Origin of the sequence: Paenibacillus sp. FSL H3-0321 (genome assembly GCF_038002865.1) — a bacterium.
In the GTDB taxonomy this organism is placed as follows: Bacteria; Bacillota; Bacilli; order Paenibacillales; family Paenibacillaceae; genus Paenibacillus_AQ.
This window is the reverse complement of record NZ_JBBODH010000001.1, coordinates 634,386-692,056: the sequence shown is the minus strand read 5'-3', so window position 1 is coordinate 692,056 and position 57,671 is coordinate 634,386. Positions and strand designations below refer to the sequence as shown.

Genomic DNA, 57,671 nt, shown 5'->3' with positions numbered 1-57,671 from the left:
CGGCCGTTTATAGTCAATGAATTGCTGTACAAACCATGGCATAAGATGCAGCCTCTGGTCGAGATTTTTCCGGTCGCTGTTTTTTTGGATGCTGATAACAATCACCTTTTTCATAGTTTGCTTAGGTTTGGAGTGTTGCGGTCTAATCTATCTTATCATGTTTTGTGCTGCACCGGGAATGACAGGCAGGCGGCTTGCTCCAGAAGTGACAAAGTTATATGATGTGAAGTAAACGTGAATGGCAGAGGTGAGGGCAGTACTACATGACTGAATTTTTTGTGATGCAGAAATACCGCCGCAGCGGTGTAGGCACATGGGCAGCCCACCGGTTGTTTGATATGTTTCCGGGTGACTGGAAGGTGTCGCAGATCCGCGCCAATACACCTGCCCGTAACTTCTGGCACCGGGTGATCGGGTCCTATACAGGAGGCGAGTTCCAGGAGCGCTTCAACTCCTGGCAAGGTAATCCCAGTCAATATTTCAGCAAGCCTGGGCGGCAGGGGATAAGGAGAAGTTCGCCACAACTATGTATTCACCGCTGCTAAATGAAGATCTCCAGTTTGTCCTGGATGAGAAGAATGTTTATCATTTCTATGAATTGACTCTGACAGCCATCCCCGTGGAAGGGACCAAGCGGGCCAGCTTCTGGGTCAGCTATTATCGGATGACCTCCGAGGGCTACATTGTTGACGAAGGGAATGTTATTTCTCTGCTCAAGAAGCAGGGTGAGTGGAAAATTGCCAGTATTGATTAGCCGGACCCGATGTGCTTAGGGTGCCTGTTGTTTGAAAAGAAGCAACTCAAATGAGCTGCTTCTCAGTACCGTTATTGTTTATATTTTTCTAATACACTTTTCTTCAGTTCATTATATTGATCATTTGTAGCTTGCATTGTTTTTTCTGCTATATCCGTTCCGGATACCTCATGCTTACCTTGTTCCAGAGCATTAACCCAATATCCGCCAAGCTTCTTCATGTTTTCCACCCCCATTTTGGCCGTATGATGCAACAGATGAATCAACCCAACAGGATTGCTTGCCCCACCTGATGTACTATGATTAGACGTTTCGAATGAGCAAAATGTTTCCAAATTTTATTCAATAATTATGTTAACTTAATTCGGCAACTGAATGATAAATCTAAAGCTTGGGATGCCCGCCGGGGCTATCTCAGGCTTTATTTCTGTTAGGAAATTATACAGTTTGGAAATGAGATTCCTTAAGAATGTCAAAATAATCACATCCCGCAGCAGTATAGTGCCATATAATGTATATTGAACACTGTTTAAAAACATTGCAGTGTTAAATTCGCTGATCTAAACGCAAATGGAGGAATTTTGAAATCATGAGCAAAGAACAAAGGCAAGAGCAGGAACGCGAAGCGATGCGTCATTTGATTCTGACAACAGCCGGTGAGCTGGTGGCCGAGAAGGGGATCAAGCAGTTATCTATCCGCAAGATTGCTAAACGGATGGACTATTCCGCCGGAATCATTTATCACTATTTTCAGGGAAAGGAGGCTATTGTGGAGCAGCTTCTACAGCAGGGGTACAGGGAGTTGATTGATGGACTAACAGCCCGATTACACACTTCGCAGAATGAAGAATCGGCTGAGGAAAAGCTAAGCCAGTCGCTGTCGCAGTTCATTCGGGTGACAACAGCGGAGGAATCCCAGTACCGGAATGTGATGCTGAATGATTCACCAGCTGTGCTTAACCACACGGCAGTGCTGCATAAAGGGGCTGCACTGGAGCACAATGCGATCAGCATGCTCTGTAGTATTCTTCGCCAATTCAAAGGGATGGATGCCTGTAAAGAGGAGGAAATGGAGCTTACCGCCCAGGTGATCTGGAGCGCGGCATTTGGACTGATCATGAGGCTGACCGTCGAGAAAGAGCTGCCGGAGGAGCAGAAGGAGACCCTGATCGCGCGGCATGTTGAGGCCATGCTTCTAATTGCGGGGGGGCTGGAACGGTTCCGTCCTTTAAAAGGACGGCAAAGCCGTTTCTGCTTGACTATTCGACCAGGGGGAGACGCCGATGGAATATAGACGGTCAGTTGGCATTTTAACGGGTTTAATTATTCTCCTTGCGATAATTGCGTCGGGGTACGGATTGCTGTCAGGTCACGGCCCGGAGGCGGCAAGAAGGTCTGAATCTTTTACCTCTATCTGGGGTGACAAGGTCGAATTATATGGTAGTGGGATATATAAACACGATTCAGTTTCCGCTGCTGCTCAGGCTATAGCCCAGGATGGAGTTACGCTGGTATTGGGGGTTCCTTTGCTGGTTGTGTCACTGGTTATGAGCTTCAAAGGGAGGGTCAGAGGACGTTTGCTGTTAGCTGGAGCTTTGGGATATTTTACATATACTTATGCGTCTTACAGCTTCCTGTCTATGTACAATCATCTGTTTCTAATCTATGTCATGTTGTTCTCAGCCAGCTTATTTGCTTTTATTCTGACACTGTTGTCCCTAGAGCGGGAGAAGGTAGAACGTTATTTTAAACACAGTTTACCGGCCACAAGCATAGGCGTTTTCCTGCTGTTTACCGCGTTTATGATTATGATGTTATGGCTGGGCAGGCTTGCTAGTTCTTTACGGCAAGGGACAGCCCCTGTAGGGTTGGAGCATTACAGCACATTAGTGATTCAGGCACTCGATTTAGCTATTGTTGTTCCGCTCACGGCAATTACCGGGGTACTGCTCATTCGCAGGCGGCCTTATGGTTATCTGCTTGCTTCTGTAGTCATAGTGAAAGCCGCTGCTCTCCTAACCTCCATCACAGCCATGATCATTGGGATGCTGAGGGCGGGAGTAAGTGTATCTACAGTAGAGTTGGTAGCGTTCCCTGCGTTTCATTTGGGTGTTATTGTTTGTTTGTACCTTGTATTGAGCAATGTACAGGAACCGGGATAGTCTTCAAACTCATTACCCATAGAATAGGGGCGGATATTATGAGGAATAGGACATTGATTATGTATGCCAGTAAATATGGATGTACAGAGAAGGCCGCAATGCTTTTGAAATCCAGGCTTGGAGAGGCTGAGGTTATGAATCTAAAATATGCCGAAGTGCCGGCTCTGGCTTCATATGACACGGTAATTCTGGGCAGCTCCATCTACTTTGGCAAAATCCGCAAGGAAATGGCGTTGTTTACGTCCAAATATCAGCAGGAGCTGTTAAACAAGAGGCTGGGGTTGTTCGTCTGTGCAGGAATGACAGGGGAGAAGGCGGAGGAGGAACTGAAGCAAGCTTATTCTGAGGTTTTGTACAACAAGGCACTCGCCAAGGAGATCCTGGGTGATGAGATTGATCCGGAGAAAATATCAACATTGGACAGATGGATTCTGCGCATGGTCAAGGGGAAGGGGCACGAAGCTGGAGCTGGATTATCGGTGGATAAGCTAGACAAATTCGTGCTTACAATGTCCCGGAGTTGAGGGGAAGCAAGCCAATGGCAAGGAGTATCATACGGATGCGATGAAAGAGCAAAAGAGCGGCAGCAAGAACAGATGATTCTGTTCAAATATAAGGATGTATAGGTTTCTGCTTGAAGTGCTGACGCTGTATTGATTTTGGGAAGGTAACGAATTCCATTCTTCTAAATAGCCCTCATAAGTCAACATAATAATAATTATGGTAACAACCTTCCGGTTTTGTCTAAAAGAAATAAATCACGAGCCGTCGGCATCAACGAATAAGTCCTCTTTCTCCACCTAACTATAAAAATTCATTATATGAAAAATGCATAATAGAAAAATCAAAACCTAATGCTCCATCTAGCCCATTCGCCCACCTACAACACATATCTTTACCTAATCACAATCACCAGGAAAAAGGATGAAATCACATAACGGGCGGCAAAAGTCAACGGATTCAATCGCGATGTACTTCCATTCAAGTATGCATGAGAGCTGTAAGCTGATCCGTCAGCATGGACGCCATCTCCAAGGATTTCAGCGCATGTTGTAAGGAAAGAGTTGAATCTGTTCCATTCTGCAGACACTGGAGAGCATGACGCAAGCTTTTTTCATAGGGATTGTTCGGGATTAGCGGAATATCCACTTGGCCCTCGGAAGTATAGCTGGTTAGGCTGGCCTCGATATTACCATCCGCAGTTCATAATCACGGATATACTACAGTAGCGTAGAAGGGGACAGGTCCGGACGCTTATAGTCAATGAATTGCTGTACAAACCATGGCATAAGATGCAGCCTCTGGTCGAGATTTTTCCGGTCGCTGTTTTTTTGGATGCTGATAACAATCACCTTTTTCATAGTTTGCTTAGGTTTGAAGTGTTGCGGTCTAATCTTTCTTATCATGTTTTGTGCTGCACCGGGAATGACAGGCAGGCGGCTTGCTCCAGAAGTGACAAAGTTATATGATGTGAAGTAAACGTGAATGGCAGAGGTGAACCTAATGGAGCTTGGAATCGAACTGGTTCCCAAGGAGCAAAAGCAGACAATCAGCAGACTCATGCAATTCTATCTGTATGACTTTACCCGTTACCTGGATCTTGAGGTAGACCGTGATGGCGGCTTTCCGGAGTATCCCGGACTTGAAGCCTACTGGAACAGCGGCAACAATAAGTTCGCTTATTTGTTTACGGTGGATGGGCATATTGCCGGATTCGCACTGGTGGACCGTCTGCTTCGCAACCCGGAAGGGCAGTACTACATGACTGAATTTTTTGTGATGCAGAAATACCGCCGCAGCGGTGTAGGCACATGGGCAGCCCACCGGTTGTTTGATATGTTTCAGGGTGACTGGAAGGTGTCGCAGATCCGCGCCAATACACCTGCCCGTAACTTCTGGCATCGTGTGATCGGCAGCTATACGCATGGGGAATTTAAAGAGCGCTTTAATCCAAAGCAAGGCAATCCCAGTCAGTATTTCAGTACATTAAGTATTAATGGGATTAAAAAATAAATTGTGCTTCACTCTAAGTGGCTTTCATTCACAACGTTTCTCTCATACTGTTTGAAACCGCAACTTTCGCTGTTTTCCAGCGTCTGGTAATTGAGGTGGATTTAGATGGCCATGACGAAACAAAAATTGTGGATCGCCTGTATTGCGCTATCGTCCGCGTTATTTACGGGTTGTAACAATGATGATGACAAGCTTGCGAATGTGCCTCCTGATGCAGCACAAGGAGCGGTTCAGACCGGTGTATCCTCAACTTCTGAACCCTTGCCAACTGCATCTGCGAAGGGCAGAAGGGCTATTGTACAAGCCACAGATCAGCCTGCTGACAGGTCCATCGCGCTAATGCAGGCTGACGTTCCGGAATATAGTGGCGGTGGAAGGTCTTACATCATTGAAGGGGAATAAGTTTCTGCTGATTTTTCCGCCCATCGGACCTTGCCGCTTGGAGTGTTGATGCCGGAAACGATGAAACGTTTTGAAGCCGGTGGGGTAACGGCCTGGGGGACTGCGGATGAGCAGAACTTTATATCTCTCTTTGCCGAAGAAGCCAAGCTGAGTCTAACAAACAGTGACGCGGGGTTGCTTAGGTACAAGGAATATATGGGCAATTACAGGACTGGGAATGCGACGGTTGATGTATTTTCCGTTGAGGCGAAGGGGAAGCGCTACATCGCTGAGATCCATACTATGGCAGAACAGCGTGAGCATCTGCTTCCGGTATTTGTTAACATGCTTAAAGATCTGCAGCATATGGAGAAAAAAGCTCCAATTGTACCCGGCGTCTTTGTACAGATACCGGATGTAGGCAATAGTGCTGAACATAAGCAGGTTCTTCAGGAGGTAATGGACTGTCTGGAGGCGATAGCAAGTAAGAATAAGGAACAGTTCAGCGCTACCATGTCTTCGTCGACAACTGCCGAGCGTCTGCTATCCTTTGTTGAAAACTCTTCAACATACCATTTTTATGAATTGACTTTGATGGGGATTCCCTTTAAAGACGAGAAATGGGCCGGCTTTCAAGTGGATTATTACCTGATGGATGATGAAGGATATATTGCCGACCGGGGGTTCACGATTGTTTTGCTGCCTAACAAGCAGGGAGAATGGAAGATCGAAGACATCGACTAGCACAGGAAGCAAAAGGGGTAAACCTAACTGACTCATGCCAGCATAAGATGACGGCTCCATGATAGAGTATATGTAGACGTGCCGTCAGCATCCGGCGCGTCTTTTTTCTCGGAATATAATGTGGATTTGATAGAATTATGAAATGAGGATTCAAAATGGAACTAAGTAATCTAAGTAATAGTACACGCAGAACAGCCCATTTTCTCATTACGCTGCTGACTGCCTTAGCCGGCGGAGAATTGTTTATGCTGTTAAATCTGCCGATCCCCTGGCTGCTTGGGCCGATGCTTGCCACATTAATCGGAGCAAATCTAGCAAAACAGTACTACCAGTGGCCTGGACAAGTAAGGAATACCGGGATGATCATTGTCGGCTATACTATCGGGTTGTCTTTGACCGGTTCAGCGATGGGGGAGATGGCCCGTCAGCTCCCTTCCATGCTGCTGATGACGGTTCTGCTGCTGTTGTTCTGTGCCGGTATTGCCTTAATTGTCTCCAAAGTATCGGGTAATAACTATAAAACCATTCTGTTGGGCAGCATTCCCGGCGGGTTGACGCAAATGCTGGTGCTGGCGGAAGAATCAGAGGATATTAATCTCACTGTAGTGACCGTTATCCAGGTTATTCGTCTCATGATGATCATCCTATGTGTGCCTTTGCTGATCTTTAGTCCGCTGTTTGGCAACAGCTCCACTGCTGGTGATGCCATTTCCCTGACTACAGCTAACCCAGCTACGTGGAATGGTCTGTTTCCGAACATCCTATACTTTGCTGTTGCCTGCACATTCTGCGGAATTCTGGGTCAAAAGATCAAGTTCCCCACTGCCTATCTGCTCGGACCGGCAATCATTACCTCGATGTTGCAAATCAGCGGGCTGCACGGTCCCCGGCTTCCTTCCCTTTTGCTGAATGCCGCTCAGCTGATGATCGGAGTTTATGTCGGGCTGCTGCTCGACCCGCGAAAACTTAATAATAAGGTGTTGACCTTAACGCTGGCTGTAGGAAGCAGCATCGTGCTTATCGGGGGCTCATACGGACTCAGTTCTATTTTTGCTTATCTGGAGTCGGTGTCAGGTGCTACAGCAATGTTGAGCTTGGCGCCCGGCGGAATGGACCAGATGAGTCTGATTGCCCATGAAGTGGGAGCAGACTTGCCGACCGTAGCGGGTTACCAATTATTCAGGACGTTTTTTATGTTTTTCGCTATACCGCCATTATTTAAACTTATCTTTAGGGAGAGGAAAACACAGTCCTCAACTGCTGGTTGACATAAACCATATTATGTTAACCTAATATCCATTCAGGGAGGTTCCATAATTGAGGAACGTGAAATTTATTGATACCGACAAGGGGAAAACGATTGGTGAACTTCAAAGTGTATTTGAGCACAAAACACTTGTCTTATGGGCTGTTGATTGCGCTGAGCGGGTACTCCCGTTTTTTGAAGAGAGGCACCCGGATGATAAACGTCTTCGGGAAGCTATTGAGGCCGGGCGTGCCTGGGTGCGCGGTGAGTTAACGATGAGTGAAGCACGTAAAGCCGCTTTTGCCACCCATGCAGCGGCCCGTGAGGCCGAGGGGGATGCTGCATGCGCCGCAGCCCGTTCTGCAGGCCAGGCCGCAGCCTCCGCTCATGTAGCCGGACATGCCATTCACGCAGCTACCTATGCTGCCAAAGCTATAACCTACGGATCTTACCCCGCAGATAGAAATAGCAACACGGCCAAAGAACGTGAGTGGCAACTCCAGCACCTGCTTGATCTGAAGAATGGAGGGGAGAAATGAGAACCCGCAGATATTTTGGCATATGGATCGGCTTTATGGTACTGATTCTAGTGGGCTGCAGTAAAGAACTTGCAAGGGATGAACAAACTGCACATGACTATGTTAAGGCGCAAGGCTATAAGATCATCTCTACAGAAGACGAGACTTTTGAATATACGTTGACCAAAAAGCTGCTGTATGGAAGTCCGGAATCGACCCCTTATCAGCAGATGTGGGGTGTTCAAGCCGTTTCCCCGGATGATTATCTAGGCAAAAAAATAACCATTTATAAGTTCACCGTATCTAATCATCCGCTTGAAAAAATATATCTGACGGATACCACCAATGTTAACATTCTGATGGCCGATGGAGAAGTGATTGGCGGGACTTCGTTCCCGCTTAAAGAAGGCGAGTTGCTGATGGGCAGCGCCTATTCGTTGGACGGAAGGACGCTTGAAGAAGTGACAGGTCTAACCTTTAAGGAATGGTCTGAGGATTGGAAAAAGAGATACGGTAATTAAACATCTATTTCATAGATAGCCTATTTCATTATATGCACCGCTGCTGATCCATTCAAAAGCTTCATACATGTTGACAATACGAGTTGTACAGATATATAGTTGAGTTACATGTTGAACATCGTTCAATAACATTACATTGTTTAATGAATTGGATTATTGTAGTAGTTTGAAGGGAGTCACTATGAGCAAAGAAAGCCGGCAAGAGCGTGAGCGGGAAGCCATGCGGACACTGATTCTGGAAACGGCAGGCCAATTAGTGGCCGAGAATGGAATACAGAAGCTGTCGATCCGCAAAATAGCTGAACGTATGGAGTATTCACCGGGGATCATTTATCACTATTTTGAGGGGAAAGAGGATATCGTCGGGCAATTGCTGGAGCAAGGGTACCGCAATCTGCTTCAGAACCTGAACGCTGCCACGGCACATAACAGTGAAGAATTATTACCGGAGCAGGCGTTGAGCCGCTCGTTGTCGCAATTTATTCGCATGGCTATAAAGGAGGGGACACAATACCGCAATGTAATGTTTAATGATTCTGCGGCAGTCCTCAGGCATACTGCGGTGCTGCATATGGGGGCTTCACAGGAACGGAAAGCAATCGGCATGTTGTGTGCAACACTCCGCAGGTTCAAAGGCTTGGAGTCACAAAGTGAGCGCGAACTGGAGCTGACTGCCCAAGTTATCTGGAGCGCAGCCTTCGGGTTGATTATCAGACTGACTGTAGAGAATCCCCCGGAGGAACAGAAGGCAGCCCTCATTTCACGTCATTTGCAGGCGATGCTAACGATAGCATCAGGATAATTCCCATTCTGAAAGCTGACAAGGAGCGGGTATAATGAAGACATTGATTTTGTATGCCACTAAATACGGGTGTACAGAGAAGGCAGCCTATCTCTTGAAATCCAAGCTGCGGGGCGAAGTGGAAGCGATCAATCTTAAGTACGTCAAAGTTCCACCGCTTACTGCGTATGACAATATCATTTTAGGCGGCTCCGTCTATTATGGGAAAATCCGCAAGGAAATGGCCCAATTCTCCCAAGATAATAAGGAGATGTTAAAGAGCAAACGTCTCGGGCTGTTCATTTGCGCAGGCTTGAAGGGAGAGCAGGCGGAGAAAGAGCTCCGACTTGCTTTTCCTGAAGAATTGTACAGCAAAGCCCTTGTGAAGGAAGTATTCGGAGATGAGATTTATACCGATAAAATGTCTGCAACGGACAAATTAATCCTCCGGATCGCCAAAGGAAAGGAAAAAGGCAATACAGGGTTGGCTTTGGACAGGATAACGAGCTTTGCTCATTCGATGAATTAACTAATAAAAGAAGAGGAAGACGACTAGTTAACATAATAATTACTATGTTAACTAGTCGTCTTTGTTTAATGATCACTTATTCAATAGAGAATATGAGCAATGTGACAATTATGTCATACTAAATTGAATATTGTTATGTTAAGCGATGGGAATATAGATATGCTCCCCCTTATACTGGAAATTGTTATATGAGCTTATTTTCGAAAGGGGGGCTATCCACTGATGAGTGATGTAATTAAAGCAATCATACTCGGCATAATTGAGGGCTTAACTGAATTTTTACCGGTATCGTCTACTGGACATCTTATTTTAGCAGGCAATTTGCTTAGCTTTGAGGGAGACGCGGCAATCACATTTAAAATTGTTATACAGTTGGGTGCAGTGATGGCAGTTCTAATTCTTTATTGGAGGAGGTATTTGAAGATTGGGGCTAATATGATTAGAATGGATTTTTCCAAAAGTAAAGGATTAAATGTCATTCATATGATTTTGGCTATGTTACCAGCATTAATCCTATATCTTCTCTTCAAGGACACAATAAAAAGCAAATTATTCGGCCCAACCCCTGTCTTGATCGGTCTAGTTGTGGGTGGAGTGTTGATGATCATTGCAGCAAGGAGTAGGAGAACTGAAACCGCTGATACGATTGATGGGATTAATTATAAACAGGCTTTCGGTATTGGCCTGTTCCAGTGTTTGGCATTGTGGCCGGGATTTTCGAGATCAGGTTCGACGATTTCAGGTGGTCTTTTGCTTGGCACTAGCCAAAAAGCCGCTGCAGATTTCACGTTCCTTATTTCCGTGCCTGTTATGTTTGGTGCAAGCTTGTTGGATTTGTACGATAGCCGCGATTTGCTGAATTCTGACGATTTTTTTCTAATGTTAATTGGCTTTACGACATCCTTTATTGTGGCAATGATTGCAGTAGTGACGTTTATCAAACTGATTAAACGACTTCGCTTGGAATGGTTTGCGCTATACCGTTTTGTCTTAGCAGCTCTTTTCTATTTTATCGTTATATTGTAAACAGTGTTGTATTGGATTAACGGTTGATGTGTTATTAAAATGTGTTGACACAAAAGTAATTAGGGACCATACTACATGTATGAACATCAATAATAAAATAACAAATGACATTGACGCTATTCCATCGCTTGTACAATCCAAGCGTCAGATTGACCGCTATAACCTAGACATAGACGCACAGGCTATACTCGTCGCGTCTAGGCTAATGGCAGCGGGAGCCAAGCTTGGGCATGCCTCGGAGATTCATTTCTCTAGATTCGGTTTATCAACAGGACGATATCGTTTATTGGCAGATCTTGAAGACAACGAAGGAGAAGAGTTGCCTTCGCAATTAGCGGAGCATCTAGGCGTTACACGTGCTACGGTGACTGGTCTTATCGACATTCTTGAACGGGATGGCCTAGTATCTCGGCGATTAAGCTCAGACGATGGCCGTCAGAGATCGGTCATTTTGACGGAAGAAGGAGCGAAGAAGCTCCGCGAAATGGCTCCTGAGCATTTCGCGTGGCTGGAAGCAATGGTGGGCTTACTCAATATCGATGAGCGCAGCGTTTTTCTCGACTTGCTAGGCCGAGTTACACAAGGGATCTCAGCACTTACGGGCGAACTAGGCTCGAAACCAAAAGGAAACATCAGTAATGAGTAGAATGGGCTAGTGATACTAGCCCATTTTCACTCTTATATAGTTAGGCACCTAATTATATCCCACTGAAAGCAAACGTTGAACTATTTCAAAGAAGAAAGGAGCAACTAAATGAACCAGATGAAATACCCGACTCAGACAGATGATGTTTACGGTATCACGGCTGTTGGTTCCAAGAAAAAGACTTTTGTACTATGGCGTGAAGTTGTAATGGCCTATGCTGCTCCTGCCATCATGGCAGGTATCGGGGGATTGGTTACTGCTGATAGGGGACTTCAAATTGGGGCATTGACCACAATCGGCGGTGCATCGGCCTTGATGGCCTTGATGATTGGCCTTTTGTTGAGCAGCCGGGTGGGTCAAATGCGATGGGTTATCGCTGCACCTCACTTGGTTGTGGTAGGAGTGTTCGCATTGGCCGGTTCCTCGTTTGGCCTATACGCCGCATGGGTGACATCTGTTTCACTAGAAATTATGATTCCGAGCAATCACTTGGCCTGGGCCGATCGTGTCTGGATCGATTTCCCGTTGTCTGGATTCATAGCAAGCACGATAGTGACATGGCGGTGGCGTCTCGCCGTCACAATTAATTTTTCATCCAAAAGGAGAAGAAAACAATGATAGTTATTATGGGAGCAACAGGTACAATTGGCAGTGCGCTTTTGGAACGTTTGGTTGATCTTGGCGTACCTGTCAGGGCGCTGAGCAGAGAGCCAGAGAAGTTGCGTGATCAGATCGGAGAAAAAGGCCGATCGACTATCGAGGTCGCATTGGTGGATGCTTCTGACCCCGAATCGCTGCGCCGCGCGTTTACAGGTGCTAGCCAGCTCTTCCTTGCCATGTCCAACAGTCCAAAACAAATCGAATTGGAAACTTCAATCATTCAGATTGCCGCTGAATCTGGAATCAAACACATCGTAAAAATATCCAGCCCTGCCTTTGAGCAGAGCTCTCCAGTGGCAGTGGCGGGCTGGCATCAAGAAATCGAGAAAACGCTGAGGGAATCGGGTCTTACACACACCGTGTTGCGCCCTTATGCGTTCATGCAAAACTTATTACGCCTTGCACCAACGATCACAACCCAAAATGTATTTTTCGGCTCCATGGGCGATTCACCGTGTAACTTTATTGACTGTCGCGATATCGCAGATGTTGCCGCAGAAGTTCTAACCAACCGCGAGGTAACAGGCCGAATATATACGCTTACTGGTTCGGAGATTTTCAGTTATCCCCAGATCGCGAGTCAACTATCCACCCTGCTTAATCGGCCGATAAGTTACATCAACATGGAACCCCAAGTATTACTCCGTAATCTTATCGAGCACGGGCATATGCCTCCTTGGCTTGCGAACCACGTTGTGGAAATTCAAACTATGTCTACGGTGGTGCCAGAAAGTCCAAATGACACTGTGAAGTGCTTGCTTGGCAGAGAACCACGCACGCTTGACGCCTTTCTGCATGAGCGTGTAGAAAATTTCCGGTAGAGGCGGAGTCCACCTATTTTGAAATTTGTGTCGTTGGCAGCATTTTATTCCGATCTCAAACAGGTCATTCAGCTAAAGGGATACGTTAGCTCAAAAAAACAGCGGCAGACTAGGACTTTATTTCGTCCATGGCTGCCGCCGTTTCTTTTATTTAGCCCAGTCGGATACTTGAATTTATAGATAATATTTCAACATATGAAAAATTCACAATAGAAAACCCTTAACTACACCATTCCCTTGATACTCCAGAGCAAACCTTACACACAGCGAACTTGCATACTAAACCCAGGAAAAAGACCGGGGCACAGCCCCGATCATTAAAAATTAATTCACTGATTTCGTGCTAAGTCTGTAGAGCCGGTTAACCGCTGCTTCAGATCAAGCGCTATTTCCATGGACTGGAGTGCTAGATTCAGTGAAAGGACGGATTCCGAGCCGTCTTGTAAACAGTGAATCGCATGCTGGAGACTTTGCTTGTATGGATCTTGTTTCTCCAGAACGATCTCTTGCTTGCCGGCCTTGCTGTATTCATACAACGCAGTATCGATGTTTCCCTGCATGTCATCACTTTCATGAAAGACCAGCTTCGCCTGTTCAAAGTAAGCCTCATATCCAACTGTAAAGGGGTAAGAATCAGGCATAAGCGAAGAAACGGTAACCTCCGCCGAGACCCCGGATTCCTCAAAGGATACACGAACCAGCGCTTGTTCCTCCTTGCCGCCATTTGTTCCCCATACGGAGGAGAGAGCAGTTGAACCCAGCAGCCAGGTGATGAAATCCAGCTCATGGATCATCAGATTTGTAGGGAGGGTGTCAAGCCCCAGATTCCCCCAAAGTGGTGGGGTTTCTCTTTTGACAGACACATGCAGCAGCTTGCCATACTTCTCCTGTCGTGCGGATTCATACAGATATTGATAGGCCGGATCAAATTTGATGAACTGATTGACGAGAATTCTTTTCCCGTATTGAAGCTCAGCCTCTCTCATTGCCGTCGCATCTTCTAAGCTTAGCACAACCGGAGTTTCACAAAATGCATGTTTGCCGGCTTTCAGTGCCTCTAGAGTGTATTTCTTATGTAGTGGGGAAGGTAGACAGATATCAATAATATCCAGTCCGGAATCTTGCATAATGTTCTCTATAGACGATGTGATCTCAACCCCAAGCTCTTCCTTCAGCTTATGCAGCTTGTCTTCGTTCCTCCCGAAGATGACAACCCGGTCAACGCTATCCAGTTTCTTTAATATGGCGGCATGATATGCTCCGAAACCTGTTCCTAATATGCCAATATTCATTTGCAGCAGCTCCTTCTCTCTGATATATTTCATAGTACACTGCTATTGTTGACAACAGAGTGGCAAGAATTCGAGAAGCTTCAAAACCCTATTAATTTCGTGGGTGTGATAGGAGGGAATATATGCGCTTGCATCGCTTGATTGGGATATTGTTACTGGTAGAATCCAGGGGGAAAATGAAAGCAAGTGACTTGGCGGCCGCACTAGAAACCTCGGTACGATCCATTTATAGAGACATAGACGTTCTGGCGGAGGCTGGAATTCCCATGATATCTGCACCTGGACCGAGTGGCGGGATTTCGCTAATGGAGGGCTACACGGTCAACCTGCGGCAGCTGCACGGGGACGAGATGATTCAGCTCTATTTAACGGGAATGGGCTTTCAATCAGGAAGGAACAGCGAATCAGGCCTCAAGTTGAGGAACGCGTTATTAAAGCTGGAAAAGTCATTGCCAGCCGCATATCAGGAGGATATCCGCAAAGCCCAAAATGTCTTTTATTTCGATGATACCCCTTGGTGGACGGAACAGAATGCGGTGCCGTGTCTGGAGACTCTGCGTGCTGCACTGTGGAAATCACAAAAAATTAGTGTTCAATACCGAAAGGTCAATACCGAAATTTCTTCCCGGTTACTGCTGCCCTACGGCCTCGTAGTCAAACAAGGGGATTGGTATCTGGTCGCTTATTGTGAGGAGGCAGGGGGCATGCGCACCTTTAAATGCGAGCGGTTCGAAGCAGTACAATTACTGGAAGAAGAATATGGAATCCCGATGGAGTTTTCTTTGGAGAAGTATTGGAGCAGCGGGGAGGAGAGCTTTAAACAAAGCCGGAGGGCTGAAGAACACTATCCGGTGATCCTTCGCATAGAAAAGGGTAAGCAGGAACTTGTGAACAGGCTTGAAGTCATACACAGGGGTGAAGAGGAGGGATTTCTTGTGTTGACCGTAAATATGTACAGCTATGAGAATGCCTGTCTGAAGGCGCTGGCGCTGCTCACCGATACCGAAATTCTTGAGCCGTTTCTACTTAGAGAGTACATTAAGGAGAAAGTAACTGCTTTGCAGCATAAGTATCTATGATGAAGCTTAGCAATCAATGAAAGTGATGCAGGTATATGGTTGATCAACTGGTTGTAAGGAACATTGTCAGATACTTCATTCAGAATCATGTACTTATGGCTGAACTGTCTATCCAGATTGCCCCCGGGATGTTCATTGGAAATGTGTTGATAAGATATGCTTACGTGAACGGAACTCTTGAACCGGCTGACATTGGATACCAGAAAGAAAGTTTATAAGAGTAAGATTACATAAATAATATTATGTAAACTACAAATAAATGGGGTGAGATTTTGTTCAGAGATATTCAACATGCGTGGAACCCGACTCAAGAGGAAATTAAGATATGGGCATATAGTGATGAGCAGATTCCAAGCCAAGACTGGGAGTTAGCGGTTAATAATGTTGAAAATATACCCATGATATGTAGTTTTATTGATGATGATAAATGCCAGAAAAAAACCTTTTTTCTAAGCAGTCTTTACGTTTTTACAGGTGACATTGTTGCATCAGAGATAGAAAGTGATATAGCTGATCTAACTTCATTATTGGACAAAGTTGAAAAAGGTGCAAAAACAGAGGAGCTTAAAACTTGGATTTATCGTTCAAAACATTTGATAAGCTATCCGCAAGATTATGATTACGATTACTGGGGGCTATTTTCAAAGTATGTCTTTAATGTGTGATTAAACGAACAAATTCCACTCTGCGTGTGGAATGTTCAACATTAGTAAACCCGGACAAGCTTCTAAGCTTATCCGGGTTTTTGGTTTCTATACGTTTACATCACCAGCGCCCATTTCTCTGATCTTAAGTCGTTTGTGGGCGGTAATGAGGAAAGGCAGCCCCAAGGCGGTGGTTAAGGCCAGGGGCACAAAGACAGCCGGTCCATTCGCGGCGCCGAATTGATCCAGCAGCAGTCCCCCCAGAATAGGAGCCATTACATTGCCGAGATTATTAAAGCCTATGGTTCCGAAATACGTACCTTTCCATTCCGGTTTGGCAATCCGGTCAATGAGCATGTCCATCATCGTAAAGAGCAGTACCTCGCCAATGGTGAACAATACGACACTGAACATCAGCAGTGCCACTCCACCGGCAATTCCGAACAGCAGCAGGCTCAGCGCTACGCAAAGATTCCCGAGAATCAAAGGGACAATCGGTGAGAATCGGCTTGCTGTGCGGACAATCGGGTACTGGACCACCAGTACGGTTACGGCATTAAGGGACAGCATATAGGAGAATACCTGTCCTCCGTTCGTGAAATGGGTATTCATTGCTAAATACTGGGCCAGTGTGGAGCTGAAATGCCCGTATCCCAGCACACAGAAGATTGTACCCAGCAGTACGGGCAGGAATACCCGGTCCCGGGTGGTCGTTGCCAGCGCTTCGCGCAGCTTCGGAGCACGGACCTCGGAACGCTGCGGAAGAGTGGAATGATGGATGCGGAACTGCATAAACAGCACAAGCCCATAAGCGATATAGACAATTCCGGCGATCAGAAACGGGAAGGTAGATTTTGCAGAGCCCAGCTGCAGGCCAATAATCGGACCAAAAACAACACCCAGATTGACGGCGGCGTATCTTAAATTGAACACGAGCAGTTTATGGTCCGGTGGGGTAATATCCGACAGCAAGGCGCGAGAAGTAGGTTCAAATACGGCACGACATAGGCCGTTTAGCGTATTAACCAGGAAGAATACCCATAAATGCTGGGCGGCAGAGAAGCCGAAGAATACACAGGCCCAGCCGAAGACCGAGACCAGCATTACGATTTTACGCCCGATAACATCAGAGATATAACCTCCATAGAAACTGATCAGGACGCCAGCGAGTGAGCTGACAGCTACCGTAAAACCTGTCTGTGTCGCGGAAGCACCAAGCACCTGGGTGAGATAGATGGATAAGAAGGGGATGCTCATGGAGGTAACCAGGCGTCCGAACATTGTCCCGATAATAATGGTCCAGGCTAAGGGATGGATGTGCTGCAAATGTTGTTTCATATAATGTGAATCTCCTACTCTGGTTGCTGAATTTTTAAACCTGCTAATCGAAGCTGCTTTATGTATAATTGTAATGATAAAAGGGGGAAGTAAAAGTGTAAGGTTTGCGTTCTCCGTTTCACCTTTAAAGGAGCATGGATCATGGACAATAACGTCACACATTATTTACGGGTTGCCTCGGAGATTAATAATCCCTTTAATATTCATATGCCTATTCCGGTGACAATTGAGCTGCTGGCATCTGTGCTGTGCTGCACGCCACGTAACGTGAAATTTATTCTGCGAAAGCTCGAGGAAAAGGGATTCATCCAGTGGCAGGCAGGACGGGGAAGAGGCCATACCTCGACGATGACTTTTTTGCGCACTGTGGAAGAGATATTGGAGAATTATCTTTTGGAGCTGATTAGCAGCGGGAAAATAAAGCAGGCCATCGAGTTAATTGGGCTGCCTGAGGTCAAAGGTCCGTTAAAGGAAAGGTTATTAACCTTGTTAAATAAACAGATGGGCTATCAGAGTGAGACAGAATCGACCACAGGACTTGATGTCCTGCGGATTACCCGCAACCGCAGCATGGAGAAGCTTGACCCCGCTTTTGTGTACACAGCTTTTGAAGCCTATCTGATCGGACAAATCTGCAGTACTTTAGTTACATATGATGCCGTCAGTGATTCCTTTCATCCGGCTCTGGCCCATATGTGGGAAGCGAATGAGGACCATACCAGCTATATTTTCTATTTGCGCAAAGGTGTTCGTTTCCATCACGGCAGAGTGATGACCTCGCGGGATGTGAAAAGTACACTGCAGCGGCTGGTGGAGCTGGACAGTTCGGCATTATGGCACTTTCGGGGGATTGAAGAAGTAGAGCTTGAGGGGGATCACCGGATCCGCTTCAAGCTGTCATCACCCAATCTCTTTTTTCTTCATCTCTTAAGCTCCATTCACATGTCGATTCTGCCCTTTGATGCTGATAATGACCAGGAACCCCTTGGAACAGGTCCCTACCGGCTGATGAATTTGAATGAAGATGTGCTTGTGCTTGCAGCCTTTGATGATTACTACAGCATTCGTCCGCTCTTGGACCGGGTCGAAATCTGGTATTTGCCGGATCAGGGCTCCGGTGCACGCCAATACCAGCTGCCGGATGCCGCAGTTTCAGGCTCCTATTCGGATGGTTGCTCTGGCAACAGTATTGATTATCCGGCGCTGGGTTGCAGATATATTATCGTGAATTTTCGCAAAGAGGGCATTCAGCACAATCCGTTTTTTCGCCAGGCGATGCGTCTTCTTTATGATCCATCTGCGCTGATCAGGGAACTGGGCGGTAACCGGATTACACCGGCAGACAGCTTCCTGCCTTGGTACAGCCGCCGCATTATCTGGAAAGAGCATTCGCTTGAAGAGGCGGCGAAGCTGCTGGAATCCAGCGGGTACAGCGGAGAAGAGATTACGCTTGCTTATGTTACCAGAAAGGATGAGCTTGAAGAAGCTGGGTGGCTGCAGCAGCGTGCGGAGCGAATCGGTCTGCATATTTGCCTGATGTCCTACAAGGAATACAACATGGAGGAAGTCAAGCAGCAAGCGGATTTCCTGTTTGCGGAAGAGGTGCTCGAAGATGATTGGCAGTGGGGAATGATTAATTACTTTGTGAACAAGTCTAACCATCTGCACGCGTTGCTTCAGGACAGTCAGCGGGACCAATTACAGCGGGAACTGGAGCATTTTGCAGAACAACCTGCAGAAGGCAGAGGCGAACTTCTGGAGCGGACGGAAGCGATTCTGCGCGAGAATTGTTGGGTCCTCTATGGCTGTCATATGAACAAAAGAGCCCAGCTGAATCAGAGTCTGTTCGGCTTGCATACGGGATCCTTTGGTTTTCTGGACATCTCCAGGCTGTGGATCAAACCGGGTTTCCCGGAGACCCGTATGTGAAACATGAATAAACAGGCAATTAAACTTGCCGGATTCACAATAAAACAGGAAAGAAAAACCTGGTAATTTCTCTTTATTCCATGTGCTCCCGCTTATATCATTAGGCATATGTCTGATTGGAAAAGGGAGGGCCTCATGTTGTCCAAGCTGACTGCCCGCAAAAAAATAGCATTTCTTTTATTTGGAATCTTACTTGCTTCCGATGTACTACTTGTCCTTCTTGGGCTGTTGGATTATTCGCCTGGACCGCGGTTTCACCCGTCGGGGGGATATATTGTCCTCTATCACGTAATCCTGCTAAGTGTGTCACTGGTTATGCTCCAAAAACAGCTGCTCCTGATCCTGACGGTTTCCTTAATCCTGTTGCTGTTCGGGGTGAAATACTTTTGTTCGTCGTTTATGGGCTGGCAATATGAATATTTGCAATCCCCCCGGAATCAAGAGCTGCTGGTTGTGAAATACCGGATCGCTACACTTGGGGAAAGCCAATATTTCGCTGAATTTTACCGGAGCCGGTATTTTGGATTATTCATGCATAAGCTGGAAAATCAGGACTACTGGGTTATGATTCGCGGTGAGGATCGGGATCCGGATAAGGTGCTTGGGCTGAGCAGTCCTACCTGGAAGCATGAGCGGGAAGTGATTCTGGATACGGCAAGCGGGGAGCATACCATCAGATTGTATTGAAATGAGCATGTAGCAGAAGAGAGCTGGTTAATTCAATGCCTCCCCTGCCAGTGATAGAATTTGGCCGCATCTCGGATGTTACTCTGGGAATTCTTGAAGATAACGGTGTCCGCAATTGGGTGCCGCAGCATGAATTGAATTAATTAGAAGAACAAAGGGGAGTGCCGCATCACCGGCACTCCCCTTTGTTCTTCCTGTCTTGTGATTCAGAAAAAGAAGATTACTTTTTCCGGCATAATCTTTTCAACCTGCTTGTTTGCCCTCGCATTTCTTGCAGACTTCAAGCTTCTCGCCGGCAACACCTTTGCCGATATAGAGCAGCTTGATTCGCGTGCTGCCACAGATTGGGCAGGTTCCTCTGCCGCGGGACGGCATCCGCCAGAGCGCTTTGCCGCGTTTATTCTTGGACATAAAATTCGCCCACCTTCGCCATTGATATCCTATCTTATGCCTAGAGTGAACTAACGGTTCTGCCTGAACAGGATTCATTTTTAAACCTGTTGAGCACAATCCTATATTATGTTTTAGTTTGATTCAGAAAATATTTACTAGAGTGTAACAAATATTACGTTATATATAGATATAAATAGATATAATCAGACATAATTAGATTTTAAATAGCAAATATCCATAGAGATTCAAGAAGAGGCTGCGCAGCGGAATTTTCCGTCTGTACAAATATAATCTAGGAGGAGTGGAAGATGATTAGTTTATCACGCACCCACATATTCGGCAGAAGATTAGGTCTCATGATTCTTGGTCTCTTATTTACGGTGTCGGTCTTTGCGGCAAGTTTACTCGTGCCGGAAGAGGTCTTCGCAGCACCTACCAGCTCTATTGATCTGTATTTAGACAACACTTTTGTAGGGACAATAACTTCTACAGATATTAATGCCAATGCAGATTATTTTGACTATACAGGCAATCGCAACAATCTCACGAATGCAGCGTATACTGCCTACGGCAGTCCGGTTCTCGAACTGTTCCAGAGTCTTATAGACAACGAAGCGTTAAGTGTCGATGTAGACTCCGATGTAATTAGTGTAACGTTCTCCTCGCTGGTTGGACCTAACTACACCAGAACCTTCAACAATCCGGGGACTCAGCTGTTCTCCAGCCGTTATACCTTCCCGAATCCGGACATTGCTACCTCCGGAACCTTGGTGCCGGCAATTTTGGCTACTGATATCAACGGCAGTGGTGAGGATGTTATTCGATTGCTGTTTGGAACTTTAGCAGCGCAAGAGACGAATATTCCTTATTTTCTCTCTAACATTAACCGCATTGACTTGTATACCTCTGGTACCTTTACCGGCGGATATGCTTACTGAGTTGTCATGATCTAGGGAATTGCCGCTGTTGCAGCCTGCATTAGTGAGCGTTCCAAGGAACGGCCTTCTTTGCTTAATACTGCAGGGAAGGCCGATTTTTTATAGGTGCAGGCAATTCAATGTAACGTATACAAAAGACAAGGGGAGATGGAAAAGTGAGAGTGAAGGGAAATAGATGGTGCAGGAGCCTGCTGATAGTTCTGCTCTCTGCGGCAATGCTGGTGCAGGGCTTCGGGAGGAGCCAGAGCAGCGCGGCAGGATTGGAAGCGGAGGGAACCTGGGTATATGAAGGCGATAGGGAAATTGCTGCAAAAGCTGCCCTTCCGGAAATAGCCTATAACAGCAAGGGTGAACTGTACATTAAATATCTCGCTGCTTATAAAAGCGGAAACGGCATTCCTTCCATTCAAAAGTATGACGGAGTGAAATGGATGACGCTTCCTACTCCGCCGGAGGCAATCCCGATGCCGGCGGCTTCGGTGACCACCTCCTTCGTAATCGACAATGATATACTTTATTTGGCATATAGGGGAGATAAGAATGAACTGCATGTGAGCAAGTTGGAGGAAGAGGGATGGGAGAGTCTCGGAGGGCCTATCTTTGTCAGTGAAAGCACCACGCTTGACCATATTTCCTTAACGATAGTAGATGGAACCCCATATGTGGCGTATTCGGGAGTCGTTAAGGGTGAAAAAGTGTGGCAGATCAAAAAATACATTGCAGGAGCATGGACGTTGATACCCAGTCCTGAGGGAAGTCATCCGAGCGGTGATGCCCCTTTTGCAATAGACGACGACGGTATTTTATATGTAGGCTATATTTCAAGCAACAGTGCACAGAGAGCAACTGTGAAGAAATACAATCCGGACCGCAAGGAATGGGAACGGATCGGCAACCAGAATTTCACTGGTGGAGCGCTTAGCCTGCCTAAGTTAATCGTTGAAGGCGGGATATTATATTTCGGATATGTAGACAGTTCCGCCAACGGCAACAGGCTGACAGTTATGGAGCATTCAGCGGGTGAAATATTGGGAAATTGGACGAAGGCTGGAAATGAGGTTTCCGAGAATAGAGTAAGCTCATATACCTTATCTGCGGATGCCGGAAAGGTGTATGCCGTGTATCGGGATTATACTGAACCCTACACCGTATCTGCCAAAAGCTTAAGCAAGCTCCTAGATGGGAGCTACACCTGGGATAAGCTTGGAGAATCATTATCCGTAACAGTTCAGAGTCTATCCGATATGACAGTCAGGGATGGAGTACCATATGTCAGCTACGTAGAAGACGGCAAGACCGGGTCCATATCCATCATCAAATACAGCGATGCCGATTTCAAACTCTGGGGTCAAGTGCGGGATTCGGCAGTTCAACTGGAGTGGGACGCAGCAGAAAAGGCTACCGGATACATTATTTTTAAAGACGGGGTACAATTCAGCTCTGTCGGCAGAGAAGGACGAAGTGATGTGATTCCGAAGCTTGAAAATAATACATCCTACCGGTTTATGATCCGTACAGTGGATGGACGTTATTCCAATGAAATCAAGATAACACCGTTGGCATTGCCGCCAACTGCTCCACTGCATGTGCAGGTTACTTCGGTCAATAATGCACAAGTGAACATTAGCTGGGATCCGGTTACTGCCGCTACTGGAGCAGATGCAACGGGTTACTACATTTACCAGCGTGATGCGGAAGTCAGCAGTTATCCGGATACACCGGCTGCTGTAGTTACCGGGAATAGCTCCACCGCCTATACATTGACCGAAGGATTGAGCAGTGGCAAGACAGTCTACTTCAAGGTGAGAGCTTTTAATGAGAATGGGGTTAGCGATGAAGCCGAATCTGCAGAGGTCAACGCTACGCCGGGTCTCAACGTATGGGAATCTCTGGGGACCGTTTCCAGCTCTGCCACCATGGACAACTCTTTGATCGTAAATGACGGCACAGCTTTTTTGGCCATCGTAGAGAATGGAAAAGTGTCCGTCAAAAAACATACGCCCACCGGATGGGAGTATGTTGGAAGCCCAGGATTTCTGGAAGGCGGCGTTGGATATACTTCGCTGGCTTTCTTTAATAACGTGCCGTATGTCGCATCTACGGATATCCATAACAGTGTTACGGTCATGAAGTATACAGGGAAGGGTGCAACCAAATGGGAGCCTGTCGGAGGGAGAAGCATCATCGACAAGCTGGTTGATAATGTAGCTTTGGCTATTGATAAGAACGGTATACCTTTTGTTGCTTTTAACGTCCAGCCTGCCAGTGGCCAAGAGCCGGGTGCAATGGTAATGAGATATAGCGGTAAAGGCAACACTGGCTGGGAGCTTGTCGGGGACGGAATCATTTCGGTAGGTGCGGCAGGAACCTATGTATCCTTATTTGTGGACGGAATCACGCCCTATGTCGCTTTCCGTGATAATAACGCCAACCGGGGAACTGTCATGATGTATGATGGCAGCCAGTGGCTAGCTTTAGGCGGACGCGGATTTACCAAGAATATGACAACTGCGAAAGCCGTCAAGTGGACATCGGTTTTTGTGTACGATGGAACGCCTTATCTGGCTTTTCGGGATGTGGGGCCGAATCTGGTCAAATTTAACGGGCATAACTGGGAGTATGTCGGCAGCAAAAATTTTGAAGGGAATCCCGATAACGACCTGAATTATACCCGTCTTTTTATAGATCAGGGCATACCCTATATCTTGTTCAGGTCAGCGGAAAATGGCGGAAAAGCCATTGTAATGAAATATACCGGCAAAGGAGATACCGGCTGGGAATTTGTCGGGAACAAAAGTTTTTCCAAAGGAGCGGTGGATCATACCTCGCTATACGTGGAAGGCGGCATTGTCTATGCTGCATTCACGGATATGGCACAGTCAGGAGGAGATTACAGGACGGTTGTGATGCGGTTCGATGACAGTGGTTCGGCTCCGGCAGTACCGCTGAATGTTACAGCAAGCGCGCGGGATCGCGGGGTTGAACTGAACTGGTCTGCCTCTCCCAATGCGGATCATTATAATGTTTATTTGCGTACCGCAGGGGAGGGCTACGGTGCACCGGCAGGCGTTGCAACAAGCACCTATTTATCAGTGAAGGGGCTTGCCAACGATACCACCTATTATGTAACAGTGACCTCGGCCAGTGAAGCGGCTGGAGAGAGCGGGAAATCGCTGGAGGTTGCGGTGACACCGTTTGACACTGCGGCTCCTCCACTTACGGCTCCGATTGAAGTTAGTCCGGGAAGTGCACCCGGCAGAGCTCTGGTCAAAACTGCAGTTTATGATGAAGTCTATCATGAGTTAAAGCGAATCGTTTCTGTGAAGCCTTTGGATACCCCGGACATTGTGCTTGACCGTGTACCTGCTGAAGCGGTTCCGGTTTCCGCCCTGCCTTTCGAGCTAGCCGATGTGGAAGCTGGAATGTATATCACAATTTATGAGACGGACGAAAAGGGGACAATCTTCCGTTTCAGCTCAAAACTGCTGCAGCGGGGAGAGGTAGCACCATATCCCGTCAGGATGCTCGAAATAGATATTGTACCCGGCAAAACGCAGGGCACGGCCACGGTACAAACGGCGACCTATGATCCGCTCAACAGTATAGCTGTGCAAGTATCAGCCGATGCTATAGCAGTTCCGGTTAAAGGAGATTTCCTACCTGCCGGAGTACTCAACTACAAGCCGGGGGAAGATATCGCTGTTACAGCGGGTTCGTATATTGCAGTCTATGAAATCAATAAAAGCCGGCAAATTAACGGTTTTGCCCAGGCTAAGGTTTCGGCTGGGCAGATTTATACAGCCCCACCTGCTGGTAACAATCCCGAGTTCCAGAGTACTGTTGTCCCGCCAGCCGCAAAGCCGGATCTGCTTAAAGTAGATGAGGCATGGGCACTCAAGGAATTGAACAATGCTGAAGCCGCTGTATTAAGTATAAATCTTAAAGATGTTGATAGTTCTGCAACTGGCGCTAAATCTGTATGGTTTCCGCAATCTGTCATCCGCCTGGCGGTTCAGCTCGGTAAACCACTGCAAATTCTTGACCGGGGTTCGAAATGGACGATAGCCGCGCAGCGGTTATTGTCGGCCGAAACGGAAGAGGTCACGCTGACATTTACCCAAAAGACAGCGGTAGATCAGCCTGCAAATACAGAAGGGCGTATTTTGTATACTATTACTTCGTCGGTTAAAAATCTTGATCCGTTGGATAAGAATTCCTTTGCTCTGAACGTACAAATACCGGTTTCTCGTGGAGAAAGTGATCCGGACAAGCTCGTGATTTACGTGCAGGATGAACAGGGGAACTGGCGGTATCTTGACAGTAAGGTTACGGGTGGAAGCATAGAATTCCAGCCGGCTCAATGGGGAGCTTATCTGCTGGCGAAATCCACCAAGACCTTTGGAGATCTGAACTCCCACTGGGCCCGGCATGCCATTGAAGTGATGGCTGCCGCCCGAAATATCGCGACTGGAACAGACGAAGGTTTATTTGCTCCGAATCAGACGTTGACCCGTGCAGAGTTCGCGGTGATGCTGGCCCGGCTGCTGAATCTTAAAATGGAAGCAGCCGTGTTCACGGATGTTTCTAAAGACGCATGGTACGCGGTGGGAGTAAACGCCGCCGCAGCAGCTGGAATTATTGGAGGAGCCGGCGGGGCATTCCGGCCGCAGGCTTCCCTTTCGCGGCAGGAAATGGCTGTAATGATTATGCGTGCATATCATTTGAGCAACACAGGTACGGCAGTAACTGGCGCGACCCCGGCATTTCATGACGCCGGGCGAATGGGAGCCTGGGCACAGCAAGCCGTGAATGAAGCGGCAGCACTCGGCATCATTGAAGGCCAACCCGGGGGGATGTTTAAACCGGATGGGAAGACAACACGTGCCGAAGGGATGACGGTATTATACCGGTTATTGAAACTGCCAGCGAAGTAAAGCTGATTTTCAATAAACAGGAGAGTACAAGTTAAATACGTAATCACACACAGCCGCCAATCTTTCTGGCGGCTGTTTATCCCATTAGCCAAGATTCTAAGCTATGGAGAAAGAGCTTATTGACTGGATAGTGAAAACCACAGTAGAATGGCCCAATTTCGCCCTAAAAAAACAGCGTATAACATAAATTATACGCTGTTTCATCTGAGATCCATTTTAATAGGTTCATCTAACCATGTGGTTGTGCCGATTTGAGGGTTGTGATTGGAATAATAATGTATTAAATCTATAATATGGTTTTAATTATTTACGCCCTTCTGATGTGAGCTTTGTGTAAAACCGGGTGAAAGAAATCATGCTATACTAATTGGAAAAACAGCTGGGGGTTTTGATTTTGACATACAGCAGTTCCAAACGGGGATGGCGATCGGATAAACTATCGCATTTGGGTTCTTCCATATTCTCGGAGGTATCCGAATGGAAAGCAGAAGCACGGAGGTCGGGCATCGAGGTCATCGACCTTGGGATCGGCAGTCCGGATCAGGCACCTGCTCTTGAGATTCGCCAAGCGTTAAGTGATGCAGTTCTCAGGGAGAACAGTTATTCCTATCCCGCTTCCAAGGGAAGCGGCTTGTTCCGCAAGCAAGCGGCAGCCTGGATGAAATGGCGGTTTGATGTTGAAGTGGATGATGAGGAAGAGCTGGTGGCGCTGATGGGTTCACAGGACGGGCTGGCCCATCTTGCTTTGTCCATTTGCAATCCCGGAGATTTGGCGATTGTCCCTGATCCGGGTTATCCGATTTATTCCGGTTCACTGGCGATTGCAGGGGTCAAGGCCTGGCATGTCCCTTTGCTGGAGCAAAATGACTTTCTGCCTGATCTGGACAGCATTCCTGATGAGATATGGCAGCAGGCGGTTTTTATCCTGCTCAGCTTTCCCGGCAATCCGATTGCGGTTACGGCCGATTTGGCTTACATGGAGAAACTGATTGCTTTAGCCGGGAAATGGGAGGTGCTGGTTATTCATGATTTGGCATATTCGGAGATGGGGTTTGACGGCTACCGTCCGTTAAGTATCCTGCAAGTACCTGGAGCACTAGAGACGGCGGTTGAATTTCATTCGTTCTCCAAGAGCTTTAATATGGCCGGATGCCGCGTTGGTTTTATGACCGGCAACCGCCAAGCTGTCGGCGCACTCCGTGAACTGAAGAGCAATGTAGACTATGGGGTATTTAATCCGGTACAGGAGGCAGCGGCATTTGCGCTGGAGCTGGCGATGGCTGGAGGGGATAAACTGGAGGTGGCCCCGCTTTATGAGCATCGGCGCGATGTGTTTATTGAAGCTTTGTCCTTGGAAGGCTGGTCTGTTGCTAAGCCTAAAGCGACAATGTTTGTTTGGGCACGGCTTCCGGAGGCTTGGGGAACTCCAGGTGAAGTTGGCCGATCACGCAGGTTCGCTCAAGAGCTGCTGCTAAAGACTGGTGTTGCTGTAATCCCGGGGGATGCTTTTGGTTCACAGGGAGAAAGGTTCGTCAGAATCGCGCTGGTTGAAGAAGAAAAGCGGCTCCTGGAAGCTGCCCGGAGAATCGGGGAGTTTCTTCGCAGGAACCGCTAAACGTAAAGATCATTTACTGCAATTCTTTAGGCAGGGCTACGGCCAGCAATTTATGTTCTGTCGGGATCAACGCGATTCCCCTTTCGATCGTAACATTGCCAAAATAATGGTAGCCGGCTCCGGTTTTGATAATCCCGAACAAGGCTCCGGTATCTGCATGATTAATGGAGAGGTACCCGTTCTCGTAAATAGTGAATACAGCCTTGCCAACCCGCTGCAGCAGTTCAACCTTGCTTGCCGGATTGTCGAACGTCACAACACGGTCATTCTCAAGATTGACTCCGGTGATTTGGGTTCCTTTTTGAAAGAATGCCATTCCGTTTGTGGGACCGGCCAGCCATCTGCCATAGCTTTCGTAGCTTTTTGTTGCTGTTTCTTTGCTCTGGCCGCGTGTAAACCGTGTTAGCGTATATTCATCCTTATCAAGATTCCCAGCCGCCGTATAGATATAAGAATTCTGAATGGAAGTGTAGTAATTGCTCATTCTGTCGATGTCATTCAGAGGCTGGTAGTCTTCTTGGCCTGATATTTTGCCTGTTGCCGGGTCCAATTGGACCAGTGTTAATAGATGACCCGGAACGGGAGTGGCTTCAGCATCATATTGTTCTTTTACTTGTTTCCGCAGAACCAAATGTCCCTCCTGAACACCTACATAACCATATAAGCCCTCAGTTCTCCATAACTTCTTGCCAGTTGCAAGATCTAGTCCGTAAAATTGTGTGCGTGTATTATCGACGGTGCTGGAGACGACGAGTACGCCTTTATATTCTCCGTAAATGGTGCCTACATACATGGGGATATTCGTATTCTCCCATATTTTCTTGCCTGTCACCGGATGATAGGCAGCTACGCCGCCGCTTTCATTGGAGAAATATACTTTTCCGTTAATCAGGCGGGCCTGTGCTCCGACTTCTATCGGTCGCTTTGACACTTTAACCTTCCACAGCAGCTTCCCCGTGTCAGCGGATACTTTTACGAGCTGTTCGTGATTATCGATAAAGAAGATGGAACTGTTCGTAAGGATCTGCGGCTCCCCGCCGTTTTTGTAGGACCATTTCACTTGGCCGGTAGCTATATTTTTGGCGTACAGTGTATTATTGGCGGTATAAAAGAGGATTCCATTTAAGATGGGCAGCTTGTCATACATGCCAATGCCATCTGTTGCGACGGACCACTTCAAAGGGAGAGAGGTGTCCTTGGCGGCTTTCACAGAAGTGGCGCTGGATGCTGCATAGGCGGTGTCTGTAGCCATTCCTTGCAACGTTAGGGTGGTACCGGATGATAATAAGGAAACAGCGAGAAGTGATGTGAGAATTGTTTTTACTTGTGGCAAAAGAGTCATCTCCTTGTGAATGTTCATATTAGTTAGACGTATAAATGCTTAATAAGTTTCTAAAATAAGGAAGTTGTTTATTAGTTAACATAATAATTAATATGTAAACTAATATTTCAACCGGTCCAGATTGGGGTAATAAGGAGCAACTAAAGATTTAATAGGAGGGCTCGTTATGGGATTCAATTTTGGAGGGTTCGGTGAGAAAATACAAGGTCTGGTGGATACGGTTAAAGAAGGCGGAGTGGGCAAACTGCTGCAAAAGCTGCCACAAGATCAGCTGCCGCTGGATCAATTGATGGAGAAACTCCCTTTGGATCAGTTGTTATCGGGATCGTTTCTGCAACAGTTTACGCCATTTGAGTCACTGCAAGAGCTGCTGCAAAGCGGAGGTTTCTCTGCATCTTCGGCGGAGGATTTGAAATCCCTGCCCCAGGATCAGTTGAATGAGCATGTCAGTCATACGACTTCCTTCAGTTCGTTGAAGGACATGCTGGTCAAAGCTGCGGAATTTTACAGTCAGCGTAAATAACAAGCGGAACTAACCCAGGTTACAGCTTCAGCGGGTTTGTGCGGGAAGGCGGTTAATTATTTTATATGTAAAATAACTGCTGAGCAGCTGCACACTTTACTGTAATTAAGCCGTTTTTAAGGCATCAGGCCAGCTTCGGAATACACCCGAAGCTGGCCTGATTTCACGTTACATATATTTTGTTACTTTAAGCACTATTGCCGCAGCCACGCTGTTGCCAAGAGCAGTGCTCCTTTGTTGGCATTCGTATCCGCGAGCGCATTCAGCATGACAAAGTCATGGATGATGCCTTGAAACCGGGCCGCTGTTACCGGGACGCCCGCTTCACGCAGTTTGGCGGCATAGGCTTCGCCTTCGTCCCGCAGCACATCGGCTTCTCCTGTAATAATCAGGGCTTCCGGCAAACCGCTGAGCTGCTCCAGGCTGGCCCGCAGCGGGGAAGCGGTAATCTGAGCCCGTTCCTGCGGATCTGTTGTATATTGATCCCAGAACCATTTCATCCCTTCACGCTGAAGGAAATAACCTTCGGCGAACTGGTGATACGATTCCGTATCGAATGAAGCATCGGTTACCGGATAGAACAGCAGCTGCTTGCTGATTGCCGGGCCTTTGCGTTCTTTGGCCATCAGCGTTATGGCCGCAGTCATATTACCTCCGACACTGTCACCGGCTACAGTCAATCGACCCCCGTCAAGACCATGTTCAGATCCATGCTTAGAGATCCATTCCAGCACCGTATAAATTTCCTCAATCGCTGTAGGATACTTGGCTTCCGGAGACAGGCTGTATTCCGGGAAAACAACGGCCGCATCCGCGCCGGCCGCCAGTTCACGAGTGAGCCGGTCATGAGTATGGCTGTTGCCGAATACCCAACCGGCACCGTGGATGTATAAGATAACAGGAAGTGATGAAGCAGAAGAGTTAACCGGACGAACAATTCGGATCGGAACCTCACCTTTGGGTCCGCCGGGAACAGAGAGATCCTGGATATTGGCCTCCGGTTTTTTTATTTCACCGGACTGAACGGTATCCACCGTTTCCCGGCCCTTTTCAGGACCGAGGTCAGGAAGGAAAGGGGGCTTTGCATTGTCATCGGCAAATTTCTGCGCTGCCGGTTCGAGAACGATCTTTTTATTTTCGGGCATGTTTATCGTCTCCTTTAATGAAATATGGGTTCTATCTCTCTTCAATCCATAACCGTATGTGACCTTCCTGAAACGAAACGCGTTGCAGCCCCCGTTAACCTCCCTAAAAACTTTTAACCACCCTTCATTATTATGCCTCACTATCACTACCGGAAACCGCCTCAGTATTAGGCTTACAATTGAGAATAAAGAAGGGGAAAGTAGCTCTTCCAGAAGGCAGTAAAAAATGTTCCTTCAAAAGAAAACAGGCCGCATCCTCCTTGCCCGGCAAAGAGGGTGCGGCCTGCTCTATTCAAGGGCCTTGCGCGCCGACTAACGATGTTCCAGTGTCTGAGAGTAACCGCTGCCGGAGCTGCGTTTATTGCGCAAAACGGTGACGACGATAAAGATGATCGTAATCAGCAGCGGATACAGTATTGCCCACCCGGTAAACGGAAACACCGCCAGTGTAGCGATAAAAGATATCCAGCTGATCATTACTCCAAGCCTGTTGCCTTTGAGCAGCCGGATTCCGGCAGCACAGCCTCCAATGTACGTCAGGATGAAAGTGGCATTGGGGAACTGGATCAGCGTGGTGATGGAGAGCAGGCCACTGCCGTAAAGGAGCAGTACTGCAGCAAAACAAAGCAACAAGAAACCAATAGCCCCAGTGGGCGTCTTGTACCGGCTGGACAGGCGTCCCATCCATTTGGGAGCATAGCCCTGACGGGACAAGGCAAAGGCCACCCGTGATGCAGCACTGGAATAGGCGATAATCGTCGCGGTGCAGATGAACAGGCCGGTAAGCCCGGCGATGAAGCCGCCCCATGCGCCAAGCGGCTGGCTGATGATCCAGACGAGCGAGGAATCAGCGCCTCCACGGAGGTAGCTTTGGGTTCCAACAGTAGCCAGCGCGGATAAGAAATAGAGCACCCCTACTATAATAGCGGCGATGGTAACCCCTTTAACAGCTGCACGCTGCGGGTCCTTGAACTCTTCTGAAAGATGGGAGACTGCCTCCCAGCCGATGAAACACCAGAAGAGAATAGCTGCCGCTTGCCCGATGCTCATCCAGCCATGGGGAACAAATGGCGTGAAATGCGTGCTTTCCATGCGGGGGAGTGCGGTGGCAAACGAGAACACCAGCACAGCAATGATTGAGATAACCACGGCAATTTGTACTTTGCCTGCGACCTGCATGCCCATCCAGTTCGTGATCAGGCCAATGGCCAGCATCACGGCGGCGATAACAATTCGGGCTCCGTCCCCCCAGCCCATGGCGGCCGTCATATACCCGGCTCCCGTCAGCGCAGCCACAGGTCCGCCAATGGGCACTGACATCAGGAAGAACCAGCCTACCAATGCTCCAGCCTTGGGGCCGAAGGCCAAAGTGACGAAATGGGACACACCTCCGGCGTTTGGGAATTTAGCGGAGAGGAGCCCCATCGACAAAGCCAGAGGCAGAATCAGCAGGGTCATGAATCCCCAGGCCAGCAGGGAAGCCGGACCGGCCATTTCAGCGGCCAGTCCGGGTACGATTAAAATACCTGAACCAAGCACGGCTCCGATGTATAGAGCAATGGCTTGCGGCATACCGATGTTTCGTTGCAATGTATGAGTTTCCTTCATAAATAAGATCCCGCTTTCCTTTTACCTTGTATTTAGTTATAGAGTATCAGATAATGTATCCATAGGAAAAACGGAAAGTTTGAATGTTATCCATTCGAAAAACCGATGATACATTCCTCCTGGGAAGGTTGGTGAGAGTCATATGGAATCGCGGCATTTATTTACGTTTCTAGTAGTCGTGGAGGTAGGCAGTTTTACCCGTGCTGCTCAAAAGCTGGACTATGCCCAGTCCAGTATTACTGCGCAGATTCAAGCGCTGGAGGCAGAGCTTGGCCAGCCTTTGTTTGACCGCATCAGCAAAAAAATTATTCTGACCGATGCCGGCCGCCGCCTGCTGCCTTATGCGCAGGAAATTCACAGGATGCACTCTTTGGCCCAGAATGCCCTGCGTGCAGAAAATGAGGTATCAGGAGTCCTGCGGATTGGTGCGCCAGAATCGCTGGCCGCCTTCCGTCTGCCTGGCATCATTAAGGAATTCCGCGGACAATATCCGCAGGTTCAAATCACACTGAAACCAGGCGTCTGCTGGGAGCTGGCAGAGTCCGTCCGCTCCGGTGAGCTGGATTTGGCTTTTCTGCTGCAGCCGGAGGCGGAATATAAAGACTTGTGCAGTGAAACATTGATTCATGAAGAGATGACGCTCATTGCACCGCCGGATCATCCTTTGCTGCAGCAGGAGAGTGTCGAACCGCAGCACCTTAAGAATGAAACCATCCTGTTTACAGAAACAGGCTGTACCTACCGGATCTTATTTGAGCGTCATTTGAACAGCCAAGGGGTGTTTCCCGATCCCAAGCTGGAATTCTGGAGTATCGAGGCGATCAAACAGTGTGTCATGTCCGGCCTCGGCATCTCATTCCTGCCGCTGATTTCGGTAAGAAGCGAGCTGGCCGCCGGTAAGCTGGCCCGGCTCAACTGGAATGATGAATCGCAGCGGGTTGCTACACAAACTGTTTACCATCAAAAGAAATGGAAATCGCCGGCACTTCAGGAATTTTTGCTGACGGTAGAGAAACATGCGTCAATGTGGAGAAGTACAAATACAAATGAAGGTGTATTAAATTCTGTGGTACAATAGGTTGTCGAATTCATGGGGGAGGAGGACATACATGAACGAATTGGGGCCTGACTATGAAGAAGAGCTTGAGGCCTTTCTGATCTGGATGAAGGATGCCGGATTTACGGCGTACACACAAAAATCCTATCTTGCTGATGTGCGGGAGTTTCTTGGGAGCCTGAATGGCAGAAGTCTGGAATCCGTTAAAAAGCTTCAAGTAGTGTCCTATCTGACCTCGGTCCGTGAACGCGGGGTAAGCGATGCGACGCGTAACCGCAAGCATGCCTCGGTAAATTGCTTGTTTAAGGCACTCATTGAGCTGGAATTGCTGACAGCCAATCCGGCAGCCGGGATCAAGAAATCCAAAACCGAAAAAAACCGTGAGCCGGTCTATCTGGATGAAGTGGATCTGCAGCGGTTTTTGTCTGCTGTAGAAGGCAAATACCGGAGCCGCAATTTGGCCGTTTTCTTACTGATGTCCTATATGGGGCTGCGGGTGGGGGAAGTTCATACGCTGAATTTGAGTGATTATAATGCAGAACGGCGTACACTGCGTGTATTTGGCAAAGGACGCAAATGGCGCAATGTGCCGGTGCCGGAGGATGTCGCCCCTTTTCTGCAGCAAGCCTTGAACGAACGTCTCACCCCTTGGCTTAGCAAAGAGGAGGCGATGTTTATCTCTCAGAAAGGACGCAGACTCTCGATACGGGGAATACAGGGCATAGCTGCAGATACCTTTAGCCGTTTTCAGCAGGAAGTGCCGATGGTTCACCGCCGGCCGTACTCCAGCCACAAGCTGCGTCACTCCTTTGCCACGATGCTGCTGCGCAAGGGGGCCGATTTGCGTACCGTGCAGGAGCTGCTGGGACATTCGTCCATCCAGACTACGACGGTCTATACGCATATTACGAGCCGGGAGAAGGAAGAAGCCATGTCCAGACTGCAGGTTCAGCTTGAGCCGTATTACATACAGAAAAACTGAATTTTACAGTCATTGAGGATACCTATCAGCCTGAACAAGACAAACGATGGGTTGTTATTTCCCCGCCTGGTTCAACCGGGACAACGATATTGCTCGCGAGAGCATCCAAATCTGAACAAGAACCGTTTATCGGCAACCAGGCTGGAGGCAGGGTATTTCTGTTTTTGAACACGGATGATTTTTGGAGAGATTATCAGGAAATGAATGCAAAGGGGATTGAATTTGTAAGGGAGCCGCAAGAACAATCGTACGGGACAGTTGCTGTCTTTAAGGATTTATACGGAAATCTTTGGGATCTGTTGGAGCTGAAGGAGGACCATCCGATTTCTAAAAGAATGATTGTAAGGGAGAGCGCATGCAAGTACGGTACAAAGCTGGAATTTTAGACGAATGCAATCGGCATCGCTTATCTGCTTGAAAAAATCAACACTGATTTTTAGATTGTGCCGAAACTAAATACCAGTATTTTAAATTGGTGCAATATGGAATCATTACATAGAATGAGGTGTTTTTAACTTGAAGAAAGTTGCAACTGTATTTTTGGCGACCTCTCTACTATGCTCTTCTGTGGTGTTTGCTGAGCCAACCTCTAGTTCTAAAAAGACAGAGGTTACAACAACCCAAAAGTTGTCTAGCAAAACAATAAAAGGGAATATTTTCAACCTATCCGACCAACAGATGAAAAATGCAATAAAAATTGGATTAGGCGGTAATGAGACATATTTCAAGTATTCTAAGAGTCAATCCTTCCCTATTCTATATGATAAAATGAAATTCTTGCAACCAGTGACAACACTTGTCACTCCGTATTCTTTGATTGCGAGTGAGGCCTATTTTGCTGCTGATGAATACAAAGAATTTACTTTAGCAGATGCAAAAGATATTACAAAGATGTTTGCACAGATTGATGTGCTATCATTTAGAGTTATAGCATTTGGTGATGACATTGATTTTGCAAACTCCCTCAACATTGTTTTAAAACAGGGTTCAAAATTTTATCAGCCACTAGAAATTGTTGGATTAAACGAATCGGCAGATCATACCTCTTCTTGGCCTGATTCACCAGCTTATAAAAAATTATTAATTGCAGATTTTGATATCAATAAAATTGATTTCAGTAAGCCAGCAGAATTAATTTATCTTTATACTGGTAAAGAGTTTTCAGTAACTTATAAAGTTGATTTTTCGAAAATCAAATAAATATACTAGTGCTCCATCCGGCGGAAAAATGTAGTGGGAGTTCTGCGTGTTGGTGGTATAATTATCCAAACATAAGCGGAGGTTATACCGATGCCGCGATATATCGTTACACTGACAGAGGAAGAGCGCGATGACTTGCAGAAACTCGTACAGAAAGGTGGAAAAGGCTACCGCATCAAGCATGCGCAAATTTTGCTGAAGCTGGACCAACGCCCGGAAAACACAGAGTGGACGTATAATCGCATTCAAAGTGCATACAGTGAGACACATACCACGTATAGCGAAACGCTTTGTATTTGAGGGACTGGAAGCTGAGTTAGGCAGAAAGAAACAAGAAAACCATCATCGCAAGGTAACGGGTGAGATCGAAGCGAGAATTTGTGCCATCGCCTGCTCCGCGCCACCGGATGGGCGTTCGCGCTGGACGATACAAGCCATCGCGGATGAACTCATTCGGCTGTAGGTGGTCGAATATATAACCGACAGCACCGTTTGCGAAATTATGAAAAAAACGAGATTAAACCGTGGCTCGTCAAGGAATGGTGCATTCCAGAAGCCAGTGCAGAATTTGTAGCCAAAATGGAGGATGTACTGGATGTCTATCAGCGTCCCTATGATCCCAAGCGTCCGGTTGTTTGCATCGATGAAACCAATAAGCAACTGATCAAAGAAACCCGAATTTCCTGTGCGTCGGGTCAGCCTGAAAAAGTGGATTCGGAGTATGAGCGTAACGGCGTTGCCGATGTCTTTATGATCTTTGAACCGCTTGCGGGCAAACGTGAAACCATCGTCACCACAACCCGGACAGCTGTAGATTTCGCCCAGGTGCTCAAGTATACATCGGATGTCCTATACCCGCATGCCAAGAAAGTGGTCCTGATCACCGACAATCTCAATACACATTCGACTGCCTCGCTCTATAAGACATTTTCACCGGAGGAAGCTCACCGTATTGCGAATCGGTTTGAATGGCATCATACGCCAAAACATGAGAGCTGGCTGGACATGGCGGAAATTGAAATTGGCATTATGTCGCGGCAGGCCCTGGAAAAACCACTTCCTGATATGGAAAGTTTCAAAAAACAAGTAAGTACTTGGACACAGCAACGCAACGCAGCAGGCTCGAAAGTAAACTGGCAGTTCACCACTCAAGACGCGAGAATCAAGTTGAAACGCTTATATCCAACTATTCTTTAATTACTAGCCGGATAGAGCACTAGTCTGTTTATATTTTGCGGCTTATTTCTTTTAAATAAAAGGTCGAGAAAGGAGAATTAAAAAGATCATGCAACTTAACAATCAGAAATCTATGGAGGGTAATGCCTCAACAGTCGGAGGTATCTATGAAAATTCAAAATATAAAAATTGGCAACATCCCATCCATTATTTGGGGTGATAGATCAGACAAGGTATATGTCCATGTTCATGGCAAAATGTCATGCAAAGAACATGCTAGAGATTTTGCTGAAATCGCTGTGAAAAAAGGATATCAAACGCTAAGTTTCGATTTGCCTGAACACGGGGAACGAAAGGACAGTAGTTATCGTTGTGACATTTGGAATGGCATTAATGACCTTACTCTAATTGGAGACTATGCCTTTTCAAATTGGGATCATGTTTCTTTGTTTGGGTGCAGTTTGGGAGCGTATTTCAGTTTGAATGCTTACACAAATAGTAATTTTGTCAATTGTCTGTTCCAATCACCTGTATTAAACATGGAATATCTAATTAAACAGATGTTTAATTGGTTTGATGTGACAGAAGAACAACTACGCATACAAAAAGAGATTGTAACCTCTGTTGATTTGCTGCGTTGGGATTATTATAAGTTTGTAAAGGAACATCCGGTTAAAAAATGGAATATTCCAACTTCAATCCTTTACGGCAGAAAAGACAGTATGCAATCTCTGGAAATTGTTAAGGACTTCGCGAAATCACATGATTGCAAGTTGGAAATCTCTCAAAATAGTGATCATCCTTTTATGCAAAAAGAGGATGTAAAGATAGTTCATGCATGGCTTGAAGAAAATATATGAGACTATGAGCATAATACGGATTTGAAATCCTAATTAAAACAGACCGAATCCTTGACTATAAGAATTCGATCTATTTTTTGCTACATCCCCAAAATCCCCCAAATGTACAGAGGCGCCGTCAGCATAAACACGAGGCAGGCGAACAGGATAGCGGGCGCCGCCCACTCAAACTGTCCGTGCTTCCGGTAATCAAAATAGTCCGTCCCCAGCTTGACGAAGAAAAACACCGCCAGGATCAGGTCGATGGCCGGAAACTCCACTTTATTGACGACGGATTTGATCTGGGCCGAGGCATCGTTCCAGGTGCTTTCAATGGCTCTGGACACATCTCCGGACGGAGCAGCATACGCTGCCACGCAGAAGCACAGCAAACCCAGCAGCACCAGCGTTCCAGCAATACCAGCCATTTTCGTTTTGCTTTCATCGGGATTTCCTCCCTCCAAGTCACAGAACCACCCGTTCAACGGGTGGCTTGATATCGCCCCTATAAGGGGCATTGTACTGGCTGCGCCTAAAGGCGCGGTTTCGCCAGCCATGATTACGGGCTACCCCTGGAAGGGGTTACTTTCGTGCTTTGTCTTCGATGATATCTGCTTCTTCCTGCTTTTGGATATACTCTCGAATCACATCTTTATTAATGCCGACGGTACTCACAAAATATCCTCTTGCCCACAGGTGTCTGCCGCTCCCTTGCTTCATTTCTGGAAAGCGATCAAACACCATCAGTGCGCTTTGCCTTTGAGATATCCCATAAATTCGGATACGCTCAATTTCGGTGGTATCTTCACGTACATATGCACATGATCCGCACTGATGCTCCCTTTTACCAGTTCTACGTTCTTGTACTCACATAACGTCCTTAGAATTTCCCCCAACTTCTTTCCTGATCTCCTTGAAGAAGACTTTTCGACGAAATTTTGGGATGAATATGATAGGACAACTACAATCCCACCGGGTGTGGGCTAGACTGCTACCACCCATGGGTAGCGTCCCCCTTTGCTTGAGAATTTGGCTGGCGAAACCATTTCTCAGTATAGCAAACGGGGACTTTCTTTCATCATGCCTCACGGTACTTCCTGTTCAGTTTTCCCAGGCATAGCCTGGGGCTTAATATTTGAGTTAGGCAGAAAGAAACAAGAAAACCATCATCGTAAGGTAACGGGTGAGATCGAAGCGAGAATTTGTGCCATCGCCTGCTCCGCGCCACCGGATGGGCGTTCGCGCTGGACGATACAAAGCCATCGCGGATGAACTCATTCGGCTGGAGGTGGTCGAATATATAACCGACAGCACCGTTTGCGAAATTATGAAAAAAACGAGATTAAACCGTGGCTCGTCAAGGAATGGTGCATTCCAGAAGCCAGTGCAGAATTTGTAGCCAAAATGGAGGATGTACTGGATGTCTATCAGCGTCCCTATGATCCCAAGCGTCCGGTTGTTTGCATCGATGAAACCAATAAGCAACTGATCAAAGAAACCCGAATTTCCTGTGCGTCGGGTCAGCCTGAAAAAGTGGATTCGGAGTATGAGCGTAACGGCGTTGCCGATGTCTTTAAGATCTTTGAACCGCTTGCGGGCAAACGTGAAACCATCGTCACCACAACCCGGACAGCTGTAGATTTCGCCCAGGTGCTCAAGTATACATCGGATGTCCTATACCCGCATGCCAAGAAAGTGGTCCTGATCACCGACAATCTCAATACGCATTCGACTGCCTCGCTCTATAAGGCATTTTCACCGGAGGAAGCTCACCGTATTGCGAATCGGTTTGAATGGCATCATACGCCAAAACATGGGAGCTGGCTGGATATGGCGGAAATTGAAATTGGCATTATGTCGCGGCAAGCCCTGGAAAAACCACTTCCTGATATGGAAAGTTTCAAAAAACAAGTAAGTACTTGGACACAGCAACGCAACGCAGCAGGCTCGAAAGTAAACTGGCAGTTCACCACTCAAGACGCGAGAATCAAATTGAAACGCTTATATCCAACTATTCTTTAATTACTAGCCGGATAGAGCACTAGCTTATTTTAAAGCGCCTGAGTTTGGGTGCTTTTTCCATGTTACTTGCAAAGCCTGCACTCTTCTCTCCTCCTTTCTCCTGTTAAACCACATGAAAGTCATGTTGTATCAACATCTTAAACCCTTATAAATAAAGTGTTTCTATTATGCAATTTATTAGAAGGTGAGTAAAATAACAAACGTCGCAACAAGTGGATCAAAGATATCCGAATCAATAAAGTACAACCCAGGACTTTATCGTCCACAGCTGCCGCTGTTTTTAGTGGGGGCTTGTCTAATGCTTAATTTTCTTTCTACATCAGAAGCACTGGTAAAAGGCATAAATCCAGAATAATAGTTAACATAACTAATGTTAAGTTAACTATGTCTCTTTTTGCACAATTGCTAACTTGAAAAGGGGGGCAGCCCGTAAAGTTCAGTGTACAATTCTTTTCCTCTGCTGTTATCCAGATGCCGCTAAATGACTCATGTGGTTAAGGCTTCTCTTCAATAACAAAAACAACTTGTTATTATTTTGTTTTTGATTTATTCTAACTGTTATTGAGGCTTTAATATAGCTGGTAATTATTTAAGGTTATCGGTACACGAAATAACATGTTATTACTAAATTAGTAGGAGGACGTGGGGATGAAGGAAGTTTTTTATAAAGGAATGACTTATGGCTGGGAAACAAAAAGAGGAGAGTACCGGAAAGATTATGCTGCGGATTCGATGAAAAAGCTGGCTGATACCGGAAGTGAGTGGATCGCTTTGTCCTTCTGGACCTGGCAGGATACAGTGTTCTCAACAGATATTCATTTTGATTACGGTTACACACCGACAGATCGGGATATCGAACATGCGGTGCGGAATGCGAAGGAGCAGGGCCTGAAGGTCTGCCTGAAGCCTGTAGTCAACTCCAGAGATGGGATTTGGAGAGCGCGAATCGGCTTTCCTGAGGATGGAGACGCTTATTGGGCAGCCTGGTTCGAGTCCTACACGAATTTCTTGAAGCATTATGCGGAGCTTGCAGAGGAGCTGGGCTGCGAAATGTTCTGTATCGGCTGTGAAATGGTAGCTACAGAATATAGGGAAGCAGAATGGCGGGAAGTTATCCGTGAGGTGAAGAGCCTGTATACCGGCCCCATCGTTTACAATGCCAATCATGGCAAAGAAGAAGGGATTCAGTGGCTGGATGCGGTCGATCTCATCGGAACCAGCGCATATTATCCTGTAGCCTCTGTGCCAGGGGATTCCTATGAGAATATGCTCACCGCCTGGGAGAAGCAGAAACCCCGGCTTAAGGCTTTAGCCGAAAGATTCAACAAGCCGCTTGTTTTTATCGAAATTGGCTGCCGCAGCGCACTCGGCTGTGCCACTATGCCGTGGGACTTTACGCATAAGGATCTGCCTCATTCGGAAAGTGAGCAGGCTAACTTTTATCGTTCGGCACTTGAAACCTTTTGGAATGAGCCTTGGTTCGCCGGTTTCTTCTGGTGGGATTGGAGCACAAAGCTCTACGCTCTGGAAGAGGCTTCGTCCAACAATGGTTTTGATATTTATGGTAAGGAAGCGGAGCAAGTGCTGAAAGAGTATTACAAATTGCCAGTCACAAAATAACTCTGTCTCAAGGGTCCAGAACGCTCTTGGAAATTTTAAGCATTAAATTAATGTCATTGTCAGGCAAAAAAGATTCATGTTATAGTACTTAAGGAAAATCCGTCCTTCTATTCGCGGGGTTAATATTCCATCCGCTTGAAGGGCGGTTTCTTTTGCGTGCCGTAAGCATAAAATAAGGCTGTCCCGGTCATCGAAATGACCAGGACAGCCCCGTGCTAACCAGTAAAATGGTTACAATTCAAGCTTGGAAATTTCCGCTTTAAGCTTCTCTGCAGATTTCTGGAACATTGCCTTTTCGTCTTCACTCAGCGGCAGATCCAGCACTTCGCGAACGCCGGAGCGGTCAACAACACATGGAGCACCGAGGAACACATCCGAAACTCCGTTATAGTTGTTCAGCAGCGTGGAGACATTCAGCACAGCGCCTTCATTGTGCAGAATCGAAACCACGATCCGGTCCAGGGCAAGAGCAATCGCATATGAGGTAGAACCTTTGGCGTCGATAATTTCATAGGCGGCGTTCTTGGTGTCTTCAAAGATCTCCTTGCGTTCCGCTTCATCAAAGCCCAAATCGATACCGGCCACATTGGCAAGGCTCCATACCGGAAGCTCGGAGTCACCGTGTTCACCGATAATTTGACCATGAATGCTGCGGGGATCTATTTCTTTATGAAGACCGATCAAATAGCGGAACCGCGCACTGTCGAGCACTGTGCCGGAACCGATGACCCGTCTGCGGTCGAAACCGCTGATCTTAAGAGTGGCATAAGCCAGGATATCTACCGGATTCGTAGCAATCAGCAGAATGGCATGCTGATTGTATTTCGTAATCTTTTGGATGATATCTTTAAAAATCGCGATGTTCTTTCGCAGAAGATCAATCCGGGTCTCACCCGGCTTCTGGGAGGCGCCGGCGGTTACGATAATAATATCCGCTTCCCGGCAATCTTCATAGGTTCCTGCCCACAGCTTTACACCGCCGACAAACGGCATGCCGTGGTTCATGTCCAGCGCTTCACCCAGCGCTTTCTGATGATTAACATCGATTAGTACCAATTCAGGCATCCGTCTGCGCAGAAGCAGCGTATATGCGGTTGTTGTACCGACTGCACCGGTACCGATAACTACGACACGATTGGGCTTAAATGGGGGGGCCATTGTTCCATCTCCTCCGAATTTCGATTTTTTTGTGTCCAATCTTATCCATCATAAGCTCTGGAGTTAGTGTTTTCAAGCAGCTTGTTTTTAATCCATTACCCGAAAACGGGCAAGCTAACAACGCGCTTTCGCAGAGAGGAGGTAGCTATGTTTAGTATTGCTGCACTATTTATGTATCTTGGGGCTGGCATTCTGCTGAAAACTTATTCCGGGTCCGGCACTGGGATTGTCAATCATTGTGAAGACATCATCGTAGCAGTTCACCCTGTTTAAGATTGCCGGTGCACTCCCAAAGTGGCCAATTTTTATCGGACTGGGCATGAAGCTGCTAACCACGGCACCATAGGAGTTCTACACTCATTTCATCGACAGGAGAGAATTTAAGAATGGATTTATTCCGCAAAAAACCGCTGACCGCGCCTCAAAGCGCCGATGGCGCTAAACTAAGCAAGACACTGGGTGCGCTGGATCTTACAACACTTGGTGTAGGGGCCATTATCGGCACCGGGATATTTGTTATGACAGGAGTCGCAGCCGCGGAGCATGCCGGGCCGGGCCTTGTGCTCTCCTTCATTCTCGCCGGGTTTGCCTGCGTGCTGTCCGCACTGTGTTATTCAGAATTTGCTTCAACGCTCCCGGTGTCCGGCAGCGCTTATGCCTATAGCTATGTCGCTTTCGGCGAATTGCTGGCCTGGATTCTGGGCTGGGATCTGGTGCTGGAATATGGGGTTGCGGCAGCGGCGGTAAGCAGCGGATGGTCAGGCTACTTCCAGGGCCTGCTGGATGGTTTCGGCCTGCATTTGCCCACAGCACTCTCCGGGGCTTATAATGCGGACAAAGACACTTATGTAAATCTGCCCGCCATGATCATTATTTTGCTGATCTCCTATTTGTTGACCCGCGGAGTCAAGGAAACGGCCCGCTTTAATGCAATTATGGTTGTGATTAAGCTGTCTGTAGTGCTTCTCTTCATAGTTACGGGATTTTTCTATGTGAAACCGGAGAACTGGACGCCATTTTTACCGTTTGGCTTCCATGGGGTGGTGAATGGGGCGGCTACCGTCTTTTTCGCCTATATCGGCTTTGATGCCATATCGACTGCAGCGGAAGAGGTGAAGCGCCCGCAGCGTGATTTGCCTATCGGAATCATTTCATCCCTTGCAATCTGTACCGTGCTGTACATTACTGTCTCACTGGTTCTGACAGGGATCGTGCCTTATCAAAGCCTGAATGTCAGTGATCCCGTTTCCTACGCCCTGCGATTCGTGGACCAGAATATGATTGCCGGTCTAATCTCTGTAGGCGCTATCGCCGGGATGACCACAGTTCTGCTTGTTATGCTCTTCGGCCAGACCCGTCTCTTGTTCGCGATCTCACGGGACGGGCTGCTGCCGAAAAGCTGGTCCAAGGTAAGCGCCAAGACGCATACCCCCGTGCGCAGCACCTGGATGGTCGGCGGATTGATCGCTGTGCTCACCGGGTTTGTTCCACTGGACCGGCTGGCTAACCTGACCAGCATTGGGACACTCTTCGCTTTTCTCGTGGTATCCTTGGGTGTAATTGTACTGCGCCGTACCCATCCGAATCTGAAGAGAGGGTTCACGGTGCCTTGGGTGCCATACATCCCGCTGCTTAGTGCGGCAACCTGCGCTTATTTAATGTATAATCTGGGGAGAGAGACTTGGATCGGCTTTGTCATCTGGCTGGCTGTCGGACTACTGATCTATTTTCTATACGGATACAAAAACAGCAAACTGAATCAAAAATAAACGATAACAGAAGAGGAGAGAGAGCTTTGTCATCCCAAACAGCAGATTTCAAGGTTCTGAGAACGCTACTGGTGGTTCTCCTGAGCCTACTCATACTCTCGGCTTGCTCTTCTTCTCCTGCTCCTGAGCCCACTCAGCCACCTCAGCCGACGGAAGCGCCGGAAGAAGGGCAGACGATTACCCTGATTACACCCGATGCCAAAAACTTAGTCAATAAAGATACACCCAAATATCAAATACAGACCCGGCTTACGGATTTCAGATTGTTAACCGCTTCTGCAGGACTGGCCTGGGGTGTTACCAAAAATGAGCTTCGGATCTATATGACCAAAGATAACGGGGAAACCTGGGCGAATATTTCACCTTCTGCGAATGTGCAGTTTCTGTCTAATCCGGTGTACAGCCAAGAGATTTTCTTTACCGATCTTGAGAACGGCTGGATAATAAGAAGTGCTTTTGGAACAACAGAAACCGTTGTGCTGCGTACAACCGATGGCGGACTGAGCTGGAAAATCTCTTCTTTTCCGGATGCGAATACGATCTCTTCCATCTACTTCAGCTCTCCGAGCCATGGATGGCTGATGACCTCCTGGGATATCAATGCCACTAAAGCAAGCAAAGCGCTGTATGCAACGGCAGACGGGGGGGCCACATGGAATATGGTTATGCAGAACGAGCAATATAATCCGAAGCTGCCAAATCATGCAATTCCGATGGCGGGCGTGACGACCGGGATGATCTTTAAGGATACAGACCGTGGATTCGTGACCCTCCAGACCGGAGCGCTGCCCAAGATTTACACGACTAAGGACGGTGGAGCAACCTGGAGTCAGGGACCGGAGTTTCTAGTGAATGAACAGTGGAGAGGCTGCGACAAAGTGATCACCGGAGAACCGGAATTTTTCGGCAATAACAGCACATCCGGGTGGTTGCCGGTGGCCTGCCAGAAAGATAAGGAAGCTTCCATCACATATAATGGATATTTTACCGCCAATAGCGGAGAAAGCTGGACATTCACTTCGTTCGGTCTGGGTATCCAGACAGGGATCAACCGCCACCTGGCTCCTGCCTTTTTAAATTCTCAACTCGGCTGGGCCTTGAAAGGAAATCTGATGTATAAGACGATTAATGCGGGAGCAACCTGGACAACACTTCCGGCCAGCAGCGTTTTGCAATCCAAGCTTTTGGAATATCCGGAGATTGTAAAGCTGCAGTTTATTTCAAAGGATGTTGGCTGGCTCTTAATTGAGAAAAAAGAAAATCGACGATCTATCCTGCTGCAGACGACCAATGGGGGCGTAAGCTGGCGGGTAATGTGAGTTGATTTAGCGGGGAGGCTGCAGATGGCAGTCTCTTTTTTTTCAAAATATAAGAATTTATATGCTTCACGGTATAAATTATCCTTCTATTTCTCGCTGAAACGGATACCGTCCTTTTGAGGACGGCAAAGCCGGCTCCACTTGTCAATTCATCCCTGTGTTACAATAAGTAGCAGGTGAATCTATGAAATTCATACATATGGAGTGAAGAAGATGCAAGATTTTAATACAATCAAGTCAGTAGAGGAATTGCGTGCTATACTCGGCTATCCAAGCGAACTGGTGAAGAACAAAGCGATTGATGCTCTGGATGAGCATTGCCGCCAGTTTATCTCTAAGTCACCATTGTTGATCATGGCCACTTCGGATGCGGAGGGGTTATGTGATGTCTCACCCAGAGGGGATTTGCCGGGTTTTGTACTTGTTCTGGATGACAACCATCTTGTCATACCTGAACGGCCCGGTAACCGACGAATGGATTCGTTAAGGAATATTCTGTCCAATCCAAACGCGGGCCTTATCTTCCTCATTCCGGGTCTGGAAGAAACGCTCAGAGTGAATGGTCATGCTTATATTGTCCGTGATGAAGAGCTGCTTGTCCGAATGGAATCTCATGGGCGGACTCCGCTGGTAGGCATAGTCATTGAAGTGGAAGAATGTTATATGCATTGTGCAAAATCGTTAAAGCGCTCCAGTTTGTGGAATCCTGACTCTTGGATTACAAAGGCTGAATTGCCGAATGTTGCTCAAATGATATCCGATCATGCCAAACTTCCTGGTATGAACGCAGAAAAAGTAAAAGCTTCACTGCAAGACAGCTATACCAACCGAATGTATTGATGTTCTGGACGTAGAATGAAGCAAAAAAACGTATTTAAAATTTTCTTTAAAAATGTGAAAAAAATCACATGACAAAGCGCTGAGCGTGTGATATATTTAACACATAGAAAGCAAGTTCATTTTTTCACAAACTTTCATTCCGAATAGGAGAGATTACAATGACAACTTTTGAAACGGATTATATGACTAGAAACCTTCTGCAATTATGCTATAACTGTGATGATGCACACCTCTGTGAAACTGAAGAACAATGCAGAGCCTGCTGGGCGGACAACGGAATGCTTCCGGAAGAAGAGAACGAAACCAAGCAACTCTTAGATCTTGTACATGCTTAATATTGATAGGCAGAATGAACGTTTTTAAAGACCACTTGAGTTCTCAAAGCTGAGAGCCGGGTGGTCTTTTTGGTAGGCAGCCAGTCGTCGTCTGCTAACGGCGAATATGGTTTTCATCTTTTTGTGATGCTGTATGAACCGGAACAGGCATATACATGTACAGAAGCGACTGCAGTCATGCGGAAAGCTGAAAAATGGGGATTAAGGAGGAATAAGTCATGGGGATAGGCCCGGATTCTTCTTGGATGTTTGATCTTACCGGGACGGTAATACCGATTTTTCTCGCCCTGATGATTGGCATTGTCGCTGTATCTGCTGGCAGGGGGCTGCTTCAATGGAGCCGGAACAACAGCTCACCCCTGTTGACCGTTCCTGCCCGGATCGTCAGCAAGCGCAGTGAAGTCCGCCAGCAGCAGCTTCAGGATGAGAATCAGAGCAGCCGCACCAGTACAACCTACTATTTGACCTATGAGACGGACGAAGGCGCCAGGATGGAATTTAAAGTGGACGGAAATGAGTTCGGCATGAGCGCAGAAGGAGACAGAGGTGTGTTGACTTACCAAGGTACAAGATATCACGGGTTTCAGCGCAGCCTGCATTACTCCACAGCTGATTGATTTAACTGTCTGTGATACGAATTTGGTTCGGTTTACAATAGAGCTGAGTACTGTACAATCCCCTTGTTTCCGGTCTGTGGAGCAAGGGGATATTTATATTGTCTGGATCTATACCTAATAATAACTAACAAGGAGCTATGAAATGATGAATTATTTGCATAAAACTGTAATTGTCACTGGAGCCGGCCATGGTATTGGCAGAGCGATCGCCGAAGCTTATGCATCCGAGGGAGCCAGCGTAATTATCGCAGAGCTCGATGAAAGCACAGGAGGCATGGCGGCAGCCGAAATCTGCAATCAAGGCGGAACTGCTGAATTTGTCGCTTGCGACGTAAGCAAGGAGGAGGACATTACTGCACTGGGTTGCCCACACAACAGCTAAGTACGGGACCATTGATATTCTGATCAATAATGCAGGCATAGCGAATCCGCATACCTCTACGTTGTACGAGCTGTCAGTGGAGGAATGGGATAAAGTACTCAATACCAATGCACGCAGTGTATTTCTGGCAACCCGGGAAGCGGCCAAAGTTATGCGCAATAATCCGCAAGGCGGAGCCGTCGTAAATCTGTCATCAACCCGTTCATTAATGTCAGAACCGAATACGGAAGCCTATGCGGCGTCCAAGGGAGCCATCGCTGCTCTGACCCATGCCATGGCGGTTACGCTGGGGAAAGATGACATCACGGTAAACTGCATCAGTCCGGGCTGGATTGAGACGGGAGATTATGCGGAGCTGCGTGAGATTGACCATAGCCAGCATCCTTCGGGACGGGTAGGCAGACCGGAGGACATCGCCAGAGCCTGTCTCTATTTAACGGCACCGGATAATAATTTCGTTACAGGAGCACAGCTTATCATTGACGGTGGCATGACCCGCAAAATGATTTATGAGCCATAACTATGCAATCCAAGTAGCGGGAAGAAAATAGGCGTGAACTGTCACCTCTTAGGCGAATGCACATACAATACAGCGAGCAGTCAAGAGATGTGGAAGCTTGCGAAGCAGGTTTTGCAAGAAGTCCGGCAAGAAGCGGATGCCTTCAGAACTGCTACGAAGCAAAAGGAGGAGAATGTGTGGCCGTCATCAAAGCGAACTCGGAAGATGTGAAGGTGCTTGCGCGGCTGATGCGGGCGGAGGCCGAAGAGGACGGAGAGGCCGGCATGCTTATGGTCGGGAATGTCGGCGTCAACCGGATTCTCGGCAATTGCCTGGACTTCAACAATATCCGCAATATTAACGATATGGTGTTTCAAAGTCCAGGTGGCTTTGAAGCGCCCCAGAAGGGGTACTTCTATCAGCGTGCCCGGGAATCCGATATTCGCCTGGCCAAAAGAGTCATCGCCGGAGAACGACGCTGGCCGGCCTCTAATGCCTTATGGTTCTTCCGTCCTGTAGGCGAATGTCCCGCCACCTGGTATAACCAGCAGAACACCGGCCGCTTCAAAGCTCATTGCTTCTTTACTCCAACCAGCGCGGATTGCCCGGCTGTATATTAGTACACCCGGCCCAGCGGGGAGAGACAGTATGCTTCCGTAGTCTGTCTCCCCCCGCTGAAACTGGTAAGCGAAAATTGTGATGTCGCAACATGTTCTAAACGAAGTGTATTCAAGGAAGCAAATGCTGACAAAACTTTTAGGAGGTTTTACACAAATGATAGGTCAACCTTACCGTCCCGTTACTTATATGATTGGCAGTACTTCTTCTTCCACTGGCATGAACGGAGGCGGAATGCCTGCCAGCGGCTACATGGGCAGCATGCCGCCTCAAGTCACCAGCGGGAGCCCCATGACGCCTACAGGAAGCGTGATGCCGACCACAGCCCCGGCCTTTGAACAATCCTACATTGAGAACATTTTCCGCCTCAACCTGGGCAAGATCGGGACCTTTTATTTCACATATGAGAACAACAAGGATTGGAATGCCAAGGTTTACAAAGGCGTGCTGGAAGCAGCCGGACGGGATCATATCATTATCAGTGATCCAGCTACCGGACAGAGAACTGTGCTGCTGATGATTTATTTCGATTATGCCACCTTCGATGAGCCGCTTGCTTACCAGTATCCGGGAGTCATCGGAAATCCGCCGGTCGCCCGCAACTTCCGTTAATCCCCTGAACAACTATCCATAGAAGACATTTTGTAAACGGCAGTCCGCCTGTAAATGGGGGCTGCCGTTTTTTTGAGTGAAATTGGAGGATTGGATAATCGCGCTGAACCGATTGTAAATAGGCCGCAAAAGCAAAAAAACCTGATAGCGCTCCTACCGCAGTTATATAGTCAGTTCACCTCTTTTGGAGGCAAAGCTGAACGCGTCAAGTTTGACGGAGGGGGTGCAGAAGATTTAACATATATAAAAGCGCATCGACAACGTTTTTTTGCATTCGTTAACCTTGTTTTATACCTTTTATACGGAGTATGTCCATAAGAAGGAAAACTAGATCATATTTTTACTCCGGTTTACACCTGTTTTTATGGAGTGAGTAATAATATAATAATGTATATATTTATAATCCGTGATTCTAGTCAGGAGTTGAAGGCATTGGGAAATTGATACTGAAAGGAACGTTTGGCGTTTCACTAGCTAACATTTTGAAAAATCGAAGGAGGTGGGCCTATCCACCCGATACGAAGAACGGTGGATAGGAGTATAAATTGAGCGACCCTTTACCCGGTATATTACATGTAGGTCTTATTCTTTTGCTTGTGCTGTTTAATGGCTTTTTTGTTTCGGTTGAATATGCGATGGTCAAGGTACGAAGCGGCCGCATTGAAGCACTGATTGAGGAGGGCAGTAAAAGAGCACCTGCAGCAAGAAATATTGTCCACAATCTAGATGCTTATCTGTCCGCCTGCCAGCTTGGTATCACGCTTGCCTCGCTCGCACTCGGCTGGTTGGGTGAACCGGCCATAGCTACGATTGTGGGACCGCTTGTAACAAGCCTAGGCTTCGGTGAAACAACCGTATATGTGATCTCCCTCATTATTGCCTTTATGTTCATCACGGTGCTGCATATTGTACTAGGCGAGCTGGCACCCAAGACGATTGCGGTGAACAAAGCGGAGAAGGTGCTTCTGCTAACGGCAGGTGCGATGAACGTCTTCTACCGGATCATGTATCCATTTATCTGGATCGTCAATGGGTTAGCAGGCGGACTGCTGCGTTTCTTCCGCCTGGCACCGGCTTCAGAGCTGGCCACGGCACATACAGAGGAAGAAATCCGCATCCTCATGCAGGAGAGCAACAAGAGCGGGCTGATCGACAATACAGAAATGACTCTGGTGGACAATATCTTTGAATTTGCCGATACGATGGCCAGAGAGATTATGATCCCCCGAACCGAAATGATCTGTCTTAACAGTCATCTGACGGCAGAAGAGAACCTTGAGATTGCCTTTGACGGAATGAGAACGCGTTATCCGGTTTGTGATGGCGATAAGGACCATATTCTTGGCTTTATCCATATTAAGGATCTAATCCGGGATCAGGCGCCGAAGTACAACGAATTGATTCGTCCGATTCTTACCGTTCCAGAGTCCATTCAGATCAGTGCACTCCTGAAGGTGATGCAGCGGGCGAAGACTCAAATCGCCATTCTGATTGACGAATACGGCGGTACGTCAGGCATGGTTACGCTTGAGGATATTATGGAGGAGATTGTCGGAGAAATTCAGGATGAGTTCGATGAGGAGCGTCCCGGTGTTGAGCAACTAGGGGAGGATGAGTTTTCCATAGACGGCCTCATGCTGATCGAAGAGATCAACGACACGCTGGGGCTTCATATGGAGACGGAAGACTATGATACTATAGGCGGCTGGCTATACTCCAAGTTAGAAGTCAATCCGCCGCAAAAAGGGCAAACCGTTGAATTCGACGGCCATCTGTTCGTGGTAGAGGAAACTGAGAACAAGCGGATTTCCCGGATTAAGCTATTGAAGCTGCAGTTTTTGACGGAGGAAGCTGGAGCATAAACTTATTTAGCATTACACAAAAAAGGCACTAGCGCAGAATTAGCGCATTGCCTTTTTTGTGTGTGATCCAATACCACAATTTAGCATTGGGAGACCGATTCGAGTCGTTTCTTGTCGGGTAAGAAAGTTTAATTAGCATCTTTGTACTCAGAATCATTTGATGATTGTCTCGCTGCTCATTCCAAACGTGGCTTCCTTTGTGCTGTTTCAACTGTTTAATAACCCGCGTACACACAGCAGAGTCTATCTTGGCTTAGTTGAAAACAAAGGCGGTGTGAGCTGAAGTTTGCTATGGAAGTTTGCCAAAGAGAGAACTTTAATTATATAATTTTAAATTATATGACTTTCATTACCCGGGTCCTGAGTGGACGGAAAGGAACTCTCTTTGAGCAAAAACAAACGAAACAGTGCCGCGGCTCCCCAACAGAGCAAGCAGGAAAAGCGCAGGGCAGAACAGGAAAAGCAGAAGCAAAAAACGAGAATTCTGATCTTCAGCACGGTAGCAGCAGTTATCATTATCTTTGTCGCTCTAATCATGCTGATTCCAAAAGGGAACTCTGACTTTAATTACAGCGAGATGCACAGACTTGGAAAAGAGGATGCTCCAGTCAAAATTGTTGAATTCGGGGATTATAAATGTCCGGCGTGTTCAGACTTTACCGGTACCATCAAACCTCAGCTTGTTGAAAAATACGTAACTCCGGGCAAAGCGGCCTTTTACTTCGTAAATATGGCCTTTATCGGACCGGATTCCGAAACAGCGTCATTAGCAGCTTTATCTGTCTATCATCAGAACAGTGAAGCTTTCTGGACCTATTATGACGCAATCTATGCTAATCAGGGCGAGGAGAGCGAAGAGTGGGCGACCGCTGATTACCTGGTAAGCCTGGCGCAGAAAGAGAACCTGCCGATAGATTTTGACCTCTTGCGTAAAGACATTGAGGAACGCACCTATGAAAGTGAACTGCAGAGAGATATGAAGCTGGCCGAAGACAGCAAAGTGACCTCTACTCCTACTGTATTTGTTAATGGAGTCAAGGTAGACAAGGCCTTTGATATTGAAGCCATCGACTCGCAGGTGCAAATCGCCCTTGATTCGGCGGATGCCAAATGATGAAATTCTCTACCTTCTGCAGACGCCACTGCTTGTATCTGGCTTGGTTTGTTTCCGTAATTGCTGTAGCAGGAAGCTTGTATCTTAGTGAAGTGCTGCATTATGAACCCTGCAGGCTATGCTGGTTCCAGCGTATCTTTATGTATCCTCAGCTGATTCTGCTCGGAATTGCCACGTACCGGGGAGATAAACGCATCATTCCTTATGTGCTGCCTTTATGTCTGATAGGCGGGAGCATCTCTCTGTATCACTACGCAGAGCAGAAAATTCCTGCACTCAGTAAAATCTTGCCATGCACAATTGGTGTACCCTGCAATGAGGATTATTTGAACTTTTTAGGGTTCATTACGGTACCTCTGCTTGCGTTGATTGCTTTTGCTCTAATCGCAATTTTGCTCTGGACCGGGCGTAAGGAAGAGCCAGCAGAATAAGAAAAGGCTAAGCAGAATTTAGAGCATAAATATTTCCTTAATTTTTGTCACAATTAACATCCAAAATACTCAAAAATCACGGAACGCTGGGATAATGAAAGAGAATGAAAGATTCACTTATCCCCGATCTTAGATTTGAGCTTTTTGGATGTTTTTTCATTCTTTTTTCATTTTTTTCACCGCTTTACTGAAAAGCTATTGTAGACTATTATTAGTCCTTGTGAGAAGTTGAATATGCGCTGAATTTTCCGCAAGGAAAAACGGGGGAACCAAACTTGACGGTGACGTCAATGGGGTGAATCGGAAGCAGGTCAGTTTGACCGGAACCGTAGGGCTACCACAGCCCGAATCCGCCAGCTAACCTCGTAAGCAAGGGTGGGATAATGAGCATGCGTAAGCATGCGGATCATTTCCGTATGCTTATTTTTGTGCCTGCATTTATGAAACCTGCCAATGAAAACGGCGCGCGGTATTACCGTTTCAACTCAACAAAGAGAGGAACTGTTACTACAATGGTAAGCAAGGTAAAACGACTATTGATCGGGCGTCCGATGAAGTCGAACGAACTCGATCATGAAAAGTTATCCAAGGTGAAAGCACTGGCTGTTCTGTCTTCCGATGCACTCTCGTCTGTGGCCTACGGAACGGAGCAAATCCTGATTGTACTGGTGGCCGCGGGCTTCACCGCCATCTGGTATTCATTGCCGATTGCATTAGCCGTATTGGGCCTGCTGGCCATCCTTATTTTTTCCTATCGCCAGACCATCTTTGCCTATCCGCAAGGCGGCGGAGCGTATATCGTGGCAAAAAGCAATCTGGGCGTTCCTACCGGCCTCTTGGCTGGCGGCTCTTTATTGGTAGATTACATTCTTACGGTTGCAGTTAGTGCTTCGGCGGGAACGGATGCGATCACATCGGCCTTTCCGAGTCTTCATAACCATACTGTACTTATTGCAGTCTCCGTCATTCTGATCTTGACGATTATCAATCTCCGCGGGGTGACGGAGTCCGCTTCATTTATTGCCATCCCGGTGTATCTGTTCGTGTTTTCTATCTTTGTACTCATCATTGCCGGGGTGTACAAATATATTACAGGCGGCGCTCATGCCGAAATCCCGGAAATCGGTTCCGCCGTTTCTAACGTCAGCCTGTTCCTATTGCTCAAAGCCTTCAGTTCCGGTTGTTCGGCACTTACCGGGGTAGAAGCGGTATCGAATGCCATTCCGAACTTCAAAGCTCCCGCGGAAAAAAACGCCGCCAAAACCTTGATGCTGATGGGGGGCATCCTCGGATTGATGTTCACCGGCATTACGCTGCTGGCTTACTGGTATGGGATTACTCCGAATGAGAAATCCACCGTCGTGTCGCAAATTGCCGAATCTACGTTTGGCCGGGGTGGTTTGTACTTTTTCATTCAAGGGATAACGGCTGTCATCTTGTTCCTGGCGGCGAATACAGCTTACTCGGCGTTTCCGCTGCTCGCGTTCATGTTCGCCAAAGATAAATATTTGCCTCACGCCTTCATGGTCCGGGGAGACCGTCTGGGCTTCTCTAATGGTATAATTTTTCTCGGAGTATTGTCGGCTGTGCTTGTAGCTGCTTTCCACGGAAATACAGAAGGGTTGATTCCGCTGTATGCAGTCGGAGTATTTATCCCTTTTACGCTGTCGCAGCTTGGCATGATGGTGCACTGGTTCAAAACGAAGCCGAAAGGCTGGCAGAATAAATTTGTAGTTAATACAATCGGCATGCTGACTACCCTGACGATTACGCTTATCTTTATCATCACCAAGTTTTCCAGTGTGTGGATGGCCTTCATCTTCCTGCCGGTTGTCATGTTCGTATTCCACCGCATTCACCGTCATTATATGAATATAGCCGATCAGCTTCGCATTTGTCCTGCTACGGATAAACCGCTGATTAAAGGAAGTACCGTTGTTGTTCCGGTTGCGGGTGTGACACGCGCTGTGCTGCATTCGATCAGTTACGCGAAGTCGTTAACAGATAATGTGGTGGCAGTCTACGTTGGTTTTGATGAAGAGGAGATTCACAAGATGGAGCAGAAATGGGAGGAATGGAACCCGGGGGTACGCTTGATCGTGCTTCGTTCCCGTTACCGCAGCATTATCCGCCCACTGGTGAAATTTATCGATACCGTAGAGTGGAAGACCGCTACTACAGACCATATTACCGTATTGATTCCACAGTTCATTACCAAACATTGGTGGCAGGCGATCCTGCATAATCAGACCAGCCTGTTCATTCGCTCTTATCTGATGAATCAAAAAGATATAGTTGTAGCAACAGTGCCCTATCATTTGCACAAATAGGCAGATAAATATGGTTAGCAGAGGTTGTTTCCGTAGCTTACGGAGGCAACCTTTTTTTATAGAACGAATAATTTTGTTGACAGGGATAATGAGAATCAATATCATTTAAAAAGTAAGGCGAAGGCCTCGGACACCTTTGACCATTAATGCATGTAAATACAGGAGGGGTATTTAATGTTTTCGATGAACAATAAGAGATCAGGCAGCATGAAGCTGGCATTGATCGGATGTATGGCTATGACTTTGTTCTTGTCCGCTTGCGGCAATGGCAATAATGAGAATGCTGCAAATTCTGGAGCGGAAGCTACCGCTGCACCTACGGCTACGGCTACTGCTGAAGCAACGGCAGCGCCAACGAAAACAACTGCACCGGCTACAGAGAAAACGGTGACAGACGCCATGGGACATGAAGTCACGGTACCGGCTAATCCGCAGCGCGTACTTGCTTCTTATATGGAAGACTACCTGGTAACACTGGGTGTTACCCCGGTAGCGCAGTGGTCTGTGCCAAACGGAACCCAGGAATATCTGATTGCTGAGCTTAAAGATGTGCCAACCATCAGCTATGATCTTCCGCTGGAGGCTGTGACCAGCTTTGCACCGGATTTCCACATTGTGCAGTCTGAGTCCAGTGTGCAGAACGGTCTGTATGACCAGTTGAACAAAATCGCACCTACTTATGTCCTTGGTGACGAGATTAGCAAAGACTGGCGCAAATCGCTGCTCAAAATCGGTGAGCTCCTGAACAAGAGCACTGAAGCTGAACAAGCTATTGCAGACTACGATCAAAAAGCAGCAGATGCAAAAGCCAAAATCAGCAGCTCCATTGGTGATGAATCGGTCGCCATTCTGTGGATAGTGTCGAAGAGCTTCTTTATTGTAGATGAAACACGCAGCAGTGGTGCTGTATTGTACGGAGATCTGGGTTTGAAGCAACCTAACCTGGTTACTGAAATTCCTGCGGCATCCAGAGCGACCTGGAATCCGATCACTCTGGAGAAATTGGCTGAACTGACCGCAGATCATATCTTCCTGGTGAACAGTGACAAGACCGAGGCCTCTGACATTCTTAACGGAGCAATCTGGAAGGGTATCCCTGCGGTTAAGGCTGGAAATGTTCATGAACTTAGCGCTGACAGCAGCTGGCTGTACAGCGGAGCCACTGCCAACTCCAAAACTATTGATGATGTCTTGAGTTTTCTCGTGAAATAATCAGCCTTAATTGCGTGTAGAGCGAACTCTTCAGCGGTGGAGGGATGTGCAGGTTCTTGTATCTTGAGATACAATGACCTGCACCTTTTTTTAGGACTTTGACTTAATCGTTCACAGTGAAAGTGCGAGCTGTGAAAGCTTGTACATAATTCAGATATTTGCGATAATGAGAATGATAGTTGTTCTCATTGAAAACATTGAACTCATCCTATTAAGGGGAAGACTTATGGTGTCATCCACACGTTATATAACTAGCAATACAAATCCGTCAGGAGATCAACCGCTGAAGACAAGGCCTGTTGCTGCGGTAGTAATTTTGATTATCGGCCTTGCCGCTGTCGTCTTTGGTCTGGCACTTTCCGTTTCGGTGGGTGCCGCGGATATTAGACTGGCGACGGTATGGGAGGCAGTCTTCCGGTTTAATCCGGATCTGCAGCAGCATCAGATTATTCGGGAGCTGCGGATTCCCCGTGCTTTGGCTGGAGCGCTGGTTGGTGCTTGTTTCGCCGTCGCAGGAGCAATCATGCAGGGCATGACCCGCAATCCGCTGGCAGATTCCGGCTTACTGGGTCTGAATGCCGGTGCCGGCGCAGGATTGGCGTTAGCTTTTGCTTTTGCGCCATCTGCTTCTTTTCTCTACATCATGCTGTACTGCTTCATCGGCGCAGCAGCAGCAGCCATTCTAGTGTTCGGGATTGGCTCGCTCTCCCATAGCGGCTTAACCCCGCTGCGTCTGACCCTTGCCGGCGCCGCCGTAAGTGCTATGCTGCTGGCTTTGAGCCAGGGAATCGCGATTCTGTTTCATCTGTCACAGGATATTGCTTTCTGGATGGCAGGCGGGATCGGCGGGACCAATTGGACACAGCTTCGTATTTTGTTTCCTTGGATTGCGGCAGCTCTGATAGGATCTCTGCTGCTCTCCCGATCCATTACGCTCCTTAGTCTCGGACGCGATGTAGCGGCGGGACTTGGACAGCGGACCAGGCTAGTGCAAACAGCCGGGATTATTATTGTAGTGATTCTCGCCGGCTCCGCGGTTTCGACGGTTGGACCGATTGCTTTTGTGGGGCTGATTATCCCCCATATTACACGTTATCTGGTTGGCGTCGATTACCGCTGGATTATTCCCTGCTCTGCAGTACTCGGCAGTCTACTGATTGTATTTGCTGATATTGCGGCCAGAATGATTAACGCGCCTTATGAAACACCGCTAGGCGCTTTAATCGCAGTGATCGGCGTGCCGTTCTTTATTTACTTGGCGAGTAAACGGAAAGGGGGGCTGTCATGAGCAGGGCTCTGCACTCACCCACCGGGAAACAACGCCGTACCCGGGAAGCAGCCATATTGACTTCACTTGCGGTTCTTATAGTGGTCATCTTTATTGTCAGTATGAACACGGGGTTAATGC

Annotated in this window: 57 protein-coding genes, 5 pseudogenes and 1 riboswitch (2 of these 63 cut by a window edge); of the genes and pseudogenes, 50 read left to right on the top strand and 12 right to left on the bottom strand. The window is 47.3% G+C overall.

All coding sequences use genetic code 11. The annotated features are described in order from the left end of the window. Nucleotides 1-96 carry the start of a tyrosine recombinase XerS gene (xerS, locus tag MHI45_RS02840; protein WP_340899802.1) on the bottom strand. It extends 987 nt beyond the left edge of the window, so 96 of the gene's 1,083 nt are visible here — the first part of the coding sequence; its start codon is at nt 94-96; its stop codon lies beyond the left edge, outside the window. 167 nt (nt 97-263) lie between these two features. Between xerS and MHI45_RS02835 the strand changes: the two genes are divergently transcribed. Further along, nucleotides 264-545, top strand: coding sequence for a hypothetical protein (locus MHI45_RS02835; RefSeq protein ID WP_340897980.1), 282 nt, complete (start codon nt 264-266; stop codon nt 543-545). Continuing rightward, nucleotides 527-754 (top strand): hypothetical protein, encoded by a 228-nt coding sequence (locus tag MHI45_RS02830; protein ID WP_076114647.1) that lies wholly within the window; start codon nt 527-529, stop codon nt 752-754. The genes MHI45_RS02835 and MHI45_RS02830 overlap by 19 nt, the downstream gene beginning before the upstream one ends. A gap of 71 nt (nt 755-825) precedes the next feature. Here MHI45_RS02830 and MHI45_RS02825 read toward each other — a convergent pair whose 3' ends face one another. Further along, on the bottom strand, nt 826-975 hold the full coding sequence (locus tag MHI45_RS02825) for a hypothetical protein (protein ID WP_179091899.1): 150 nt from the start codon (nt 973-975) through the stop codon (nt 826-828). 368 nt (nt 976-1,343) lie between these two features. On the opposite strand from MHI45_RS02825, the gene MHI45_RS02820 reads away from it, so the two are divergent. The 3 genes from MHI45_RS02820 to MHI45_RS02810 are packed head-to-tail and all read left to right on the top strand — an operon-like array spanning nt 1,344 to nt 3,440. Further along, nucleotides 1,344-2,048, top strand: coding sequence for a TetR/AcrR family transcriptional regulator (locus tag MHI45_RS02820; RefSeq protein WP_076114648.1), 705 nt, complete (start codon nt 1,344-1,346; stop codon nt 2,046-2,048). After that, nucleotides 2,038-2,916, top strand: coding sequence for a hypothetical protein (locus MHI45_RS02815; RefSeq protein WP_083675979.1), 879 nt, complete (start codon nt 2,038-2,040; stop codon nt 2,914-2,916). Before MHI45_RS02820 ends, MHI45_RS02815 begins: the two co-directional genes overlap by 11 nt. Nucleotides 2,917-2,954: 38 nt before the next feature. Next, entirely contained in the window at nt 2,955-3,440 is a 486-nt protein-coding gene (locus MHI45_RS02810) for a flavodoxin domain-containing protein (protein WP_083675980.1), read from the top strand. 699 nt (nt 3,441-4,139) lie between these two features. Here the strand turns inward: MHI45_RS02810 and MHI45_RS02805 are convergent. Beyond that, a pseudogene (locus MHI45_RS02805) lies at nt 4,140-4,259 on the bottom strand (tyrosine recombinase XerS); the annotation flags it as partial. 142 nt (nt 4,260-4,401) lie between these two features. Here MHI45_RS02805 and MHI45_RS02800 point away from each other — a divergent pair. From MHI45_RS02800 to MHI45_RS02745, 12 genes are all read left to right on the top strand, one after another. Then, nucleotides 4,402-4,929, top strand: a complete 528-nt coding sequence (locus MHI45_RS02800) for a GNAT family N-acetyltransferase (protein WP_340897982.1) — start codon at nt 4,402-4,404, stop codon at nt 4,927-4,929. A gap of 111 nt (nt 4,930-5,040) precedes the next feature. Next, nucleotides 5,041-5,331, top strand: a complete 291-nt coding sequence (locus MHI45_RS02795; RefSeq protein WP_144024487.1) for a hypothetical protein — start codon at nt 5,041-5,043, stop codon at nt 5,329-5,331. 48 nt (nt 5,332-5,379) lie between these two features. Beyond that, complete coding sequence (locus MHI45_RS02790) at nt 5,380-6,054, top strand: hypothetical protein (RefSeq protein WP_076114099.1); 675 nt, start codon at nt 5,380-5,382, stop codon at nt 6,052-6,054. Nucleotides 6,055-6,209: 155 nt separating this feature from the next. Beyond that, entirely contained in the window at nt 6,210-7,322 is a 1,113-nt protein-coding gene (locus MHI45_RS02785) for an AbrB family transcriptional regulator (RefSeq protein WP_076114100.1), read from the top strand. A 58-nt stretch (nt 7,323-7,380) separates the two neighbouring features. Further along, nucleotides 7,381-7,839 carry a putative immunity protein gene (locus MHI45_RS02780; RefSeq protein ID WP_076114125.1) on the top strand — a complete coding sequence of 153 codons (459 nt, stop codon included), beginning with the start codon at nt 7,381-7,383 and terminating at the stop codon, nt 7,837-7,839. Continuing rightward, complete coding sequence (locus tag MHI45_RS02775; RefSeq protein ID WP_076114101.1) at nt 7,836-8,339, top strand: hypothetical protein; 504 nt, start codon at nt 7,836-7,838, stop codon at nt 8,337-8,339. The genes MHI45_RS02780 and MHI45_RS02775 overlap by 4 nt, the downstream gene beginning before the upstream one ends. Before the next feature lie 181 nt (nt 8,340-8,520). Further along, nucleotides 8,521-9,141: a TetR/AcrR family transcriptional regulator gene (locus tag MHI45_RS02770; protein ID WP_076114102.1), complete on the top strand. Its 621-nt coding sequence runs from the start codon at nt 8,521-8,523 to the stop codon at nt 9,139-9,141. Between the two features lie 34 nt (nt 9,142-9,175). Then, complete coding sequence (locus MHI45_RS02765; protein ID WP_076114103.1) at nt 9,176-9,649, top strand: flavodoxin domain-containing protein; 474 nt, start codon at nt 9,176-9,178, stop codon at nt 9,647-9,649. A gap of 222 nt (nt 9,650-9,871) precedes the next feature. Next, nucleotides 9,872-10,675: an undecaprenyl-diphosphate phosphatase gene (locus tag MHI45_RS02760; RefSeq protein ID WP_076114104.1), complete on the top strand. Its 804-nt coding sequence runs from the start codon at nt 9,872-9,874 to the stop codon at nt 10,673-10,675. 79 nt (nt 10,676-10,754) lie between these two features. Beyond that, nucleotides 10,755-11,321 (top strand): MarR family winged helix-turn-helix transcriptional regulator, encoded by a 567-nt coding sequence (locus MHI45_RS02755; protein WP_076114105.1) that lies wholly within the window; start codon nt 10,755-10,757, stop codon nt 11,319-11,321. Between the two features lie 108 nt (nt 11,322-11,429). Then, nucleotides 11,430-11,939 carry a hypothetical protein gene (locus MHI45_RS02750; protein ID WP_179091873.1) on the top strand — a complete coding sequence of 170 codons (510 nt, stop codon included), beginning with the start codon at nt 11,430-11,432 and terminating at the stop codon, nt 11,937-11,939. Next, nucleotides 11,936-12,802, top strand: a complete 867-nt coding sequence (locus tag MHI45_RS02745) for an SDR family oxidoreductase (protein WP_076114106.1) — start codon at nt 11,936-11,938, stop codon at nt 12,800-12,802. Before MHI45_RS02750 ends, MHI45_RS02745 begins: the two co-directional genes overlap by 4 nt. A gap of 329 nt (nt 12,803-13,131) precedes the next feature. Here the strand turns inward: MHI45_RS02745 and MHI45_RS02740 are convergent, their stop codons facing one another. Beyond that, nucleotides 13,132-14,094 (bottom strand): Gfo/Idh/MocA family protein, encoded by a 963-nt coding sequence (locus MHI45_RS02740; protein ID WP_076114127.1) that lies wholly within the window; start codon nt 14,092-14,094, stop codon nt 13,132-13,134. A gap of 122 nt (nt 14,095-14,216) precedes the next feature. Here MHI45_RS02740 and MHI45_RS02735 point away from each other — a divergent pair, with 122 nt between their 5' ends. Both MHI45_RS02735 and MHI45_RS02730 read left to right on the top strand, forming a co-directional pair. Then, on the top strand, nt 14,217-15,173 hold the full coding sequence (locus MHI45_RS02735) for a helix-turn-helix transcriptional regulator (RefSeq protein ID WP_076114107.1): 957 nt from the start codon (nt 14,217-14,219) through the stop codon (nt 15,171-15,173). Nucleotides 15,174-15,445: 272 nt separating this feature from the next. Beyond that, the gene (locus MHI45_RS02730) at nt 15,446-15,838 is read left to right on the top strand and encodes a hypothetical protein (RefSeq protein ID WP_076114109.1); all 393 of its coding nucleotides are present in this window, start codon (nt 15,446-15,448) and stop codon (nt 15,836-15,838) included. 87 nt (nt 15,839-15,925) lie between these two features. On the opposite strand, the gene MHI45_RS02725 is transcribed toward MHI45_RS02730, so the two are convergent. Beyond that, a complete protein-coding gene (locus MHI45_RS02725) occupies nt 15,926-17,155 on the bottom strand; it encodes an MDR family MFS transporter (protein WP_076114110.1) in 1,230 nt (409 codons plus the stop codon). A 141-nt stretch (nt 17,156-17,296) separates the two neighbouring features. On the opposite strand from MHI45_RS02725, the gene MHI45_RS02720 reads away from it, so the two are divergent. After that, nucleotides 17,297-19,084, top strand: a complete 1,788-nt coding sequence (locus tag MHI45_RS02720; RefSeq protein WP_076114111.1) for an ABC transporter substrate-binding protein — start codon at nt 17,297-17,299, stop codon at nt 19,082-19,084. Between the two features lie 135 nt (nt 19,085-19,219). Continuing rightward, nucleotides 19,220-19,771: a hypothetical protein gene (locus MHI45_RS02715; protein ID WP_076114112.1), complete on the top strand. Its 552-nt coding sequence runs from the start codon at nt 19,220-19,222 to the stop codon at nt 19,769-19,771. Nucleotides 19,772-20,014: 243 nt separating this feature from the next. Here the strand turns inward: MHI45_RS02715 and MHI45_RS02710 are convergent, their stop codons facing one another. After that, nucleotides 20,015-20,182: a hypothetical protein gene (locus tag MHI45_RS02710; protein WP_179091874.1), complete on the bottom strand. Its 168-nt coding sequence runs from the start codon at nt 20,180-20,182 to the stop codon at nt 20,015-20,017. Nucleotides 20,183-20,472: 290 nt separating this feature from the next. On the opposite strand from MHI45_RS02710, the gene MHI45_RS02705 reads away from it, so the two are divergent. From MHI45_RS02705 to MHI45_RS02695, 3 genes are all read left to right on the top strand, one after another. Continuing rightward, a complete protein-coding gene (locus tag MHI45_RS02705) occupies nt 20,473-21,102 on the top strand; it encodes a hypothetical protein (protein WP_076114113.1) in 630 nt (209 codons plus the stop codon). Between the two features lie 155 nt (nt 21,103-21,257). Beyond that, a complete protein-coding gene (locus MHI45_RS02700) occupies nt 21,258-26,036 on the top strand; it encodes an S-layer homology domain-containing protein (protein ID WP_144024488.1) in 4,779 nt (1,592 codons plus the stop codon). A gap of 394 nt (nt 26,037-26,430) precedes the next feature. Further along, nucleotides 26,431-27,651 carry an aminotransferase class I/II-fold pyridoxal phosphate-dependent enzyme gene (locus tag MHI45_RS02695; protein ID WP_076114116.1) on the top strand — a complete coding sequence of 407 codons (1,221 nt, stop codon included), beginning with the start codon at nt 26,431-26,433 and terminating at the stop codon, nt 27,649-27,651. 13 nt (nt 27,652-27,664) lie between these two features. Here the strand turns inward: MHI45_RS02695 and MHI45_RS02690 are convergent, their stop codons facing one another. Continuing rightward, nucleotides 27,665-28,984, bottom strand: a complete 1,320-nt coding sequence (locus MHI45_RS02690) for an outer membrane protein assembly factor BamB family protein (protein ID WP_076114117.1) — start codon at nt 28,982-28,984, stop codon at nt 27,665-27,667. 175 nt (nt 28,985-29,159) lie between these two features. Here MHI45_RS02690 and MHI45_RS02685 point away from each other — a divergent pair, with 175 nt between their 5' ends. Continuing rightward, nucleotides 29,160-29,516, top strand: a complete 357-nt coding sequence (locus MHI45_RS02685; protein WP_076114118.1) for a hypothetical protein — start codon at nt 29,160-29,162, stop codon at nt 29,514-29,516. A 194-nt stretch (nt 29,517-29,710) separates the two neighbouring features. Here MHI45_RS02685 and MHI45_RS02680 read toward each other — a convergent pair whose 3' ends face one another. Both MHI45_RS02680 and MHI45_RS02675 read right to left on the bottom strand, forming a co-directional pair. After that, a complete protein-coding gene (locus tag MHI45_RS02680; RefSeq protein ID WP_076114119.1) occupies nt 29,711-30,661 on the bottom strand; it encodes an alpha/beta hydrolase in 951 nt (316 codons plus the stop codon). 312 nt (nt 30,662-30,973) lie between these two features. Further along, the gene (locus tag MHI45_RS02675; protein ID WP_076114120.1) at nt 30,974-32,269 is read right to left on the bottom strand and encodes an APC family permease; all 1,296 of its coding nucleotides are present in this window, start codon (nt 32,267-32,269) and stop codon (nt 30,974-30,976) included. Between the two features lie 142 nt (nt 32,270-32,411). On the opposite strand from MHI45_RS02675, the gene MHI45_RS02670 reads away from it, so the two are divergent. The 6 genes and pseudogenes from MHI45_RS02670 (at nt 32,412) to MHI45_RS02645 (ending at nt 37,544) form a co-directional block, all read left to right on the top strand. Then, entirely contained in the window at nt 32,412-33,347 is a 936-nt protein-coding gene (locus MHI45_RS02670; protein ID WP_076114122.1) for a LysR family transcriptional regulator, read from the top strand. 31 nt (nt 33,348-33,378) lie between these two features. Next, nucleotides 33,379-34,308: a tyrosine-type recombinase/integrase gene (locus MHI45_RS02665; protein ID WP_076114123.1), complete on the top strand. Its 930-nt coding sequence runs from the start codon at nt 33,379-33,381 to the stop codon at nt 34,306-34,308. Beyond that, nucleotides 34,293-34,694: pseudogene (locus tag MHI45_RS02660) on the top strand (VOC family protein); the annotation flags it as partial. The gene MHI45_RS02665 and the pseudogene MHI45_RS02660, both read left to right, overlap by 16 nt. A gap of 130 nt (nt 34,695-34,824) precedes the next feature. Continuing rightward, nucleotides 34,825-35,508: a hypothetical protein gene (locus tag MHI45_RS02655; protein WP_076114124.1), complete on the top strand. Its 684-nt coding sequence runs from the start codon at nt 34,825-34,827 to the stop codon at nt 35,506-35,508. A gap of 84 nt (nt 35,509-35,592) precedes the next feature. Then, nucleotides 35,593-36,705 (top strand): annotated as a pseudogene (locus MHI45_RS02650) (IS630 family transposase). A gap of 146 nt (nt 36,706-36,851) precedes the next feature. Continuing rightward, on the top strand, nt 36,852-37,544 hold the full coding sequence (locus MHI45_RS02645) for an alpha/beta hydrolase (RefSeq protein WP_038592726.1): 693 nt from the start codon (nt 36,852-36,854) through the stop codon (nt 37,542-37,544). An 80-nt stretch (nt 37,545-37,624) separates the two neighbouring features. On the opposite strand, the gene MHI45_RS02640 is transcribed toward MHI45_RS02645, so the two are convergent. Together MHI45_RS02640 and tnpA are read right to left on the bottom strand one after the other, a co-directional pair. Continuing rightward, nucleotides 37,625-38,080, bottom strand: coding sequence for a DUF3852 domain-containing protein (locus MHI45_RS02640; protein WP_341118894.1), 456 nt, complete (start codon nt 38,078-38,080; stop codon nt 37,625-37,627). A 25-nt stretch (nt 38,081-38,105) separates the two neighbouring features. Next, nucleotides 38,106-38,525 (bottom strand): annotated as a pseudogene (gene tnpA / locus MHI45_RS02635) (IS200/IS605 family transposase). Between the two features lie 315 nt (nt 38,526-38,840). Here tnpA and MHI45_RS02630 point away from each other — a divergent pair. Both MHI45_RS02630 and MHI45_RS02625 read left to right on the top strand, forming a co-directional pair. Beyond that, nucleotides 38,841-39,545: an IS630 family transposase gene (locus tag MHI45_RS02630; protein WP_341118893.1), complete on the top strand. Its 705-nt coding sequence runs from the start codon at nt 38,841-38,843 to the stop codon at nt 39,543-39,545. Between the two features lie 648 nt (nt 39,546-40,193). Beyond that, nucleotides 40,194-41,165, top strand: coding sequence for a glycoside hydrolase family 113 (locus MHI45_RS02625; RefSeq protein ID WP_076111166.1), 972 nt, complete (start codon nt 40,194-40,196; stop codon nt 41,163-41,165). A gap of 231 nt (nt 41,166-41,396) precedes the next feature. On the opposite strand, the gene MHI45_RS02620 is transcribed toward MHI45_RS02625, so the two are convergent. Then, on the bottom strand, nt 41,397-42,323 hold the full coding sequence (locus MHI45_RS02620) for an L-lactate dehydrogenase (RefSeq protein ID WP_038592719.1): 927 nt from the start codon (nt 42,321-42,323) through the stop codon (nt 41,397-41,399). Between the two features lie 147 nt (nt 42,324-42,470). Between MHI45_RS02620 and MHI45_RS02615 the strand changes: the two genes are divergently transcribed. The 17 genes and pseudogenes from MHI45_RS02615 to MHI45_RS02535 form a co-directional block, all read left to right on the top strand. Beyond that, entirely contained in the window at nt 42,471-42,596 is a 126-nt protein-coding gene (locus tag MHI45_RS02615) for a hypothetical protein (RefSeq protein ID WP_341118892.1), read from the top strand. Between the two features lie 113 nt (nt 42,597-42,709). After that, entirely contained in the window at nt 42,710-44,092 is a 1,383-nt protein-coding gene (locus MHI45_RS02610; RefSeq protein ID WP_076111165.1) for an amino acid permease, read from the top strand. A 26-nt stretch (nt 44,093-44,118) separates the two neighbouring features. Continuing rightward, on the top strand, nt 44,119-45,411 hold the full coding sequence (locus MHI45_RS02605; RefSeq protein ID WP_076111164.1) for a WD40/YVTN/BNR-like repeat-containing protein: 1,293 nt from the start codon (nt 44,119-44,121) through the stop codon (nt 45,409-45,411). A gap of 213 nt (nt 45,412-45,624) precedes the next feature. Further along, the gene (locus tag MHI45_RS02600; protein ID WP_076111163.1) at nt 45,625-46,251 is read left to right on the top strand and encodes a pyridoxamine 5'-phosphate oxidase family protein; all 627 of its coding nucleotides are present in this window, start codon (nt 45,625-45,627) and stop codon (nt 46,249-46,251) included. A 158-nt stretch (nt 46,252-46,409) separates the two neighbouring features. Beyond that, a complete protein-coding gene (locus tag MHI45_RS02595; protein ID WP_179091757.1) occupies nt 46,410-46,586 on the top strand; it encodes a hypothetical protein in 177 nt (58 codons plus the stop codon). Nucleotides 46,587-46,810: 224 nt separating this feature from the next. After that, entirely contained in the window at nt 46,811-47,203 is a 393-nt protein-coding gene (locus MHI45_RS02590; protein ID WP_076111174.1) for a DUF2500 domain-containing protein, read from the top strand. A 145-nt stretch (nt 47,204-47,348) separates the two neighbouring features. Further along, a pseudogene (locus MHI45_RS02585) lies at nt 47,349-48,105 on the top strand (SDR family NAD(P)-dependent oxidoreductase). Between the two features lie 176 nt (nt 48,106-48,281). Next, the gene (locus tag MHI45_RS02580) at nt 48,282-48,704 is read left to right on the top strand and encodes a cell wall hydrolase (RefSeq protein WP_076111162.1); all 423 of its coding nucleotides are present in this window, start codon (nt 48,282-48,284) and stop codon (nt 48,702-48,704) included. A gap of 217 nt (nt 48,705-48,921) precedes the next feature. Next, the gene (gene gerQ / locus MHI45_RS02575; protein WP_439823169.1) at nt 48,922-49,314 is read left to right on the top strand and encodes a spore coat protein GerQ; all 393 of its coding nucleotides are present in this window, start codon (nt 48,922-48,924) and stop codon (nt 49,312-49,314) included. Nucleotides 49,315-49,386: 72 nt separating this feature from the next. Further along, nucleotides 49,387-49,632, top strand: a complete 246-nt coding sequence (locus MHI45_RS02570; RefSeq protein ID WP_076111160.1) for a hypothetical protein — start codon at nt 49,387-49,389, stop codon at nt 49,630-49,632. A gap of 227 nt (nt 49,633-49,859) precedes the next feature. Beyond that, nucleotides 49,860-51,176, top strand: coding sequence for a hemolysin family protein (locus MHI45_RS02565; RefSeq protein WP_076111159.1), 1,317 nt, complete (start codon nt 49,860-49,862; stop codon nt 51,174-51,176). Between the two features lie 385 nt (nt 51,177-51,561). Then, on the top strand, nt 51,562-52,290 hold the full coding sequence (locus MHI45_RS02560) for a DsbA family protein (RefSeq protein ID WP_076111158.1): 729 nt from the start codon (nt 51,562-51,564) through the stop codon (nt 52,288-52,290). Beyond that, nucleotides 52,290-52,721, top strand: a complete 432-nt coding sequence (locus MHI45_RS02555; protein ID WP_083675675.1) for a disulfide oxidoreductase — start codon at nt 52,290-52,292, stop codon at nt 52,719-52,721. The genes MHI45_RS02560 and MHI45_RS02555 overlap by 1 nt, the downstream gene beginning before the upstream one ends. A gap of 227 nt (nt 52,722-52,948) precedes the next feature. Next, nucleotides 52,949-53,108: riboswitch (cyclic di-AMP (ydaO/yuaA leader) on the top strand. Between the two features lie 125 nt (nt 53,109-53,233). Continuing rightward, complete coding sequence (locus MHI45_RS02550) at nt 53,234-55,051, top strand: APC family permease (RefSeq protein ID WP_076111173.1); 1,818 nt, start codon at nt 53,234-53,236, stop codon at nt 55,049-55,051. A 174-nt stretch (nt 55,052-55,225) separates the two neighbouring features. Further along, on the top strand, nt 55,226-56,263 hold the full coding sequence (locus MHI45_RS02545) for an iron-hydroxamate ABC transporter substrate-binding protein (protein WP_256718121.1): 1,038 nt from the start codon (nt 55,226-55,228) through the stop codon (nt 56,261-56,263). 226 nt (nt 56,264-56,489) lie between these two features. Then, entirely contained in the window at nt 56,490-57,551 is a 1,062-nt protein-coding gene (locus MHI45_RS02540; RefSeq protein ID WP_076111156.1) for a FecCD family ABC transporter permease, read from the top strand. Next, nucleotides 57,548-57,671: the beginning of a FecCD family ABC transporter permease gene (locus MHI45_RS02535; protein WP_076111155.1), read on the top strand. The gene runs 911 nt beyond the window's last position; only the first 124 of its 1,035 coding nucleotides appear in the window; the start codon lies at nt 57,548-57,550; the stop codon falls past the right edge of the window. Before MHI45_RS02540 ends, MHI45_RS02535 begins: the two co-directional genes overlap by 4 nt.

What these genes read in the sequence shown, in the direction of transcription:
- MHI45_RS02835 (WP_340897980.1), top strand. Translation starts at nt 264, where the DNA reads ATGACTGAATTTTTTGTGATGCAGAAATACCGCCGCAGCGGTGTAGGC.
- MHI45_RS02830 (WP_076114647.1), top strand. Translation starts at nt 527, where the DNA reads ATGTATTCACCGCTGCTAAATGAAGATCTCCAGTTTGTCCTGGATGAG.
- MHI45_RS02825 (WP_179091899.1), bottom strand. Translation starts at nt 975, where the DNA reads ATGAAGAAGCTTGGCGGATATTGGGTTAATGCTCTGGAACAAGGTAAG.
- MHI45_RS02820 (WP_076114648.1), top strand. Translation starts at nt 1,344, where the DNA reads ATGAGCAAAGAACAAAGGCAAGAGCAGGAACGCGAAGCGATGCGTCAT.
- MHI45_RS02815 (WP_083675979.1), top strand. Translation starts at nt 2,038, where the DNA reads ATGGAATATAGACGGTCAGTTGGCATTTTAACGGGTTTAATTATTCTC.
- MHI45_RS02810 (WP_083675980.1), top strand. Translation starts at nt 2,955, where the DNA reads ATGAGGAATAGGACATTGATTATGTATGCCAGTAAATATGGATGTACA.
- MHI45_RS02800 (WP_340897982.1), top strand. Translation starts at nt 4,402, where the DNA reads ATGGCAGAGGTGAACCTAATGGAGCTTGGAATCGAACTGGTTCCCAAG.
- MHI45_RS02795 (WP_144024487.1), top strand. Translation starts at nt 5,041, where the DNA reads ATGACGAAACAAAAATTGTGGATCGCCTGTATTGCGCTATCGTCCGCG.
- MHI45_RS02790 (WP_076114099.1), top strand. Translation starts at nt 5,380, where the DNA reads ATGCCGGAAACGATGAAACGTTTTGAAGCCGGTGGGGTAACGGCCTGG.
- MHI45_RS02785 (WP_076114100.1), top strand. Translation starts at nt 6,210, where the DNA reads ATGGAACTAAGTAATCTAAGTAATAGTACACGCAGAACAGCCCATTTT.
- MHI45_RS02775 (WP_076114101.1), top strand. Translation starts at nt 7,836, where the DNA reads ATGAGAACCCGCAGATATTTTGGCATATGGATCGGCTTTATGGTACTG.
- MHI45_RS02770 (WP_076114102.1), top strand. Translation starts at nt 8,521, where the DNA reads ATGAGCAAAGAAAGCCGGCAAGAGCGTGAGCGGGAAGCCATGCGGACA.
- MHI45_RS02765 (WP_076114103.1), top strand. Translation starts at nt 9,176, where the DNA reads ATGAAGACATTGATTTTGTATGCCACTAAATACGGGTGTACAGAGAAG.
- MHI45_RS02760 (WP_076114104.1), top strand. Translation starts at nt 9,872, where the DNA reads ATGAGTGATGTAATTAAAGCAATCATACTCGGCATAATTGAGGGCTTA.
- MHI45_RS02755 (WP_076114105.1), top strand. Translation starts at nt 10,755, where the DNA reads ATGAACATCAATAATAAAATAACAAATGACATTGACGCTATTCCATCG.
- MHI45_RS02750 (WP_179091873.1), top strand. Translation starts at nt 11,430, where the DNA reads ATGAACCAGATGAAATACCCGACTCAGACAGATGATGTTTACGGTATC.
- MHI45_RS02745 (WP_076114106.1), top strand. Translation starts at nt 11,936, where the DNA reads ATGATAGTTATTATGGGAGCAACAGGTACAATTGGCAGTGCGCTTTTG.
- MHI45_RS02740 (WP_076114127.1), bottom strand. Translation starts at nt 14,094, where the DNA reads ATGAATATTGGCATATTAGGAACAGGTTTCGGAGCATATCATGCCGCC.
- MHI45_RS02735 (WP_076114107.1), top strand. Translation starts at nt 14,217, where the DNA reads ATGCGCTTGCATCGCTTGATTGGGATATTGTTACTGGTAGAATCCAGG.
- MHI45_RS02725 (WP_076114110.1), bottom strand. Translation starts at nt 17,155, where the DNA reads ATGAAACAACATTTGCAGCACATCCATCCCTTAGCCTGGACCATTATT.
- MHI45_RS02720 (WP_076114111.1), top strand. Translation starts at nt 17,297, where the DNA reads ATGGACAATAACGTCACACATTATTTACGGGTTGCCTCGGAGATTAAT.
- MHI45_RS02715 (WP_076114112.1), top strand. Translation starts at nt 19,220, where the DNA reads ATGTTGTCCAAGCTGACTGCCCGCAAAAAAATAGCATTTCTTTTATTT.
- MHI45_RS02710 (WP_179091874.1), bottom strand. Translation starts at nt 20,182, where the DNA reads ATGTCCAAGAATAAACGCGGCAAAGCGCTCTGGCGGATGCCGTCCCGC.
- MHI45_RS02705 (WP_076114113.1), top strand. Translation starts at nt 20,473, where the DNA reads ATGATTAGTTTATCACGCACCCACATATTCGGCAGAAGATTAGGTCTC.
- MHI45_RS02685 (WP_076114118.1), top strand. Translation starts at nt 29,160, where the DNA reads ATGGGATTCAATTTTGGAGGGTTCGGTGAGAAAATACAAGGTCTGGTG.
- MHI45_RS02680 (WP_076114119.1), bottom strand. Translation starts at nt 30,661, where the DNA reads ATGCCCGAAAATAAAAAGATCGTTCTCGAACCGGCAGCGCAGAAATTT.
- MHI45_RS02675 (WP_076114120.1), bottom strand. Translation starts at nt 32,269, where the DNA reads ATGAAGGAAACTCATACATTGCAACGAAACATCGGTATGCCGCAAGCC.
- MHI45_RS02670 (WP_076114122.1), top strand. Translation starts at nt 32,412, where the DNA reads ATGGAATCGCGGCATTTATTTACGTTTCTAGTAGTCGTGGAGGTAGGC.
- MHI45_RS02665 (WP_076114123.1), top strand. Translation starts at nt 33,379, where the DNA reads ATGAACGAATTGGGGCCTGACTATGAAGAAGAGCTTGAGGCCTTTCTG.
- MHI45_RS02645 (WP_038592726.1), top strand. Translation starts at nt 36,852, where the DNA reads ATGAAAATTCAAAATATAAAAATTGGCAACATCCCATCCATTATTTGG.
- MHI45_RS02640 (WP_341118894.1), bottom strand. Translation starts at nt 38,080, where the DNA reads ATGGCTGGCGAAACCGCGCCTTTAGGCGCAGCCAGTACAATGCCCCTT.
- MHI45_RS02625 (WP_076111166.1), top strand. Translation starts at nt 40,194, where the DNA reads ATGAAGGAAGTTTTTTATAAAGGAATGACTTATGGCTGGGAAACAAAA.
- MHI45_RS02620 (WP_038592719.1), bottom strand. Translation starts at nt 42,323, where the DNA reads ATGGCCCCCCCATTTAAGCCCAATCGTGTCGTAGTTATCGGTACCGGT.
- MHI45_RS02615 (WP_341118892.1), top strand. Translation starts at nt 42,471, where the DNA reads ATGTTTAGTATTGCTGCACTATTTATGTATCTTGGGGCTGGCATTCTG.
- MHI45_RS02610 (WP_076111165.1), top strand. Translation starts at nt 42,710, where the DNA reads ATGGATTTATTCCGCAAAAAACCGCTGACCGCGCCTCAAAGCGCCGAT.
- MHI45_RS02600 (WP_076111163.1), top strand. Translation starts at nt 45,625, where the DNA reads ATGCAAGATTTTAATACAATCAAGTCAGTAGAGGAATTGCGTGCTATA.
- MHI45_RS02595 (WP_179091757.1), top strand. Translation starts at nt 46,410, where the DNA reads ATGACAACTTTTGAAACGGATTATATGACTAGAAACCTTCTGCAATTA.
- gerQ (WP_439823169.1), top strand. Translation starts at nt 48,922, where the DNA reads ATGAACGGAGGCGGAATGCCTGCCAGCGGCTACATGGGCAGCATGCCG.
- MHI45_RS02555 (WP_083675675.1), top strand. Translation starts at nt 52,290, where the DNA reads ATGAAATTCTCTACCTTCTGCAGACGCCACTGCTTGTATCTGGCTTGG.
- MHI45_RS02550 (WP_076111173.1), top strand. Translation starts at nt 53,234, where the DNA reads ATGGTAAGCAAGGTAAAACGACTATTGATCGGGCGTCCGATGAAGTCG.
- MHI45_RS02545 (WP_256718121.1), top strand. Translation starts at nt 55,226, where the DNA reads ATGTTTTCGATGAACAATAAGAGATCAGGCAGCATGAAGCTGGCATTG.
- MHI45_RS02540 (WP_076111156.1), top strand. Translation starts at nt 56,490, where the DNA reads ATGGTGTCATCCACACGTTATATAACTAGCAATACAAATCCGTCAGGA.